The organism is Reinekea thalattae (assembly GCF_008041945.1).
In the GTDB taxonomy this organism is placed as follows: Bacteria; Pseudomonadota; Gammaproteobacteria; order Pseudomonadales; family Natronospirillaceae; genus Reinekea; species Reinekea thalattae.
The window spans coordinates 1,787,813-1,845,483 of the sequence record NZ_VKAD01000001.1; the positions used below are offsets into that span (position 1 = coordinate 1,787,813).

55 protein-coding genes and 1 other RNA gene (3 of these 56 only partly in view) are annotated in these 57,671 nt (G+C 45.7%); 39 read left to right on the forward strand and 17 right to left on the reverse strand.

The annotated features are described in order from the left end of the window. On the forward strand, window positions 1–40 hold the 3' portion of the coding sequence (locus tag FME95_RS08100; protein ID WP_147713881.1) for a sensor histidine kinase. The gene continues 647 nt to the left of window position 1, outside the view; 40 of the gene's 687 nt are visible here — the last part of the coding sequence; its start codon lies beyond the left edge, outside the window; its stop codon occupies window positions 38–40. Between the two features lie 76 nt (window positions 41–116). After that, the gene (locus tag FME95_RS08105; protein ID WP_187265477.1) at window positions 117–1,907 is read left to right on the forward strand and encodes an EAL domain-containing protein; all 1,791 of its coding nucleotides are present in this window, start codon (window positions 117–119) and stop codon (window positions 1,905–1,907) included. A gap of 3 nt (window positions 1,908–1,910) precedes the next feature. Here FME95_RS08105 and FME95_RS08110 read toward each other — a convergent pair whose 3' ends face one another. Next, on the reverse strand, window positions 1,911–2,783 hold the full coding sequence (locus tag FME95_RS08110; protein ID WP_187265478.1) for a DUF3530 family protein: 873 nt from the start codon (window positions 2,781–2,783) through the stop codon (window positions 1,911–1,913). Window positions 2,784–2,820: 37 nt separating this feature from the next. On the opposite strand from FME95_RS08110, the gene rpe reads away from it, so the two are divergent. Genes rpe through FME95_RS08125 form a run of 3 tightly spaced genes read left to right on the forward strand, consistent with a single transcriptional unit; the run spans window position 2,821 to window position 5,323 of the window. After that, complete coding sequence (rpe, locus tag FME95_RS08115; RefSeq protein WP_147713884.1) at window positions 2,821–3,495, forward strand: ribulose-phosphate 3-epimerase; 675 nt, start codon at window positions 2,821–2,823, stop codon at window positions 3,493–3,495. Between the two features lie 57 nt (window positions 3,496–3,552). After that, window positions 3,553–4,383, forward strand: coding sequence for an HAD-IIB family hydrolase (locus FME95_RS08120; RefSeq protein WP_187265479.1), 831 nt, complete (start codon window positions 3,553–3,555; stop codon window positions 4,381–4,383). Window positions 4,384–4,411: 28 nt separating this feature from the next. Then, window positions 4,412–5,323, forward strand: a complete 912-nt coding sequence (locus FME95_RS08125) for a DMT family transporter (RefSeq protein WP_147713886.1) — start codon at window positions 4,412–4,414, stop codon at window positions 5,321–5,323. Window positions 5,324–5,340: 17 nt separating this feature from the next. On the opposite strand, the gene FME95_RS08130 is transcribed toward FME95_RS08125, so the two are convergent. After that, window positions 5,341–6,219 carry a PfkB family carbohydrate kinase gene (locus FME95_RS08130; protein WP_147713887.1) on the reverse strand — a complete coding sequence of 293 codons (879 nt, stop codon included), beginning with the start codon at window positions 6,217–6,219 and terminating at the stop codon, window positions 5,341–5,343. 177 nt (window positions 6,220–6,396) lie between these two features. Between FME95_RS08130 and FME95_RS08135 the strand changes: the two genes are divergently transcribed. The 3 genes from FME95_RS08135 (at window position 6,397) to nusB (ending at window position 8,301) form a co-directional block, all read left to right on the forward strand. Then, complete coding sequence (locus FME95_RS08135) at window positions 6,397–6,714, forward strand: c-type cytochrome (protein WP_147713888.1); 318 nt, start codon at window positions 6,397–6,399, stop codon at window positions 6,712–6,714. 521 nt (window positions 6,715–7,235) lie between these two features. Continuing rightward, window positions 7,236–7,694, forward strand: a complete 459-nt coding sequence (nrdR, locus tag FME95_RS08140) for a transcriptional regulator NrdR (protein WP_147713889.1) — start codon at window positions 7,236–7,238, stop codon at window positions 7,692–7,694. A gap of 163 nt (window positions 7,695–7,857) precedes the next feature. Continuing rightward, window positions 7,858–8,301 (forward strand): transcription antitermination factor NusB, encoded by a 444-nt coding sequence (gene nusB / locus FME95_RS08145; RefSeq protein ID WP_147713890.1) that lies wholly within the window; start codon window positions 7,858–7,860, stop codon window positions 8,299–8,301. Between the two features lie 112 nt (window positions 8,302–8,413). Here nusB and FME95_RS08150 read toward each other — a convergent pair whose 3' ends face one another. The 3 genes from FME95_RS08150 to FME95_RS08160 form a co-directional block, all read right to left on the reverse strand. Then, window positions 8,414–9,322: an ABC transporter permease subunit gene (locus FME95_RS08150; RefSeq protein WP_147713891.1), complete on the reverse strand. Its 909-nt coding sequence runs from the start codon at window positions 9,320–9,322 to the stop codon at window positions 8,414–8,416. Window positions 9,323–9,331: 9 nt separating this feature from the next. Next, window positions 9,332–10,339, reverse strand: a complete 1,008-nt coding sequence (locus FME95_RS08155) for an ABC transporter permease subunit (protein ID WP_147713892.1) — start codon at window positions 10,337–10,339, stop codon at window positions 9,332–9,334. Between the two features lie 167 nt (window positions 10,340–10,506). Beyond that, window positions 10,507–12,108 carry an ABC transporter substrate-binding protein gene (locus FME95_RS08160; RefSeq protein ID WP_147713893.1) on the reverse strand — a complete coding sequence of 534 codons (1,602 nt, stop codon included), beginning with the start codon at window positions 12,106–12,108 and terminating at the stop codon, window positions 10,507–10,509. Window positions 12,109–12,660: 552 nt separating this feature from the next. Here FME95_RS08160 and FME95_RS08165 point away from each other — a divergent pair. From FME95_RS08165 to FME95_RS08235, 15 genes are all read left to right on the forward strand, one after another. Continuing rightward, window positions 12,661–13,431, forward strand: coding sequence for an ABC transporter ATP-binding protein (locus FME95_RS08165; RefSeq protein WP_147713894.1), 771 nt, complete (start codon window positions 12,661–12,663; stop codon window positions 13,429–13,431). A 228-nt stretch (window positions 13,432–13,659) separates the two neighbouring features. After that, a complete protein-coding gene (locus FME95_RS08170; protein ID WP_147713895.1) occupies window positions 13,660–14,412 on the forward strand; it encodes a transporter substrate-binding domain-containing protein in 753 nt (250 codons plus the stop codon). 169 nt (window positions 14,413–14,581) lie between these two features. After that, window positions 14,582–15,289, forward strand: a complete 708-nt coding sequence (locus FME95_RS08175; RefSeq protein ID WP_147713896.1) for an ABC transporter permease — start codon at window positions 14,582–14,584, stop codon at window positions 15,287–15,289. Between the two features lie 2 nt (window positions 15,290–15,291). Further along, entirely contained in the window at window positions 15,292–15,993 is a 702-nt protein-coding gene (locus FME95_RS08180; RefSeq protein WP_147713897.1) for an ABC transporter permease, read from the forward strand. A 105-nt stretch (window positions 15,994–16,098) separates the two neighbouring features. Next, the gene (astE, locus tag FME95_RS08185) at window positions 16,099–17,157 is read left to right on the forward strand and encodes a succinylglutamate desuccinylase (RefSeq protein ID WP_147713898.1); all 1,059 of its coding nucleotides are present in this window, start codon (window positions 16,099–16,101) and stop codon (window positions 17,155–17,157) included. A 106-nt stretch (window positions 17,158–17,263) separates the two neighbouring features. Continuing rightward, window positions 17,264–18,259 carry a YHYH protein gene (locus tag FME95_RS08190; protein WP_147713899.1) on the forward strand — a complete coding sequence of 332 codons (996 nt, stop codon included), beginning with the start codon at window positions 17,264–17,266 and terminating at the stop codon, window positions 18,257–18,259. Window positions 18,260–18,340: 81 nt separating this feature from the next. Further along, window positions 18,341–18,826 carry an SsrA-binding protein SmpB gene (smpB, locus tag FME95_RS08195; protein WP_147713900.1) on the forward strand — a complete coding sequence of 162 codons (486 nt, stop codon included), beginning with the start codon at window positions 18,341–18,343 and terminating at the stop codon, window positions 18,824–18,826. A 262-nt stretch (window positions 18,827–19,088) separates the two neighbouring features. After that, window positions 19,089–19,472: a transfer-messenger RNA gene (gene ssrA / locus FME95_RS08200) on the forward strand. A 237-nt stretch (window positions 19,473–19,709) separates the two neighbouring features. Continuing rightward, window positions 19,710–20,510: an SDR family NAD(P)-dependent oxidoreductase gene (locus FME95_RS08205; protein ID WP_222709924.1), complete on the forward strand. Its 801-nt coding sequence runs from the start codon at window positions 19,710–19,712 to the stop codon at window positions 20,508–20,510. A 214-nt stretch (window positions 20,511–20,724) separates the two neighbouring features. Beyond that, window positions 20,725–24,225, forward strand: coding sequence for a type I restriction-modification system endonuclease (gene hsdR, locus FME95_RS08210; RefSeq protein ID WP_147713902.1), 3,501 nt, complete (start codon window positions 20,725–20,727; stop codon window positions 24,223–24,225). 177 nt (window positions 24,226–24,402) lie between these two features. Further along, window positions 24,403–25,560 (forward strand): Fic family protein, encoded by a 1,158-nt coding sequence (locus tag FME95_RS08215; protein ID WP_147713903.1) that lies wholly within the window; start codon window positions 24,403–24,405, stop codon window positions 25,558–25,560. A gap of 9 nt (window positions 25,561–25,569) precedes the next feature. After that, entirely contained in the window at window positions 25,570–27,186 is a 1,617-nt protein-coding gene (locus tag FME95_RS08220) for a class I SAM-dependent DNA methyltransferase (RefSeq protein WP_147713904.1), read from the forward strand. After that, on the forward strand, window positions 27,183–28,742 hold the full coding sequence (locus tag FME95_RS08225) for a restriction endonuclease subunit S (protein ID WP_147713905.1): 1,560 nt from the start codon (window positions 27,183–27,185) through the stop codon (window positions 28,740–28,742). Before FME95_RS08220 ends, FME95_RS08225 begins: the two co-directional genes overlap by 4 nt. Window positions 28,743–28,917: 175 nt before the next feature. Further along, window positions 28,918–29,202: a type II toxin-antitoxin system HigB family toxin gene (locus FME95_RS08230; protein WP_147713906.1), complete on the forward strand. Its 285-nt coding sequence runs from the start codon at window positions 28,918–28,920 to the stop codon at window positions 29,200–29,202. A gap of 23 nt (window positions 29,203–29,225) precedes the next feature. After that, entirely contained in the window at window positions 29,226–30,407 is a 1,182-nt protein-coding gene (locus tag FME95_RS08235) for an ImmA/IrrE family metallo-endopeptidase (protein WP_147713907.1), read from the forward strand. A gap of 150 nt (window positions 30,408–30,557) precedes the next feature. On the opposite strand, the gene FME95_RS08240 is transcribed toward FME95_RS08235, so the two are convergent. Continuing rightward, window positions 30,558–31,472, reverse strand: a complete 915-nt coding sequence (locus FME95_RS08240; protein WP_147713908.1) for a DMT family transporter — start codon at window positions 31,470–31,472, stop codon at window positions 30,558–30,560. Between the two features lie 237 nt (window positions 31,473–31,709). Between FME95_RS08240 and FME95_RS08245 the strand changes: the two genes are divergently transcribed. Then, window positions 31,710–32,318, forward strand: coding sequence for a response regulator transcription factor (locus FME95_RS08245; RefSeq protein ID WP_147713909.1), 609 nt, complete (start codon window positions 31,710–31,712; stop codon window positions 32,316–32,318). On the opposite strand, the gene FME95_RS08250 is transcribed toward FME95_RS08245, so the two are convergent. The 3 genes from FME95_RS08250 to FME95_RS08260 form a co-directional block, all read right to left on the reverse strand. Then, window positions 32,295–34,010, reverse strand: a complete 1,716-nt coding sequence (locus FME95_RS08250) for an ATP-binding response regulator (protein ID WP_147713910.1) — start codon at window positions 34,008–34,010, stop codon at window positions 32,295–32,297. The genes FME95_RS08245 and FME95_RS08250 overlap by 24 nt on opposite strands. A gap of 178 nt (window positions 34,011–34,188) precedes the next feature. Further along, entirely contained in the window at window positions 34,189–35,349 is a 1,161-nt protein-coding gene (locus FME95_RS08255; protein WP_147713911.1) for a hypothetical protein, read from the reverse strand. A 169-nt stretch (window positions 35,350–35,518) separates the two neighbouring features. Further along, window positions 35,519–36,529 (reverse strand): serine hydrolase domain-containing protein, encoded by a 1,011-nt coding sequence (locus FME95_RS08260; protein WP_222709925.1) that lies wholly within the window; start codon window positions 36,527–36,529, stop codon window positions 35,519–35,521. Between the two features lie 609 nt (window positions 36,530–37,138). Between FME95_RS08260 and FME95_RS08265 the strand changes: the two genes are divergently transcribed. Beyond that, the gene (locus tag FME95_RS08265; protein WP_147713912.1) at window positions 37,139–38,734 is read left to right on the forward strand and encodes a methyl-accepting chemotaxis protein; all 1,596 of its coding nucleotides are present in this window, start codon (window positions 37,139–37,141) and stop codon (window positions 38,732–38,734) included. A gap of 720 nt (window positions 38,735–39,454) precedes the next feature. Continuing rightward, window positions 39,455–41,050 (forward strand): methyl-accepting chemotaxis protein, encoded by a 1,596-nt coding sequence (locus FME95_RS08270; protein ID WP_147713913.1) that lies wholly within the window; start codon window positions 39,455–39,457, stop codon window positions 41,048–41,050. 140 nt (window positions 41,051–41,190) lie between these two features. Here FME95_RS08270 and eutC read toward each other — a convergent pair whose 3' ends face one another. From eutC to FME95_RS08285, 3 genes are all read right to left on the reverse strand, one after another. Continuing rightward, window positions 41,191–42,084 (reverse strand): ethanolamine ammonia-lyase subunit EutC, encoded by an 894-nt coding sequence (eutC, locus tag FME95_RS08275; RefSeq protein ID WP_147713914.1) that lies wholly within the window; start codon window positions 42,082–42,084, stop codon window positions 41,191–41,193. A gap of 4 nt (window positions 42,085–42,088) precedes the next feature. Then, a complete protein-coding gene (locus FME95_RS08280; protein WP_147713915.1) occupies window positions 42,089–43,480 on the reverse strand; it encodes an ethanolamine ammonia-lyase subunit EutB in 1,392 nt (463 codons plus the stop codon). 73 nt (window positions 43,481–43,553) lie between these two features. Next, window positions 43,554–44,225, reverse strand: coding sequence for a glutathione S-transferase (locus tag FME95_RS08285; RefSeq protein ID WP_147713916.1), 672 nt, complete (start codon window positions 44,223–44,225; stop codon window positions 43,554–43,556). A gap of 120 nt (window positions 44,226–44,345) precedes the next feature. Here FME95_RS08285 and FME95_RS08290 point away from each other — a divergent pair, with 120 nt between their 5' ends. Next, window positions 44,346–45,236: a LysR family transcriptional regulator gene (locus FME95_RS08290; RefSeq protein WP_147713917.1), complete on the forward strand. Its 891-nt coding sequence runs from the start codon at window positions 44,346–44,348 to the stop codon at window positions 45,234–45,236. A gap of 76 nt (window positions 45,237–45,312) precedes the next feature. Here FME95_RS08290 and FME95_RS08295 read toward each other — a convergent pair whose 3' ends face one another. Continuing rightward, on the reverse strand, window positions 45,313–45,945 hold the full coding sequence (locus FME95_RS08295; RefSeq protein ID WP_147713918.1) for a DUF2799 domain-containing protein: 633 nt from the start codon (window positions 45,943–45,945) through the stop codon (window positions 45,313–45,315). A gap of 341 nt (window positions 45,946–46,286) precedes the next feature. Here FME95_RS08295 and phnC point away from each other — a divergent pair, with 341 nt between their 5' ends. The 5 genes from phnC to FME95_RS08320 all read left to right on the forward strand — a co-directional run bounded on the left by phnC (window position 46,287) and on the right by FME95_RS08320 (window position 51,070). After that, window positions 46,287–47,099, forward strand: coding sequence for a phosphonate ABC transporter ATP-binding protein (phnC, locus tag FME95_RS08300; protein ID WP_147713919.1), 813 nt, complete (start codon window positions 46,287–46,289; stop codon window positions 47,097–47,099). 58 nt (window positions 47,100–47,157) lie between these two features. Next, window positions 47,158–48,060, forward strand: coding sequence for a phosphonate ABC transporter substrate-binding protein (phnD, locus tag FME95_RS08305; RefSeq protein WP_147713920.1), 903 nt, complete (start codon window positions 47,158–47,160; stop codon window positions 48,058–48,060). 182 nt (window positions 48,061–48,242) lie between these two features. Continuing rightward, entirely contained in the window at window positions 48,243–49,106 is an 864-nt protein-coding gene (gene phnE, locus FME95_RS08310; protein WP_147713921.1) for a phosphonate ABC transporter, permease protein PhnE, read from the forward strand. An 8-nt stretch (window positions 49,107–49,114) separates the two neighbouring features. After that, window positions 49,115–50,413, forward strand: coding sequence for a phosphonate ABC transporter, permease protein PhnE (gene phnE / locus FME95_RS08315; protein WP_147713922.1), 1,299 nt, complete (start codon window positions 49,115–49,117; stop codon window positions 50,411–50,413). A 42-nt stretch (window positions 50,414–50,455) separates the two neighbouring features. After that, the gene (locus FME95_RS08320) at window positions 50,456–51,070 is read left to right on the forward strand and encodes an LbetaH domain-containing protein (protein WP_147713923.1); all 615 of its coding nucleotides are present in this window, start codon (window positions 50,456–50,458) and stop codon (window positions 51,068–51,070) included. A 40-nt stretch (window positions 51,071–51,110) separates the two neighbouring features. On the opposite strand, the gene FME95_RS08325 is transcribed toward FME95_RS08320, so the two are convergent. The 3 genes from FME95_RS08325 to phnF all read right to left on the reverse strand — a co-directional run bounded on the left by FME95_RS08325 (window position 51,111) and on the right by phnF (window position 52,514). Then, window positions 51,111–51,512, reverse strand: coding sequence for a type II toxin-antitoxin system death-on-curing family toxin (locus FME95_RS08325; protein ID WP_147713924.1), 402 nt, complete (start codon window positions 51,510–51,512; stop codon window positions 51,111–51,113). Beyond that, window positions 51,512–51,682, reverse strand: a complete 171-nt coding sequence (locus tag FME95_RS08330; RefSeq protein WP_147713925.1) for an acetyltransferase — start codon at window positions 51,680–51,682, stop codon at window positions 51,512–51,514. The genes FME95_RS08325 and FME95_RS08330 overlap by 1 nt, the downstream gene beginning before the upstream one ends. Before the next feature lie 121 nt (window positions 51,683–51,803). Continuing rightward, window positions 51,804–52,514: a phosphonate metabolism transcriptional regulator PhnF gene (phnF, locus tag FME95_RS08335; protein ID WP_147713926.1), complete on the reverse strand. Its 711-nt coding sequence runs from the start codon at window positions 52,512–52,514 to the stop codon at window positions 51,804–51,806. 119 nt (window positions 52,515–52,633) lie between these two features. Between phnF and phnG the strand changes: the two genes are divergently transcribed. The 7 genes in view from phnG to phnN are tightly spaced (at most 3 nt apart) and all read left to right on the forward strand, a layout consistent with a single transcriptional unit that may run on beyond the window. Next, window positions 52,634–53,083, forward strand: a complete 450-nt coding sequence (phnG, locus tag FME95_RS08340) for a phosphonate C-P lyase system protein PhnG (RefSeq protein WP_147713927.1) — start codon at window positions 52,634–52,636, stop codon at window positions 53,081–53,083. Next, window positions 53,083–53,652 carry a phosphonate C-P lyase system protein PhnH gene (gene phnH, locus FME95_RS08345; protein ID WP_147713928.1) on the forward strand — a complete coding sequence of 190 codons (570 nt, stop codon included), beginning with the start codon at window positions 53,083–53,085 and terminating at the stop codon, window positions 53,650–53,652. The genes phnG and phnH overlap by 1 nt, the downstream gene beginning before the upstream one ends. After that, window positions 53,652–54,731, forward strand: coding sequence for a carbon-phosphorus lyase complex subunit (locus FME95_RS08350; protein WP_147713929.1), 1,080 nt, complete (start codon window positions 53,652–53,654; stop codon window positions 54,729–54,731). The genes phnH and FME95_RS08350 overlap by 1 nt, the downstream gene beginning before the upstream one ends. Further along, the gene (locus tag FME95_RS08355) at window positions 54,728–55,663 is read left to right on the forward strand and encodes an alpha-D-ribose 1-methylphosphonate 5-phosphate C-P-lyase PhnJ (protein WP_147713930.1); all 936 of its coding nucleotides are present in this window, start codon (window positions 54,728–54,730) and stop codon (window positions 55,661–55,663) included. Before FME95_RS08350 ends, FME95_RS08355 begins: the two co-directional genes overlap by 4 nt. After that, window positions 55,660–56,433: a phosphonate C-P lyase system protein PhnK gene (gene phnK / locus FME95_RS08360; RefSeq protein WP_222709926.1), complete on the forward strand. Its 774-nt coding sequence runs from the start codon at window positions 55,660–55,662 to the stop codon at window positions 56,431–56,433. The genes FME95_RS08355 and phnK overlap by 4 nt, the downstream gene beginning before the upstream one ends. A 3-nt stretch (window positions 56,434–56,436) precedes the next feature. After that, entirely contained in the window at window positions 56,437–57,114 is a 678-nt protein-coding gene (gene phnL, locus FME95_RS08365) for a phosphonate C-P lyase system protein PhnL (protein WP_147713931.1), read from the forward strand. Between the two features lie 3 nt (window positions 57,115–57,117). Then, a protein-coding gene (gene phnN / locus FME95_RS08370) for a phosphonate metabolism protein/1,5-bisphosphokinase (PRPP-forming) PhnN (protein ID WP_147713932.1) crosses the window boundary here: on the forward strand, window positions 57,118–57,671 show its 5' portion. 37 nt of this gene lie beyond the right edge of the window; the window shows 554 of its 591 coding nt (coding positions 1–554); it begins with the start codon at window positions 57,118–57,120; the stop codon falls past the right edge of the window. Then, a protein-coding gene (locus tag FME95_RS08375) for a DUF1045 domain-containing protein (protein ID WP_147713933.1) crosses the window boundary here: on the reverse strand, window positions 57,634–57,671 show its 3' end. 664 nt of this gene lie beyond the right edge of the window; 38 of the gene's 702 nt are visible here — the last part of the coding sequence; its start codon lies beyond the right edge, outside the window; the stop codon is at window positions 57,634–57,636. The two genes, phnN and FME95_RS08375, sit on opposite strands and share 75 nt — an antisense overlap.

The following is a 57,671-nucleotide window of genomic DNA, read 5'->3' on the forward strand; positions in this document are numbered from 1 at the left end:
AACGGGCGGTCTTAGAGTCATCTATCAGCAGCGCCTTTAATTGCAATTGCTGAGTTTATTATTTCATTAAACGACTGGATGATTTTTAAGTAGTGATGAATCTTGTAAGGCAACCGATGCTAGAACCCTCAGGTCACATGCTGCAAAACTATGCAGCCAGTGAACACCTTTTCTTGATGGCTGAAGACAACCCCATCGATGCCGCTATGTTTTCAGAAATGTTTTGCCAAGCATTTGGCCGCAGTGTCCAGCTTGTTTGTGTCGATCGATTCGATAAGATCCCAGAACAACTCAACACACGTCAGTTCGATGCGTTAATTCTCGATTTGGATTTACCCGACAGCTCTGGCATTGAAAACATTCAAAAAATTAAGCAACCCTACCCAAACTTGCCGATCATTGTATTAACCGGCAATGACGATTTAAGCTTGGCTCTGGATTCATTACAAAATGGTGCGCAAGATTATTTATCGAAAAATAAGGTGACGCCCGATCTGCTCACGCGCAGTATTTTTTACGCCAAAGAGCGCAAGCAAAGTGAATTAGAACTTAAGGGCGCGCTAGATGATTTATACACCAAAAACATTCAACTCGAATCTCTTGCCAAGCACGACTCATTAACCGGGCTTGCAAACCGATCTTACTTTCATGATGAAGCCAATCATATTTTAACGCGCGCAAAACGGCATGAGCTAAAGTCTGCCTTACTCTATTTTGATCTAAATAATTTTAAAAAGATTAACGACAGCTATGGTCACTTAGCAGGCGATACACTGCTAAAACAGACAGCCGATCGGCTTAGACTTGTTGTGCGTGAATCGGATTTTATTGCCCGCTTAGGTGGCGATGAGTTTGTTATTATTACCGATATTTTAAGCCATAAAGAAGAGGTGTTTCCATTAATTCAACGTATTGAAGAGCAATTCAATTATCCGTTTGAAATTGGTCCGCACCAATTAGAAATGAAGCCTTCGATCGGTATTGCTTTTTATCCTGATGCTGACAACCTCGACGCTCTAATTAAGCAGGCCGACTTTGCCATGTACGAGGCGAAAAAGAACAAAGGCAATAACATCTGCTTTTATTCAGAAAAAATCGCCCAACAACATTACCGCAATAAAGATATTGAAAATCATCTAATCGAGGCAATAGAACAGGGCGAACTGTTCACGGCTTTCCAACCAATTGTTTCTGTACAACCCGGAAAGCCTGTACATTTTGAAGCGCTGGCACGTTGGAAATCGAAAAGTCTGGGTAATATTCGCCCAGATGAATTTATTCCTATTGCCGAGAGCACGCCGCTTATCAATAGCATTACTCAAGTCATGACCCGCAACACCAAACTGCTATTGGAATTAAGCAAACACCGTCGACAGCCTATAGGCAGCATCTCGATTAACGTCAGCGCTCGGCAGTTAACTTGCAAAAACTTTGGCCAAACTTTTTTACAGTGGCTTGATGAACAAAACATCGATAGCCAACATATTTGCTTAGAGCTCACCGAAACCCAAGCCATTGAAAACTACCAACAATGCTTAGACCAGTTTATGTTTTTACGCAGCCAAGGCATTAAGATTTCACTCGATGATTTTGGCAGTGGCTTTGCCTCAACCAATCATCTGCTGGATTTACCCTTCGATATTATTAAGTTAGATAAGCAACTGATTCGCTGCATCGATAAAAACACCCGTGGCCAGGCTTTGGTCGCTGGCACCATTGAGATGGCGCATCGGCTCAATATGACGGTCATCGCCGAAGGCATGGAAAATTTTGAAGAGCGCCAAACCGTTATCGATTTAGGCTGCGATTACTTACAGGGTTTTTTGATCGCCAAACCACTTTCGTTAGGTGCCGCAGCGTCATTTTCACAATGCGGGCCAAGCCAACCATTTAGCCGCCAAAGCTAGCGGCTATTTTAAAACACCTTCATCACCGGCAGCGTGATTACGTAACCAGCCCCATACTCGGCGAGTGGTTCGGTCAATATCCGGCTTACCATAGGTGCCTTGGCGAGCAGCATCTTTAATCTGCAAATAGTCGGAATGTCCCGCTCGGGCAGCAGCGCCTTTACGCAGCTTGGCTTGCAATTCCACCGCTGGATTATCCAGCATATATAAATCCAGCGTCGAAATATCCAACGAACCTATCATCTCGGGTAAATCTGGCCTTGCTAACGGCGCATTAATTAACACCAACGAATAGCCTGGTTTTTCTTCTTCGCTTAGCCGCTCACTTAAATAGCGCGTGCCCCAATAACTGCCTTCACCGACGCCGACTAGGACAATGTTGAACTGACCGCGACGATTTAACTCTGCGATGCTGGCACCAATATGCGCCATCATTCGGGCTTGCCACTGCTCTTCAGATTGCTCTGTGTAAGTGGTTGCATCGGCGGCACGTTGCTCAGCAAACTCACGGTATGGAATAGGCAAACTTACTGAGAGCGTTGACCAGCCAACTTCCGGTAAGTACTGACGTAACTGTTTTAATAAATAGGGCCAGTCGGCACTGGCGCCAGCATCATGCAACAACAGCAGGCCGCCTTGTGGTTGGTCGCTAAGCTGCTCAAGAAACAAGGCTAAAAAGGCTTCGCCGTCGGCATCCAGCTGAATCACCTGTTCAGCTAAATAGTCGGACTGATAATAGATTTCTAAATTACGTTGCAAGGTTGTCGATGACTCCGGCAACGTTGCTGCCTGAACCGGCAGCAACATCGCAGCCCAGACAAACAGGCTACGCCAGACAAATTGAATTAGACCTTGGTTGCGGCGAGCAAACGCCATAGAATAGCGCCTCAAATTTTCAGTGGATCTTGTTAACATGTCGGATTTTGTCATTGCCCCATCCATTTTGTCAGCCAACTTTGCTCGATTAGGTGAAGAAGTCGATAACGTGCTTGCAGCCGGTGCTGACTGGGTGCATTTCGATGTTATGGACAATCATTATGTACCGAACCTCACTATTGGGCCAATGGTCTGTAAAGCGCTGCGTGATCACGGTGTCACCGCGCCAATCGACGTGCATTTGATGGTTTCCCCTGTAGATCGGCTGATCGGCGATTTTGTTGAGGCTGGCGCATCAATTATTACCTTCCACCCTGAGGCCAGCGACCATATCGATCGCTCTTTGCAACTGATTAAAAACGCTGGTCTGCAAGCCGGTTTAGTCTTTAACCCTGCAACGCCACTGCATTATCTCGATTATGTACTTGATAAGATCGATGTCGTTTTGATTATGTCTGTTAACCCAGGTTTTGGCGGCCAAGCGTTTTTACCTTCTGCGTTAGACAAACTGCGTGAAGCCAGAAAAATCATTGATCGCAGCGGCCGAAATATTCGCTTAGAAATCGACGGCGGCGTTAAGGCCAGCAATATTGCTGAAATCGCCGCTGCCGGTGCAGATACCTTTGTTGCTGGTTCGGCAATTTTCAACGCCGACGATTACGCTGCAGAGATTGCCCAATTCCGCACCAATCTCGCCAACAATAACGGCTAAAAGCGACGCTTGTCGTCACATCATTGCCTTGCAGCAAAAGATAAAAGGACCGCTCACTTGAACGAGTTATTAGTATTTGATCTGGACGGAACACTACTCAACGAACACGAGCAGCTTTCTCCAGTCACTCAAAAAGCATTAGATCAGCTTGATCGCCTAGGTATTAATTGGACTGTCGCCACCGGCCGGATGCCTCACGGTGCCCGCGAAGCGCTGCCAAATTTAGTCTTTAAACACCCTCAGGCATACAAAAACGGCGTATTGCTGTGGGATTTAAACGAAGACACTGTGTTTAGCAAAATCCCAATGAGCCAGCAGGATGCGATCGAAGTTTGCCAACGACTTTACGCCAAAGACATAAAGCCTTGGGTTAACACCATTGATCACGAAGACAACATTGGCGCGGTGATCACCGGCATCACGTCAGATAAAGAAAAACAATGGTCCGACTACCTTAGCTCTCAAGGTATTCGCGTACAGCAGCAGTCTGATTACAGCACCTTGCCTGAGCACGTGTTAAATATCTTTGCTGCCACCAACAACCCCGCCGTATTAGATATGAGCGAAGAGCTTGCCCACCTTGACGGAGTCGCTGTTTTTGCTGGCCCTGACATGTACCACGCAGGCGGTTATTGGCTTGATATTCATCACTCATCCGGCACCAAAGGCGACGCTGTTCAGCTAATTAAAAAACAGCTCGGCGCTGACAAGACCATCTGCTTTGGCGATTCAGATAACGATATCTCGATGTTTGAACTGGCCGACGAATGCTATGCCATGGGCCAAGGGTTGGATGAACTCAAAGCCATTGCTACAGCAACCATTGGTAGCAACAGTGAAGATGGTATCGCGCATTTTTTAGCTCAGCGCTACGGTTTCGACCTTTAAACCACAACCTCATAAGCAGCCTTACTCCATGAACAATCTCGTGTTAAAAGCTCACGCGGCGGTCTTTACCGCCGTGGTTATTTGGGCCTGTTCCTTTATTGCACTAAAAGTTGCGGTCAATGAAGTAGCGCCAATGGTGGTTATTTTTTTACGAATGTTGCTCGGTTCGTTAGCATTCTTAGCCGCTTGGCCGTGGATCCGTCACGGCATTAATTATCAGCCTGGCGATTGGAAACTGCTTGCTGGCATGGCGTTATTTGAACCCTGCTTTTATTTTATATTTGAAGCACAGGCCGTACGCTACACCAGTGCAGGGCAAGCAGGCATGGTGACGGCGACATTGCCGCTATTGGTTGCGGTACTGGCCTACTTCACGCTAAAAGAACGCAACAGCCTACGACAATGGCTTGGCTTTTTAATCGCGGTTATCGGGGTTATTTGGATGACGCTAAACAGCGAAGATGGCGAACAAGCACCAAATGCGCTCTTGGGTAATCTGCTGGAATTTTTAGCCATGCTGATGGCCGCTGGCTATACGTTGATGGTGAAGCACCTTACTCGGCGTTATTCCGCCTTTGTGCTCACGGCCATACAAAGCTTTATCGGCACTGTATTCTTTTTACCGCTGGCACTGGCTTCAACCTGGCCGAGTTCTATCTCAATGACCGCTGTGGGCTGCATTGTTTTTTTAGGCCTTATCGTTTCGCTAGGTGGTTACGGCCTATACAACTACTCGCTGTCGCACATTAAGGCTTCTACCTCTGCTGGCTACATTAATTTATTGCCGGTCTTTACGCTGTTGTTCTCAATGTTGTTACTCGGTGAGCGACTCGTCCTTATGCAATGGCTTGCCATCGGTTTAGTCTTTTTAGGGGTGTTTCTCAGCCAAGAAAAAACACCCATCATCCCAAAAGAAGTTCCGCCTGGAGCAACGGGCTAACCGGCTGCAACAACAAGCTAGTCGACCGCTTGAGCTATATCGTCCAGGCTGGGCATGGCATCAAAAGCACCAGGTTTAGTGACGGCATGCGCACCACAGCGGCTGGCAAAGAGCGTCAATTGTTCCAGCTTTTGCTGGTCAGCCATGGTCTTTTTGCTATCACCCTGCTCAACCAAGGCAAACAAGAGTGCGCCCATAAAAGCATCGCCTGCGGCAGTCGCATCAACCACCTCAACCGTTGGTGGTGTCACTTCCGAATAGATACCTTTAGCAATGACCTTAATAGCATTGGTCTCGTCGGTAATCACAACAAACGAAACACCCTGAGCAACCACAGACTTCACAAACGCAATTTCACCTTCCGGTGACAGCAGCTCAAGCTCCTGCTGCGACAACTTAACCATATCGACACTGGCAAAACAGCGCTCAATCACGGCCTGATCGACTTTACCGTTCGGCCACAAATGAGGCTGCAGATTAACATCGAAAGTGACTAAATTGCCCTGCTTGCGGGCTTTGCTAATGGCGGTGAGTGTCGTCTCTGCCATGCTTGGCTCAGTCAGCGTATTAGAACTAAAGTGAAACACCGCGCTATTGATAAACCACTGATCTTTAATATCCTGAACAGTTAGCGCCAGCGTGGTTTGCTTATCGGCTTGTTTTTGCACCAAGCTGGTGTCGACTTCTCGTTGCGCTAAGGCGGTGAGAATTTGCTCGCTAACGGCGTCATCGGCCAACTGACTGATAAACCGAGCCGAGCCGCCGAGCGTTGCCACGGCGACCGCGACATTAGCTATCGCACTGGTCGTCGGTAATGCCTCACTGCTTTGCTCATTTGCTTGCGGTTGAGATAAAAAATCCATCGATGCTTCACCGAAGCAAGTTATAAACGCCATGGGGTTCGCCCTGTAGTGTGAATCTAAAAGAAGCGCTGATTGTAACTGCAAGCTTGATTTTTATCAGCCATGGGCGCGCAAAGCGTCACCTAAACTGGCTAAATGGCGATAAAAGCCGTTAAATAACCAAGATGAAAATACAGCCACCAGCCAATACAGGCGAATAAGGATTCACCCATGCTAAAACGCATGCTATTAGCAAGCTTTATAATGCTACTCACTTCTGGACTCTATGCTGGCGATGCCGCAGCCGGTAAAGCAAAATCAACCACCTGCGCCGCCTGCCATGGCAGATCCGGCATTTCCATGATTCCTATTTATCCGAATTTAGCAGGGCAACATCAATCTTATTTAAGTACATCCCTAAAAGCTTATCGGTCACAACAACGAAAAGGCGGTAACGCTGCGATGATGTGGGGAATCGCTGCGAGTTTATCGGACGACGATATCGACGACCTTGCGGCTTACTACGCCAGCCTGCCAAGCACAAAATAGTCACCCGACTTACTGTGCTATTCGGTTGGAAGTAATGCGATTCGGTTGAAAGTCCACCAGAGGTATCGCGGTTTTATACCCAGAACATCAGCGCTCAATATTAACGACTCATATTGACTTAGCGGTTATTCATTAACTCTTGGATAAACCATAAAAACTATCCACTGATACTGTGGATAACTTTGGGTATAACCTTTGGGCATAATCAGCAAAGGCCGATAGTTACTCGCTTTTCTATAATTGAGCGTTTTATGTTCGCTGCCCGAAAAGCCCCGTAAATCAATGGATTAGCAAGTAATAATGTAAAAAGTCAAAGCCAAATAACGATAAAATCGTGATCAGGTTCATAAAAATTGAGATGTGAATAACTAACGGCAGATTCAGCCCAGAAGCCGCCTAGCCTCGATCATTGTCAAGCCCAATTTAAAGAAAAAATAAAATTATATTTGGTGCTCTCGTTAAGATCTGTAACACTCAACCTTCTGTTCAACGTTAGCACCGAAAGCCAATAAGGAAGCACCATGCACTGCCCATTCTGTAATGCCCAAGATACCAAAGTTATCGACTCCCGATTGGTAGCCGAAGGTGAGCAAGTAAGACGCAGAAGAGAGTGCGTTCAATGTGGTGAGCGTTATACGACTTACGAAACTGCTGAACTTGTGATGCCGAAAATCATCAAACAGAACGGCAATCGCGAACCCTTTAATGAAGACAAACTCAGAGCTGGCTTTTTACGCGCCCTAGAAAAGCGCCCGGTATCTGTTGAAGCCATAGAAGCCTCCATCACTCGTATAAAACAAAAGCTACGCGCCACCGGCGAACGTGAGCTAGATTCGCGCCGAGTAGGTGAGTGCGTCATGATGGAATTGAAAGAGCTCGATCAGGTCGCCTATGTTCGATTTGCCTCGGTATATCGCAGCTTTGAAGATTTAAGTGAGTTTATTCAAGAAATCGACCAGCTAGAACAGACCGGAAAATAGCTTTTCTACTTGATTTCAACGCCTTAACGCTCATAATCCGCGGCCAGATAAAACAGCAAGCTTAGCCAGTTGTGAGCAGCGCCACCGATGACAGGCTAAATATCAGCTTTGACGCTAAAAACCGATAAACTGGCCAAGCAATCGCTACCGGAGTAATTGAAGTATGAACAGCACCCAAAAGCCAAACCCAAGCCAGCGCCGAAAAGCTCGCAAATTAGCGCTACAGGCCCTGTACCAATGGCACATTGCAGAACAACCGATCACTCAAATTGAAGCTGAATTCCTAGTTGATAACGATATGAGCAAGGTCGATCAAGAGTACTTCAGCGATGTACTGCGTGGCGTGCCACGTATAAAGTCCGAACTCGACGAACACATCAGCAAGCACACTGATCGCGCTATCGATGAAATGACGCCTATTGAATTGGCTATTTTACGCATGGGCACTTTCGAATTTATGCATCGTATCGACGTACCATACAAGGTAATCATCAACGAAGGCGTAGAGCTGTCTAAATCGTTTGGCGCCAATGAAGCTCACCGCTTTGTGAACGGTGTACTAGACAAACTAGCGCAAGAACTTCGCATCACCGAAGTCAAAGCCTAGTCGTTTAATAACGCCAAAGCCTAAGCTAGAAAGCATTAATAATGCGTACAACAAAAAGCCCGCAATGAAGCGGGCTTTTTTATTGTCATTTGCAAACTGGATGCAATGAGCACTAGTTTTTCAGTTTTGGATCCAAAGCATCGCGCAAGCCATCGCCCATCAGATTGAACGCCAACACCGTCAATAGAATCACAATGCCCGGGAAGGTCACTACCCACCAAGCGCTTTGAATAAACTCACGCGCAGTTGCCAGCATGGTGCCCCATTCTGGTAATGGCGGCTGTGCGCCCAAGCCTAAAAAGCCAAGTGCGGCCATATCTAAAATCGCATTCGAAAAGCCAAGTGTTGCCTGCACAATTAATGGCGCCAAACAGTTTGGTAAAATGATCACCACCATTAAACGTAAGTTAGGCGTGCCAATAGCTTTCGACGCCGTGACATAATCACGCATCTTTTCAGACAGCACCGAAGCACGAGTAATGCGAATATAGTGCGGCAAATACACCAAAGCCAAGGCAAAACAAGCATTCAATAGACTCGGCCCAAGCACCGCCACCAAGGCAATGGCTAACAGCAATGCTGGTAACGATTGCAAAATATCGCTTACCCGCATAATCGCGACATCGATCTTACCGCCAAAAAAGCCAGCCAATAGCCCTAAGCAAATGCCCATGGCTAATGAAAGCAGAACAATCACCAGACCGATCACTAACGAATAGCGCGCGCCATACATAAGCCGTGAAAGGATGTCGCGACCGACGCCATCGGTACCTAAAATAAATTGCCAACTGCCGCCGTCAACAAAGGCAGGCGGAGCCAAAATAAAATCTCGGTACTGTTCAATCGGTGAGTAGGGTGCAATCAGATCGGCAAAGGCGGCCAAAAAGACCACGGATGCGACCCAAAAAAGGCCAACGACAGCGCCTTTGTTTTTTGAGAACTTTTTCCAAAAATCACGCAGTGGACTGGCAGGCTTGTCCGCCAGTAGTTGCTTTTCAGGAGCTACCTGTTGTTCAGTCATAATACCTCCTTACTGCTTTCTAATGCGTGGATTAATGAAACCGTAGGTTAAATCAACCAGCAGGTTAATAACGATAATAATAAACGCAATTAACAGCAGGCCGCCTTGCACAACTGGGTAATCACGACGGCCAATCGCCTCGATTAACCACTTGCCAATACCCGGCCAAGCAAAAATAGTCTCTGTTAAAATAGCTCCGCTGAGCAATGTGCCAACCTGTAAACCGATCACTGTGACCACGGGGATTAACGTGCCACGAAAGGCATGACGAGTGACCACCTTTATTTGCGGTAAACCTTTCGATCTCGCGGTGCGAATGTAATCTTCGCCCAACACTTCAAGCATGGCTGAACGGGTCATACGGGCAATAACAGCCATCGGGATGGTGCCTAAAACAATCGAAGGCAACACCAAGTGGTGTAACGCCGAAGCAACGGCTCCTTTTTCACCGGATAGCCAAGCGTCGATAATCATAAAGCCAGTGACGTGATCGACCCAGAACATTACATCGATGCGCCCGGAAACAGGGGTTAGGTTGAGCTGCACCGAGACAAATAGGATAAGCAATAAGCCCCACCAAAATATCGGCATTGAATAACCGGTTAACGACACCGTCATCACTGTGTGGTCTAAAAAGCTACCACGCTTTACCGCCGCTAACATACCTAAAGGCAAGCCCACTAAAATGGCAAAAAGAGCGGCAAAAAAAGAAAGTTCTAATGTCGCAGGGAACAGCGTTAAAAATTCTTTCATGACCGGCTCGCGCGTCACGAACGATGTGCCTAAATCACCCGTTAAAACATTGCCTGCATAAATTAAATATTGCACGACCAGTGGCTTATCCAAGCCAAGCATCGCTTCCATTTCTGCGCGTTGCTCTTCGGAAACCCCTCGTTCGCCGCCCATAATGGTGACTGGGTCGCCGGGGATTAGATGAATGAGTGAGAAGGTCAGTATCGAGACGCCTATGAAGGTTGGAATAACCATCCCCAGACGTTTTAGTATGTATTGAATCATCTTTGAGCCTGATAAAAAAAGACGGCGCAACCAAATGGCGCGCCGTTCATTATTTTAAATGAAGTCACCCTTATCGTTCTAAGCAGTCGTTTTAAAAAGCCGCTTTAATAGGTCATTTTAATAACAACACAACTCGATAACGGGTGAAACTCCAGCTAAAAGCAAGCTTAGTCCGCGAGTGTTACAGCATAGAAATCATGCTTACCAAACGGGCTCATCTTATAGCCAGAAACTTCATTACGCATTGGCTCGAATACTACCGAGTGTGCAACAGTAATCCAAGGCGCTTGCTCTTTAAAGATAAGCTGAGACTCTTCATACAATTCTGTACGCTTAGCAACATCAGCTGTCACTTTTGCTTCTTCTAACAGGTCGTTGAATTCGGTGTTACACCAGAATGCAATGTTACCGCCAGTTTCAGCCGCTGGGCAGCCAAGCAATACGTATAGGAAGTTATCTGGGTCACCGTTATCACCCGTCCAACCTAGCATCGCAGTTTCGTGCTCACCATTTTTAGTACGCTCAAGGTATTCACCCCATTCGTAAGAAACGATTTCAGCCTCAACACCTACTTTCGCCCAGTCGGCTTGCATTAACTCAGCCATACGTTGTGCGTTCGGGTTATAAGGACGCTGTACTGGCATCGCCCAAATGTTAGTTTTAAAACCATCTGGGTAACCTGCTTCTGCTAATAGTTTCTTCGCTTCAGCAATGTTCATGTCGTAATCAACAGTATCTTCGTTGTAAGACCACATTGTTGGTGGGATTGGGTTTTTAGCAATTTCACCGGCACCTTGGTAAACCGTATCTAAGATCGATTGCTTGTCAGTTGCCATGTTTAATGCTTTACGCACTAGAACATTATCGAACGGAGGCTTTTGCGTGTTAAACGCTAAGTAACCAACGTTTAGGCCGTTAGACTGCATAACATTGATGTCAGACTCAGCTTTCATCTGCTCGATATCAGCAGGGTTCGGGTAAGGCATGTGGTGACATTCGCCTTTTTTCAATTTCGCATAACGTACAGAAGCATCAGGCGTAATAGAGAAAACTAAACGATCGATGTCTGACTTGCCTTCCCAGTAGCTTTCGTTAGCAACGTAACGGATAGATGAATCTTTCTGGTATGAATTAAATACGAATGGGCCGGTGCCGACTGGTGAGTTATCAACCATTTCTGGCGTGCCTTTAGCCATCATTGCATCAGCGTATTCTGATGACATGATCGATGCGAAATCCATCGCCATGTTTGCTAAGAAAGTCGCGTCTGCTTTGGTTAGGTGGAACACAACCGTCATGTCGTCGACTTTTTCAATGCTGTCGATGATGTTAGCCATGTCCATGTAACCGAAGTATTTGTATTCCTGACCACTCACTTCATGGTACGGATGATCTTCTAACAACTGGCGGTTGATACTGAACAATACGTCGTCAGCATTGAATTCACGCTTAGGAGAGAAGCTCTTAGTTTTGTGGAAGTCGACACCCTTACGTAAATGGAAGGTGTAAGTTTTGCCGTCTTCAGAAACGTCCCAGCTTTCTGCAAGACCAGGAACAAGGCTAGTACCGCCGCGCTCAAACTCAACCAAACGGTTGTATAGCGGTACTGATGATGCGTCAAACGAAGTACCTGAAGTATAGAAAGAAGGGTTGAAACCTTCAGGGCTTGCTTCTGAACAATATACGAACGTCTTTGTTGCCGCTGCAGCGCCAGTCGAAAGGCTTATGGCCATCGTGGCGGCAGCAAGTAAATTCAAACGCTTTTTCATTATTTAATGCTCCTGATTATCACCTTGGTACAGGTGTTTTAAAATGACTTCGAAGGCGCTCTGGTCGTCGCCGACAAATCTCGTGGCTCTTTGCAAAGCAAAAAACCTGCCTGCTTATAAAAAACTTGTCATTATTGTTAAATTTTTCACTCAAAAGAGGTCAACCGCTGTCTTGCCGATTGTTAATCAACCTCCAGTTTAATGCCAGATTTGACAACACCACGATGCAAGCTGCGCACTAATATTGCCTAGTCGTTCACTTACTGATCGATAGTCTGTATTATTTTGGTGCACATTTTATTCAAACTGCACATTAAAACCACCAATACTACACGCTAACTGCACGTTTGCACTGAATATGATCACTCGACGCCAGTTACAGACATTGAATAAGCGTCAATGATGTTGTTCAATTGGTTTTTTTATCGACATAAGCCATATTGGCTTAGTTCTTGTTTACAAGATGTCCAATTAACGAGCTTGCGGCAATAAAATTCAAATCAAAGCGACTCTCTTCATTACGACTCATTACATTTTCAAAAAGGTATTTTCATGACAGATCGCCCTGCGCTGATTGTTAAAGACATTCATAAGACATTCGGCGAGCACGAAGTATTAAAAGGCATTTCTGTTGAAGCGAATCGAGGCGATGTGATTTCACTAATCGGCTCTTCCGGTTCGGGAAAATCCACTTTTTTACGCTGCATCAATCTATTAGAGACTCCGACTTCTGGTGACATTTGCGTACACGGTGAACAGATCGCCTTTAAGACCAACAAGTCAGGTGAACGGGTGCCAGCCAATGCTCGCCAGGTCGAGCAGATGCGTGCTCAATTATCGATGGTTTTCCAAGGCTTTAACCTCTGGTCACACATGACCGTGCTAGAAAACATCATCGAAGCACCCATGCATGTTTTAGGCTTAAGCAAAGCCGAAGCAACTGAGCGAGCTCATGCACACCTCAATCGTGTCGGCCTTTATGAGCGCAAAGATTATTACCCTGCTCATATGTCTGGTGGCCAACAACAACGTGCCGCCATTGCTCGCGCCTTAGCCATGAACCCTGAGGTCATGTTGTTTGACGAACCCACCTCAGCATTAGATCCAGAATTAGTCGGCGAAGTATTAAAAGTCATGCGTGGCCTTGCCGAAGAAGGCCGCACCATGATCGTAGTGACTCATGAAATGGCGTTCGCGCGTGATGTATCGAACCACGTGGTGTATTTGCATCAGGGTGAAATTGAAGAACAGGGCGACCCAAAACAGGTTTTCTCTAACCCTGAATCAGAACGTATGAAGCAGTTTTTATCACCGAAATACTGAATTCAGTATCGAGGTACGAACAATCGGCATCTAACTACGACTAAATTGTTAATTGTTAAATAAAAATTTTTGTCGCAATGGACTGATCAAAAAACCAGCGATCAAACCCAAGCGACCGAGATTTTAACCGATGTAGGCGTTGAATTTTTTAACCTGAACTTTAACGCTTTACGTTAGTTAAAAATGGTAGCGGGCACAGCCCAGTTTAAACACAATGGAGCAGATAAAATGAAAAAAGCATTTTTAGCATTCGCTGGCGCACTAGCAATGACCAGCGCACTTGAGGCAAAAGACTACGACACTATCCGTGTTGGTGTTGACGCGCCTTACCCGCCTTTCGAATACCGCGCGCCAGACGGCACGTTAACCGGTTTCGAAGTTGAACTGGGTAACGAAGTCTGTAAAGAGATCACTGGCAAAGAATGCGAGTGGGTAATTCAAGCTTGGGATGGCATCATTCCTGGCCTATTGGCTCGTAAATACGACATGATCTTCTCATCTATGTCGATTAACGAAGAGCGTAAAGAACGTGTTCTTTTCTCTGACGCTTACTACAACACACCTTCTGCGTTTTTCGCAGGTGAAGGTTTCAACCCAGCATCAAGCAACGGTACTCGCATCGGTGTACAACGTGGCACAACTCAAGATGCTTACCTAACTGAGTTCCACAAAGACGCTGAGATTGTTCGTTACTCAACCGCTGACGATTCTATCGTTGACCTTAAAGGTGGCCGTTTAGACGCTATCTTCATCGACGCTCCAGTAGGCTATGAACTACTTGCAGGCGAAGAAAGCTTCGGTCAGGTTGGTGATTTTGTAAAAGAGCCAATCAGCATTTTCGGTGAAGGTGCCGGCGCTGCGTTCCGTAAGCGTGACACTGACCTAGAAGAAAAAGTATCTGCTGCGCTTAAAAAGCTAAAAGAGAACGGCACATACGACGCGATCATGGAAAAATACTTCGACTTCGATATCAAAGTATAATTCTACGCAAACTTATTATTCATAAAGAGCAGCCGACATCGTCGGCGCTCTTTTTTAAATTCAATGGTCACCCGAACACTTTTTAAAAATTTGTCTCTCAGCGTTTTTAAAAAGTGCTCATACATTAGCATTGCGCTATTCCAACATTTTATTTTTATTGCGAGTCATTATGTTTGATTTCCAAGGTTATGGCCCCGGCATTTTTCAGGGCGCTCTATTAACCATCCAACTGGCGCTGCTGTCGTTGCTACTGGCCTTTGTGCTTGGCCTTTTAGGTGCCTTCGGCAGAATGTCGAAACAACCGATATTGCGTGGAACAGCGACCTTTTACACAACACTGATTCGCGGTGTGCCTGATCTGGTTTGGATGATGCTGCTCTTTTTTGGCGGCCAAATTCTAGTGAATAGCTTTTTCGATTTTTTATACGACATCAGCGATGGCGTTATTGATATCTTCATGCCGTTCAATCAGTTCACGTCTGGCGTTTTAGCCATTGGTTTAATCTTTGGTGCCTACATGGCCGAAACTTTTCGCGGTGCTATCTTGGCAGTAGAGTCTGGCCAAATAGAAGCAGGCAAAGCCTACGGCATGACACCACTGCAAATTTTTCGACGCATTCTATTCCCGCAAATGATGCGTCATGCCATTCCAGGCATTGCTAACAACTGGCAGGTTCTGTTAAAAACCACCGCCTTAGTCAGCGTCATTGGTCTTTCAGATATGGTTCGTCTAGCCGGAGAAGCAGCAAAAAACACTGGCGATCCGTTTAAATTTTTTATCCCAGTGGCCTTGGTGTATCTGCTGATATCGGCCATTTCTGACGTACTATTTAAACGTCTTACCATTGTATACAGTGCCGGCGTGGGAAGACCTTAACGATGATAGAATCTGCAATCGAAATTTTTTCTAACCCAGAAACTTGGATTCACTACTGGGGCGGTCTGACCAAAACCGTACAGCTGGTATTTTTATCGCTGCTTATCGGTGGCATCTTATCAGTACCGTTAGCCATTATGCGTGCCTCCAATAACAAGCTGATTAGCTGGCCTGTTTGGATATTCACCTACGTATTTCGCGGCACGCCACTGCTGATCCAGCTCTACATGATCTATTACGGCGTCACGCTCATTAACGGCATTCAAGAAAGCTTTTGGTGGGAAATATTCAAGCACGCCTTTTACCCAGCACTGATTGCTTTCTCTCTCAATACCGCAGCCTATACCACCGAAATTTTCCGTGGCGCAATTAAAGAAACGCCAATCGGTGAAATTGAAGCGGCCAAGGCTTACGGCATGAATTGGAGCCAGCGCATGCGACGCATCATATTGCCGAGTGCTTTTCGCCGTGCCATTCCTGCGTACAGCAACGAAGTTATTTTTATGCTGCACGCCAGTGCCATTGCCTCAACCGTGACCATTATTGATCTACTCGGTTCTGCCTACGATATCTACTCGCGTTACTATGCGCCGTTCGAAGCCTTTATTTCTGTCGGGCTGATTTATCTTTGCCTGACTTTCGCTATCTTGGCGATCTTTAAACGCCTCGAGAAAAAACTACTTGCCCATCTCGCGCCTCGCTAAGAAGCGCTTTAAAAAAACCAGAACTTAGCCTTTAGTTTGCGTCGCCAGCGAAAGTCTAGCGGCGCTAATTACCGGCACAGCTGATAAGTCTGTTATGCTTATGGCATGACAGACAACCCTTTACAGCCCAGTAACACAGTGAAAATCAACTTTATGTTTTCTCCTCACAAAGACATGCTTGGTCACACTCTGGCAAACGCCGATAGTGAACACAAAGCTGAACACTCAATTTTATCGGCCGGTACCGAAGTCACCTTTTTAGACACCGGCATCATTAAGTTTGAACCCAATACCGCAGCAACCCAATCGCTGGTGATCTCTTGCGCTATTCACGGTAACGAAACTGCGCCAATTGAAATCGTCAACCAAATCATCAACGACCTATTGGCCGAAGAGCAAAAATGCGGCCAGCGAGTGCTGTTTATCTTTGGTAACCCTTGGGCTATGAACGCTGCCGAACGCTTTGTCGACATCAATATGAACAGACTGTTTTGCGGCCATTGGCAAACTCAAGATCTGAGCCTAAAAGAAGTTAAACGTGCCGCCAAGCTAGAAGCCTACGTCGCCAACTTTTTTGCCGAAGAACCGGTCACGGTAACTGAACGATTACATTACGACTGCCACACCGCCATTCGCGACAGTACTCGGACGCGCTTTGCCGTTTACCCATTCGTTGCTGAACGAAAATTACCTAACAGTGAAAAAGACTTTCTGGCTCACGCGCAAATCAACACCCTGTTATTGCAGCAAAAACCCGCCAACACGTTTAGCTCGTTCAGTTCGATTAAACAAAATGCGCAAAGCTTCACGCTCGAACTCGGCAAGGTGCAACCCTTTGGCAGCAATAACCTGGCAGACTTCAACGGCATCGACAAAGCCTTACGCAAACGCATTGCAGGCGAAACCTTACCGAGTTCTGTACAGGGCGCGGTAGAAGGCTTTGAGGTGTGCCATGAGATTGAACGTACCAGTGTTGACTGGCAGTTTTTCATCGACGACAGCGCGACTAATTTTTCAGCCTATCCAGAAGGTTTCATGGTATGGCAAGACGGTGACAAATCTTATCAAGTAGAGAACGCCGAAGAGTATATTGTTTTTCCAAACCCCAATGTACCGATTGGTCAACGAGCAGGACTCATGCTAAAAAAAGATAACAACCTGTAGCCTCTTTGTGACTACAGGCTATAATTTGTCTTCCACTTCTGATTTCATTACATTTATTTAGTCATTACTCAAACAAAAATATTGATATCTACAATAGAGGCTTGTTATGCATAAAACCTTAGCACTACTCACACTCGTAGGGCTTTCTGCCTGCTCGCACGAGCACATTAATGGCCATGATCATCACAGTCACAGCAGTGATCACACTCACCATATGGAAAGCGCAAAAGACATTACAAATATTATTTTTACAAGTTCGGCTCGGAATTGCGCTGACTATGCTAACGAGTATTCATCTCAGGTAAAGGATATTAATAAAGACACTGACTATTCAGGGTATTTAAAAGTCTCCTTAGAAGGAGGAAAATGTACTTTCTCTACCAACGCCATTCCTAATCATGACTTTAATGATGGCTCAGATACGTTTGTTCATAACGTATCAGAGCAAGATATTACCTATACCATTCCCCAAGCGCCGACGATCAATAGCGAAGTTACCAAGTTAAGCCTGGGTACTGACAATGCCGTGTTTTTAAACGGAGTTAAATTAGATTTACTGGCCGCAGGGTGTTTCGGAGTCGGCAACGGCTTTATTGGCTGCGGTAACACCGAACAGCCATTTAGATATGACCCTATGTCGCCGTTAAATGATTTTGGTACCGACTCTCATAATGCGCACACACAACCTGACGGTGCTTATCATTACCATGGCAATCCATTGGCTATGTTTTCTGACGACAACAGCTCACCTTCTCCTGTGATTGGTTTTGCTGCCGATGGCTTCCCTATTTATGGTAGTTATTTTGATGACAACGGTACGATTCGAAAAGCAAAATCGAACTATGTATTAAAGGATAATGGCGGGCCAAGAAAAGACATTTCTTTTGCCGGAAAAACCTATGCCCCTGGCGGCAATTACAACGGTCAATTTATCGATGATTATGTTTATGATGTCTCTTCAGGTGGTGATTTAGACGAGTGCAACGGCATGTTTGTAGATGGCCACTACGGCTATTACGTGACTGACAATTACCCTTGGGTTTTAAAATGCTTCAAAGGAACCCCTGACAGCAGCTTTAATAAAGCACCTCCTGAACTTTAAAATGCAACCAAGCGATTAATAATCGCTTGGTTTTAATGACTTTGAGATGATCAGTGCGAGTAAAAGCGATATAATCGCAACATGAATAAACCAAAGAAAAACAAGCTACCCAACGGTGGCTCCATTGCCCAAAACAAAAAAGCTCGCCACGACTACAGCATTATCGACAAGTACGAGGCGGGCCTTTCGTTGCAGGGTTGGGAAGTAAAAAGTATGCGCGCCGGTAAAATCCAACTGGTCGACAGCTACGTCATCTTCCAAAATGGCGAGGCCTATCTCATTGGCGCGCACATTACACCGTTAAATACCGCCTCGACTCACGTTATTGCCGAGCCTGCACGGGCACGTAAACTGTTACTGCACCGCAAACAGCTAGATGACATCGAACGTGGCACCAACCAATCTGGCTACACCGCCGTCTGCTTGGGTATTTACTGGAAAGGCAGCAAAGTGAAAGCCGATGTAGCACTGGTAAAAGGCAAGCAACTGCACGACAAACGTGCCGCCGAAAAAGAAAAAGAATGGGGCCGCGACAAGCAACGCGTACTCAAAGCCTACAATCGCTAAGCAGCTCTTTACTTTTAACGCTATCTTTTAACTCAAGCAGGGCTATTCAGTAAAAAGCTGCCCTGCTATACTCCACGCCCCTTGAAAATTAGCCAATTAAGCCGATATTCAAGGCAGGTGATTTTGTATTCACTGAACCAGATTCCTTGAGCACCAATGCTTAGAACCTTTAAAGCTTGGCGCAACTGAACGTTAATCCTTCACTTAATAAACCAGAAAGTCGGTTTCATTATTAGACAGGGTTTACGAGACACCAGTTAAAGGGGGCGACCTGGTTTCGACGCGGATTACAAAGCTCCAGGTGCATGTCGTGTTGGTAGCCAAACACGTTAAACCAAAGCTGCAAAACTATAGTTGCAAATGATGACAACTACGAAGGTTACGCACTAGCTGCATAATCCTTCAAAACTGGGTCAATAGCACCCGGCGATCACTGGTTTGTGCCTGAACGAACCTACTGATCGTTAATAACTCAGGATACGTGAAAAGGTTGCTAAGGCCGGATCACCGACAATCTTAATCCTTAGCTCCCCGAGTCGCACCTGTCCTTCGGTAACGGCAAGGGTAAATTAAAGAAGTGACTAAACATGTAGGACCGCGAGTGGCGGATTTGCGGACGCGGGTTCGATTCCCGCCGCCTCCACCAATTCAAAAGCCTGTCTCCCAAAAGGAGGTGGGCTTTTTTATGAGCTCATACTTTGCCTACCAAGCTGGCATTAACGCTAACTTAGATACTGCGGCCTAGTCAGGCACCTTCAAAGTACTCTAAGATAAATCTCGATCATCCGTTTAAAGTAAATCAATAACACCCATCTATCGTTATTGAAGATAAAAATTCGACTCATCTGGCTTTGCATCGCAAAAGCCCAAAGGAATTCAACTGATGAAAAAAATCCTACTCACTGGCGCTACCGATGGCATTGGTTTAGAAACCGCAAAACAGCTGGCTGCTCAAGGTCACTATTTATTGATACATGGCCGCAGTGAATCAAAACTGGCTGATACCGAAAAAACACTGAAACAGCTGTCACCCAATGCAACGATAGAAAGCTATCGCGCAGATTTATCCAGTTTCAGTGAAACCCGAGCGATGCTCAACGCCATTGTTGAATCTCACTCTGCGCTCGACATTATTATCAATAATGCAGGCGTTTATAAAACACCCGAGCCGATAACGACGGATGGTTTCGATATCCGCTTTGTTGTGAACACCTTGGCGCCTTACATTATCGCTCAAGCCTTGCTACCAACACTTGCCGATGATGGCCGAATCATCAACCTTTCTTCCGCCGGCCAAGCGCCGGTTAATCTCGCAGCACTAGCAGGCCAACAAACCATTAATGATCCGTTCCAAGCTTACGCTGAAAGTAAGTTGGCGATTACCATGTGGTCGATAGAGCTGGCTGAATCATTGAAACCTGAGCAGGTGATACTGGCTGTCAATCCCGGTTCGTTATTAGCCAGCAAAATGGTCAAAGAAGGATTTGGCGTTGAAGGTCACGACCTAAAAATCGGTGCGGATATTTTAGTCCGAGCAGCGCTATCGGCAGAATTTAACAACGACTCTGGCAAATATTTTGATAACGACGCAAAGCAGCTGGCTGCACCTCACGCTGATGCACTCGATGTCAACAAACGCAAAGAGCTGATCAAAGTAATAGAGACGATCATAGAGAAATATTAAGGCGATGTGATATCGATCAGAGTACTGGCTAAAATGACACGGTGAGAAAGATTTATATATAGCTAAAGACTATCCATTACCTCAATAAGCGATAGCCCAGCAGCTGTAACAAATTACTCATAACTAACCACTGTACATCCATCAGGTACTCGAAATATCGACTTAAGTGCTATATTCAATGCTCTCCATTTTAACAAGCATTGGTTGAATAAGAATGACGGACACGCCTTCGAGTAACTTTGAATTCTTAAAAGAACACGACCCAATATTCTTTCAACTCACACACAATGCAGAAAAAATATTCGCCATCGACCCAAATGCCTGTTTGATGAAACTGCGCCAATTCGGCGAAGCCATTGCACAAGACCTTGCCTCACAAACCGGTTTAATCAAACAGCAGAGAGAAAGCCAACTTGATCTGCTGAATAGGTTAAGTCACCGGCTCGATATTGATCAGCAAATTCTTTCTCTGTTCCACATTCTGCGCAAAGAAGGCAACACCGCCAACCACGAATTCACCACCACATTTAAACAGGCGATGGATGGTTTAAGGGCAGCGAGAAACGTTGCTATTTGGTATCACGAAACATTCAGAAGAACCTCCAACAAATTCAAACCGGGGCCTTTTTTATTGCCTGAAGACCCCAGTGTTCAGTTAAAAAACCTTGAAGACAGTATTCAGCAACTTAAAGGTGAGCTGCAAGATAAAGCACAATCATTTGAAAGCAGCGAAGAGCTCAGCGCGCTAATAAATCAACAAAAACAAGAAAACTCAATGCTTGCTAAAAAGCTTGAAGAAGACGCTCTCGTTTACGAAGAACTGCTGCAAGAGCAGGACGCTGAGCAAGCAAAAACACAAGCAGAATTCGAAGATAAAATCGCTCGACTTACCGAAGAAACAGAACGATTAAAAAGAGAAAAACAACAGCTAGCGGCGATTAAAAATAGCACTAAACGCGCCAGTCAAAATCTCCATCTCTCTGAAAAAGAAACGCGCCAACTTATTGATGAACAACTTACAGCAGCACATTGGCAAGCCGATAGCGAAAGTCTCACCTTCCATAAAGGTCACCGACCAGAAAAAGGCAAAAACAAAGCCATTGCTGAGTGGCCGGTTTCTGGTGGGCGCGCGGATTATGTTTTATTTGCAGGGCTCACGCCAATCGCGATCGTTGAAGCGAAGAAAGAAAACAGTAATGTTTCCGGTAAAATCTCACAAGCAGAACGCTACAGCAAAAACCTTAAAATTGTAGAACCCATGCTCAGCGCTTGGCAGTTGGCAGGCATGACCATCGCCTGGCCGGATGAAGGTGATAGCCACTACAAAGTACCCTTTGTTTATTCCTGTAATGGTCGCCCTTATGTGCCGCAACTGGCAGAGTACTCTGGTACCTGGTTTCGTGATGTACGTGAATCAGAAAACACTAAGCGAGCACTGGCTAGCTTTCACACGCCAGAAGGCCTGTTAGACTTACTAAAACGCAGTAAAGAAAGCGCACAACAACAACTGCAAACAGAGCCCTTTGGCTATTTAAAACTGCGCGACTACCAACAAAAAGCCATTACTGCGGTCGAAGAAACGCTCGCTAAAGATATTCGCAAAGCACTACTGGCGATGGCAACCGGCACCGGCAAGACTCGAACCATCATTGGCTTAATGTACCGGTTTTTGAAAGCTGAACGCTTTAAGCGTATTTTATTTTTGGTCGACCGTACCGCGCTCGGCCAACAAGCCATTGATGCCTTTAATGAAGCGCCGCTGGAGCAAAATAATACCCTATCGAAAATATACAACATCGCTGAGTTAGGCGACATGGCAGCCGAAGCAGAAACCCGCGTACAAGTTGCCACGGTACAAGCCATGGTGAAGCGCATCTTTATGAGCGATAACCCTCCGCCATTGGACCAGTTCGACTGCATCATCATCGACGAGGCTCACCGAGGTTACACGCTCGACCAAGAAATGACCGAAGGTGAAATCGCCACTCGCGATGCCAGCCAGTATATTTCTAGCTACCGCCGCGTTTTAGACTATTTCGATGCGGTAAAAATTGCACTCACCGCCACACCCGCTAAACATACCAGCGAGATTTTTGGCAAACCGGTCTACACCTACTCGTACCGTGAAGCTGTGGCCGACGATTGGCTAATCGATCACGAACCACCCATCCGTTACCAAACGCTGCTCTCCAAAAATGGGATCACCTTTACCAAGGGCGAAGCCGTAGAGTCTATCAATACTCAAACCGGTGAAATACAAAGCGCCGAACTCGACGACGAACTGACCTTTGAAGTAGAGGCGTTTAATCGTCAAGTCATTAACGAAAATTTCAACCGTGTTATCTGCCAGCAACTCATAAAAGAGCTCGACCCATTCGGTGACGAAAAAACCATGATCTTCTGCGCCACCGATCTGCACGCCGATATGGTTAAACGTCTGCTGGATGAAGCTTTTAAAGAGGAGTACAACGGAGATTACAATCAAGCCGCCGTGGCAAAAATTACCGGCCAGAGCGATAAAGTAGAACAACTTATCCGCCAGTATAAAAATGAACGCTATCCAAACATCGCCATTACTGTTGATTTGCTCACTACCGGCATCGACGTACCGCCTATCTGTAATTTGGTGTTTATGCGCCGAGTGAAATCACGAATTTTATACGAGCAAATGATCGGCCGCGCCACCCGCCGTTGCAACGAAATAGGTAAAACGGTATTCCGCATTTACGACCCAGTGGATATTTACGCCACGCTAGCGGATGTAAACACCATGAAACCATTGGTAAAAGACCCCAACATCACGCTGGAACAATTGATCGATGAAATAACGGACCCTGAAAAACTAGAACGAGCGACCAATGCGCCCGGCGATATGCCCGAGCAAAGCCAGGCCGATGTCGTGCTCAGCCAACTCAGCCAGAAGGTGATGCGGGTTCTGCGCAAAGCCGAGAAAAAATCCGAAAACGATCCTAAGCTCAAACAAAGGCTGAATGAACTACAAAGCCTTTGGAACGTAGAACCGAAAAACCTTCACAAACACCTAAATGAACTTGGCCCAAAACAAGCAGCGGCTTTCATTAACCAACACAACGGCCTGCTAAGCCAACTAGAACAAGTGAATAATCTACTCGGCAATGACCGGCAGCCAATCATCTCCGTACACGATGACGAGATACACGAACGCACCCAAAGTTACGGAAATCATGCTAAACCAGAAGACTACCTAGACAGTTTCAATGACTTTATTAAAGAACAACTCAACCAGAGCGCCGCACTTACTGTCGTGGTCACCAAACCACGTAATCTAACGCGAGAGCAATTAAAAGAGATAAAACTACTCCTAGATAGTGCAGGTTATAACGAACCAACACTACAAACCGCCGTACGCGAGCAAACCAATCAAGATATTGCCGCCAGCATTATCGGCCACATTCGCCAAGCAGCTCTTGGCGAACCTCTGGTACCGTTTGAACAACGCATCGCACAAGCCATGCAGCGTATTTACCAAAGCCAACGTTGGACACCCAATCAACGAAATTGGCTCGGGCGCCTAGCCAAACAACTGGTACACGAAATCATTATCGACCGGGATTTTGTAAACGACCGCTTTAGCGAGAAGGGCGGCGCGAAACAGCTGGATAAAATACTGAATAATCAGCTGGATACGCTGTTAGAGGAGCTTAGCGAGGCAGTTTGGCCGTCGGAGTCGGCGTAAACATTTATGTCGAAATAAGGAGGAAATTTCGACATAAAAAGCAGATATGTCGTCTGCATCGACATATGCCAAGCGCAGCGGAAAAACAAACCAAAGTTAAAACAACCCAAGCTCTTATTTTAATTTTGATCTTAAGTTAAAATAACACAACTTCTTAATTTAACTTCAGGGACCGACATGGATCGCGGAACGACTGGAAAATACATCAAGAGCATCGCCGGTGGAGTGAAATGTCAGGCGTTTGTGCCTGATCCTCTACCTCCAGAACCGGCTTTGGTTCTGGACAGCAAGCTGCAAAACCGTATCAATCAAGCCATGTTGGCCTTAGGTCGTTTGGATGCGATCAGTACGTTGTTGCCCGATGCGAGGCTGTTTCTATACAGCTATGTGCGTAAAGAAGCGGTGATGTCTTCTCAAATAGAAGGGACTCAATCATCTCTGAGTGACCTAATGCTCTATGAGATGGAAGGATTACCTGGCGTGCCAATGGATGATGTCCAAGAAGTCTCGTGCTACGTCAACGCGCTGGAACTGGGGGTGCAGCGAATACGAGAAGGGCACCCAATCACATACAGGTTGATTACTGAACTGCACAACGCACTAATGACGTCAGGACGCGGGATCAACAAAGGTCCTGGCGAGTTTCGAAAAAATCAGGTCTGGATTGGCGGCTATCGAGCGGATGAGGCGACATTCGTTCCAGCACCGTCGAACGAACTGGCTGAATGCTGGGCGGCTTTAGAGCGATTTTTAAACGACGTACCGGAAGCGACTGATCCGCTCACTAAAGCGGCATTGGCACACGTTCAATTTGAAACCATTCACCCCTTTATGGACGGTAATGGCCGACTAGGTCGCTTACTGATTCCATTGGTTCTGGTGGCTGCGGGTATCTTGAACGAGCCGCTGTTGTACTTGTCCGTGTTTTTTAAAAAACACCGCCAAGTCTACTATGACCGATTGCAGCAGGTACGTCTGACTGGCGACTGGGAAAGCTGGCTGCTGTTTTTTGTTGATGCCGTTGCAGAGACCGCGGCGCAGGCCGTTGACACCGCTCAACAGCTCAACGCATTGAAGCAAATGCATCGGCAATCACTCACGCAATTGGGCCGGCTGGCACCTTCGGCTTCGCAGGTTTTGGATGTGCTGTTCGAGTACCCGATTGCCAACATCAATACGCTGGTTAAGCATGCCAATATAACAGCCGCAACCGCAGGCAAAGTAATGGAACGCCTGGCTCAGCCTGAACTGGCACTGGTGCAAGAGCTCACCGGCCAAAAACGTAACCGAGTTTTTGCTTACACCGCTTACATAGACATACTAAATAAAGAATAAAGAGACCTCATGACCAACAACGACATCGTACAAAAACTCTGGAACCTCTGTGACGTACTGCGCGACGACGGCATTAACTATTCCGACTACGTCACCGAACTGGTTATGCTGCTGTTCATAAAAATGGTGCACGAAAACACCGAAGCTGGCGTATTAAAAAAACACCCGCTGCCAGAAGGTTGCCGTTGGGCAGACTTAAGCGGTAAATCAGGCATTAACTTGCTTAACGATTACAAAGCCATTTTGCTGGCGCTTTCTACCGGTAAACGCACGGCGGTCATTAAAGCCAAAAAAGAAGGCGAAGCAGACAGCGTCGAAGAAGTTATTGTTCATAACGACCCGTTGATCAGCGCCATTTACGCCGACGCTCAAACTCGTCTACGTGAGCCAAAACATTTAGAACAAATTATTAAACGCTTCGACGAAATACAAGACTGGTTCAGCGCCAGCAAAGATGGCCTCGGCGATTTATACGAAGGTCTGTTAGAGAAAAACGCCGGCGAAACCAAAAGTGGCGCAGGCCAATACTTTACCCCACGCGCGCTGATTAACTGCATGGTGCGCTGCATAAAACCGCAAATCGGTGAAGTCATTCAAGACCCGGCCGCGGGCACCGCGGGCTTTTTGGTCGCCGCCGACCAATACCTGCGCGAGCAAACCGATGATTATTATGACCTTACCGACAAGCAAGCAAACTTCCAAAAGAACAACGCCTTTGTCGGCATTGAGCTGGTACCTAACACCCGCCGCCTCGCCCTAATGAACTGTTTATTACACGGCATGGAAGGCGACAACGAAGGCGTGGTGCACTTAGGCAACGCCCTAGGCGAAGCCGGTAAAGCCTTGCAAAGTGCCGATGTTATTTTAGCCAACCCACCCTTTGGCACCAGCAAAGGCGGCGAAGCCAGCAATACCCGCGATGATTTAACCTATAAAACCAGCAACAAACAGCTGGCCTTTTTGCAGCACATTTACCGCAACCTAAAACCCGGTGGCCGCGCCGCCGTAGTATTGCCCGATAACGTACTGTTTGAAGCTGGCGTTGGCACCGATGTGCGCCGCGACCTAATGAACAAGTGCAACCTGCACACTATTTTACGTTTACCGACCGGCATTTTTTACGCCCAAGGCGTTAAAACCAACGTACTGTTCTTTAACAAAGGCAGCGCAACCGACAAACACCAACAAGAAAACTGCACGCAAAAGGTTTGGGTGTACGACCTGCGCACCAACATGCCCAGCTTTGGCAAACGCACGCCATTTGGCGATAACCACTTAAAACCGTTTGAAAACGTTTACGGTGAAAACGCCGACGGCACCAGCAAGCGCAACGAAGGCGAATACAGCTTTGGTGCCGAAGAAATCGCCGTAGATAAACAGGCCACCGTAGAAAACCAAGGTGTAGACGACAAACTACTGCATTCAAGATGGCGTAGCTTCAGCCGTGAATGGATTGCACAGACCAAAGGCGACTCGCTCGACATCAGCTGGTTAAAAGACAAAGACAGCGTCGATGCGGCGAACCTGCCCGCGCCGGAGGTTTTAGCGCGGGAGGCGAAAGAGGAATTGGCGGGAGCGATGGAGGAGTTGGAACAGTTGATGATTGCTCTGGGGGAAAAGGCATGAGCGATCAGAACTTTTCTTCGGTTGATGAGCTGGAAACTGCAAGTTTAAAAACCAAAGGCAGTGAATTTGAGTTAGAAAGCAGAAGCTGGGCATCGACTTATTTTACTGACGTTCTAGATGTCCAAGGCGGAACCCAGCCTCCAAAGGCACAGTTTATTTCAGAGCCTTCTGAAGGGTACGTTCGTTTACTTCAAATAAGAGATTTTGGCGCGCGGCCAGTGCCAACTTATGTACCTGAAACGAACAAGCTTAAGAAGTGTACTAAAGATGATGTATTGATTGGTCGATATGGCGCCTCTTTGGGCCGGATTTGTACAGGAATGGAAGGAGCATACAATGTCGCTTTAGCCAAAGTCATAAGCACTTCTTATATAAACAAAAAATTCATAAAACACTATTTGGAAGGGCCGATTTTCCAGAACCCTTTAGCTCTATTGTCTCGTTCTGCACAAAATGGCTTTAATAAAGGTGACTTGGAAAGTTTTGAATTCCCACTCCCCCCTCTAGCCGAACAAAAAGTCATCGCCGATAAACTCGATATCCTACTCGCGCAGGTCGAATCCACCAAAGCCCGCCTGCAACGCCTCCCCGACATCCTCAAACGCTTCCGCCAATCGGTTTTGTCGGCGGCGGTGAGTGGGAAGTTGACGGAGGAGTGGCGTATTGAAAATCCGGCAATGAAAGTCAACGTTTCGCAAATTGCGCAGCAACACAGAGATCACTTAACGAAAGCTAAAAGTAAGTATAGGGAGCCACTTGGATTTAAGACGAATGAATTAACTCCCGAAATACCTAAGAGCTGGCGATGGTATAGGGCTGAAGAGTTATGTGATTTTATCACTAAAGGGACTACACCAAAGAAAGACGACATGGCAACCGTAGGAGATATTCCATATATAAAAGTTTACAACCTCACTTTCGATGGAAGTTTAGACTTTACTATTGAGCCTACTTTTATTCCTAAGGCTGTTCATGATAAGGATCTCAAGCGTTCTAAAGTCTTTCCTGGCGATGTGCTGATAAATATTGTAGGGCCACCTTTAGGAAAAGTATCTATTGTTCCGAGTTCGTACAAGGAGTGGAACATAAATCAAGCAATTAGTATTTTTAGGCCAGTCTGTGGCGTCTCAAATCGATATTTAAGTGTCTGCTTAAGAGATGAATATCTGTTAGACCTAACGAAATCAAAAGCTAAAGCTACTGTGGGTCAGTTCAATCTAACTCTTGAGATTTGTAGAGATTATTCGATTCCAGTTCCTCCTTTCGAAGAGCAAACCGAAATCGTCCGCCGAGTAGAAGAGCTCTTCCAATTCGCCGACCAAATCGAACAGAAAGCCAACGCCGCACTGGAACGGGTAAATAACCTAACGCAATCAATTTTAACCAAGGCCTTCCGCGGTGAACTCACCGCCGACTGGCGCGCGCAAAACCCGGATTTGATCAGCGGCGAGAACAGTGCTGAGGCGTTGCTGGAAAAAATCAAGGCTGAGCGTGAAGCGCTTACGGAAAAAAGTAAACCGAAAAAGAAAACCGTGCGCAAAAAGGCGAAGGCATGAGAGTACTGAAAGGCTCGGCACTTCCCTGTAGTGGTCGGGGGAATCAGGGAGTGGTTCGGTGGTTGAGTTTATAATGCCGGCAGCTGAAATCTCTTATGACAATTTGGTCTAAATGACCGGTTCCCATAATGGGAACATGAGGCTATAGTTCCCGTTGAGGGAACCGAGGGTATCTATGCAAGTCTTAGGACAAGACAAACTCGAAAAATGCATAAAAAAGCATGCGAATTCAAAAGGCAGCTTAGAAAGCTGGCTCGCAGAAGCGAAAGAAGCCAAGTGGCTAACTACCCATGATATTAAAAATCGATATGCATCCGCTGACTTCCGTCCGGGCAATCGAGTCATATTCAATATTAAAGGTAACCATTATAGGTTGGTCGTTAGAGTTCGCTACCAGAATGGCATTGTGATGATCGAATGGGTTGGCACGCATGCCGAGTACGATAAGCAGTCCTTCTGAAAATTGAGTGCGAGAGTAGGATTATGAAGTTGATTAAAAATAGTACAGATCATCAAAAGGCTTTGGAGCGATTGAATGCGCTGTTCGACCTAGACCCTGAACCAGATTCCGCAGAAAGTGACGAAATTGATGTTCTGGCCTTGCTTATCGAAACCTATGAAAAAGAAGCGTTTCCGATTGATATGCCAGACCCCGTTGAAGCTATCCGCTTTCGTATGGATCAGCAGAATCTCACTCAAAAAGATTTGGTTCCTTATTTTGGCTCCAAATCAAAGGTGTCTGAGGTGCTGAATGGTAAAAGAGCGCTAAGTCTAGCGATGATTCGTAAACTGCATTCAGGCTTAGGGATTCCTTACGATGTGCTAATGCAGGAGCAGCCTAAAGAGTCAGACAATGTGGTGGTTGACTGGCAGGCATTTCCTCTCCATGAGATGAAAAAAAGAGGGCTATTTGGCGAGCTTAGCGATCAGTACAAGGGCCTGAAAGACTATGCGGAAGATCTTGTTTGTAAGTTTTTTCAACGCGTACCTGGTGCGTTGGATATACGGCCCGCTCTACTTCGCAGTAGCGCACATTTACCTACCAATACCAAAGAAGACGACCCTTTTGCTCTATGGGCTTGGCAGGTTGAAGCTAAATATAAAGCCATGCAGATTACTGTGGAGAATTACAACCCAGAACGTTTAACCGACGATTTTATGCGGTCTTTGGCTAACCTCTCGGTATATAGCGATGGGCCGACAAAAGCAGTTGAAGCGCTAAACTCAATTGGTATTCGCGTTGTATTTGTTGAAAAACATGCCAAAACCTATTTAGACGGTGCGGCATTCCTAGTGGATGGCTCTCAGCCCGTGATTGCCCTGACACTTCGTTATAATCGCTTGGATAATTTCTGGTTCACGCTGCTGCATGAGGTTGCTCACGTGAAGTTGCATTTAAATGGCGATACTTTCTGGATACTTGATAATTTGGACGATGAAGCAGCGGACGCCATTGAGCAAGAAGCTAATGATCTGGCACAACAGTCGTTAATACCGAGTGAACTTTGGAATGGCACTATTGCTGATGAGTATGATGTCGAGCAGGTGGCTATTAAAGCGAAGGTCAGTAAAGCCATTGTTGCAGGACGGTACCGGCATGAGCAAAAGGACCATTCTCGCTTTAGCAACTTAGTGAAAGAGCCTGTTAAGCCTTATTTTGAGTAGTGGCGGCTCTACTCTGAAAAGAGTCTGATGAAAAGAAAAAGGTCTATGCACAAGTGCTGAGCGATGCGAGAAACCAGACAAACACATACTAACGCTACTAAAAAATACACGACTACGCTGAATACAAGCAATCTGCCATTTGCCTCCAGCTCACTTGCCAGAACTAAAAAACAAACCAGTGAAGATCAGCGCCATGCCCGTTAGCTGGTAGTAGTGAATGCTCTCACCTAATAATAATACTGACAACAAGACGCCAAATACGGGCAGCAAATTGATCGAGGCACCGGCTTTTGCCGCGCCAAGTTTGCCAATGCTGGCGGTGTAAATCAGGTAGGCCAATACTGAAGGCACGATGCCGACGTAAGCCAGTGCCCAGAGGCTCTGCTTGCTCCAAACCAACGGCTGAGCATGAGACAGCTCCACAATAAAAAACGGCGCGAGTAAAACCAAACCAATAAGAATTTGCGCGCTCATGAGACCATAGCGATTAATCTGTGGCGGTATGGTTTTTAACAATAGGGTGTAAGCGGCCCAACACAGAGTGGCAACAAACACCCAAGCGTCGCCAGCGTTAAGATGAAAGTGCAGCAACAGCTCTAAACTGCCTTGGGTGACAATAACAATAACCCCGGCAAACGAAACACTCATGCCAAGCCAGTGTCGCCAAGTGAGCTGCAAACTAAAAAACAACGCACCAAACAGGCTGATCAATAACGGAATAAAGGCATTCAAAATAATGGCATTATTGGCGGTTGTGGTTTGCAAACCTAAGTAGATCAACGAATTAAATGCACAGATCCCCAAGGCTGAAGCGATGAAAATTTTTTTGCGATGTTGCCAGTAAAGTTCTCGTTGCTGTTTGAGCATACCAAGCGTAAACGGCAACAGCACTAACGCGGCAATCAACCAACGGAAAAAATTTAAACTGATCGGCGGAATATCACCACGTACCGAACGGCCAGCAATAAAGTTGCCCGCCCAAAACAGCGGCGGTAAACAAATCAGTGCAAGTGTTAGCAGTGTGTTTTTGTAGCGATTAAACTGAGGTAAAGCGGTGCTATTCATTGATATCCCCAATCTAGGCTAAATCTGCTCATCATTACGTCCATTCATTATTAACTGTACAAGCTAGTCTATACTTAATGTGTGACTCTTATAGCGTTTATTACTTTTATGTATATATTTTTCACGCTATTTATATAGAGTCGTATAAATCGGACTGATGTTATACCCAGATCATTCGATTCACTATAGATTGCACTTACATACTTACAGTCAACAAAGCAGATAGTTAGAGTTTTTATGCTGATATATTTAATTGATGACCATCAGATGTTTACCGATGCGATGCAGATGGTTATTAAAGATGCACTCCCAGATTACCAAGTGCTCGCTTTTACTTCACCACTGAATGCACTAGAAGGCCTCACACAAGACCAACCTAGCCTAATCATTTTAGATTTGGAGATGGCGGAATTTAATGGCTTTTCGTTTCTACAAATTCTCTCGCAACACAGTTATCAAGTACCTGTTTTAGTCTGTTCAGGGAATTTAAACGAATCGAATAAAGTTCTCGCCTTACAATATGGAGCTAAGGGCTTTCTTACCAAATCCAATGGTTCCGAAGAAGTTCTTACTGCTATTGCATCGCTGCTTTCAGGAAAAACCTACCCAGAAAATATTGAGCATTATATTAAAAAGATCAATACAACGACTTTATCCAATAGACAATGCGCTATTTTAAGTCTTATGCAGTCTGGAATGCCAAACGCAAAAATTGCAGAAACGCTATTTTTAAGCACCAATACTGTGAAGACTCATATCCGATTAATGTATAACACTCTTGACGTAAACAGTCGTATCGAATGTCTAAACAAAGCCAAAGAGTTAGGGCTTATCAACAACCTGTAACATTGCTTCAATTTCCTCTAATAGTTCATTGCCTGATACTGGCTTAAATAAAACTCTTAGATTACCTTCCTTTAGTACTTTTAACCGTTCTGGCGACGTATTTCCAGTAATCACAATAACCGGTATGTTAGGGTGCTTTTTAGAAACTTCGTTAATGATATCTTGAGAGTTTTTAGCATTCGGTAACCTATCATCTGTTAGCAAAATATCCGGATGCCAATTAGATTGCATTATTACTTCCGTACCGGATAGATCCTTACATATTCCAACATCATGGCCTTCTGCAACCAATAACAATGAAATTGCATCGGCTACGGCCTCTTCATCTTCCACCAATAAAATTCGGTAACTAGAAGGTTTTGCATATGCTAAATACTGTTGCAAATCAGTAACAGGCTTACTAGCTGCATCTAACCGTAGCGTAAAGCAAGTGCCCTTGTTAGGTTCAGATGTCACATGGATATCAATTTCATGCAGGTTGCAAAGACGTTCTACAATTGGCAAACCAAGCCCCATGCCTTGCTGTAAATCTTTATCACTATCGCCAAGCTGAGAGAACTCTTCAAAAGCCAGCTTTAACTCTGCGCTTGTCATTCCTACGCCAGTATCTCGAACTTGTATTTCGACATAACCATTGCGACTACTAGCTTTTAGCCATACTGATCCAGACGGTGTGTAGCGAATTGCATTGGCAAGTAAGTTATCGAGAATCTCACCAACAAGGTGCTCATCGATTTCAGCCCAAACTCGATCGCTACTGTAGTGAAATTTTAGAAGTTTTTCTTCTGCCTGTATCCGGTGAATAGACGCGACTCGACTGAGCAACTCACCAATAGGCTGGATTCTTTTTTCTACCTTTATGACTCCAGCATCCATTTTTGATAAATCCAATAAACGATCGAGCAACAAGCCTGCACTGTGGAGGCTATCAGCGAGATTATTTACTGTTTGATTAGTACGTAGCTGAGGATTTTTTTGCATCGTTTCAGCATAGAGCCTTGCCGCTTGAATGGGCTGGCGCAAATCGTGGCTAGCAACTGCAACAAAACGGGTCTTGGCTTGGTTTCGTTGCACGGCTAGCTTTTCAGAGTCCCTGTGTTCTAAGCGAAGTATAATCGACTCTATTTGAGTGCGGTGTATGATCAAGCTAAAAACAACCAACGATGCCCACGTGACTGGAGCAATGATGCGAGGTAACCATTCGCTATCAAAATCAGCGCCCCATAAGTGCCAACCAAAACTAAAAAATACAGGTGTTAAAAACAAAACATACACATCAGGATAGCTTCCCATCGTGACCGAAGGTGTAGATGCTATAACAACGATTAACATAAGAACGCACAACATCTGAACTTGCGATGCATCGGGGAAAAATAAAAATGGTGTCGCCGCCCAAAGCAGTCCCCACGTTAAAGCTAAATATAAATTTACCCAATGCCAATATTGAACAGCCATGGATAGATTTAATATCGATTTAGTTGATATTGCTTGCAGGTTATGACGGCTAATAATAAACCAGGAATTAAAAGAAACGAACAGAACGGCTAGAAACCATATCATTAAGGTTTTAAAGGATGCTGACTGATAGAAAATAGCGCCAACAAATAACGCACCGACCGCTGTCGAGAGCATGCGCGAACCGACTTCGCTCATAAATAGCCGATGCCGCTCGAGCTTGATATCGGCAGCCAATGGGTGGTCTCTCCAATAGCCCAAAAAAAACTGCCTCAATTTTTGTGTGATATATAACAATGGCTTAACCTATGAGAAGGGTGACATGCTGTCACCCTAATAGATTTGTAAGTGCTTTTATACTTTAAGAGCCTGTCTATTTAAAATAGCACTTAGGTTAAAAAGCACTGGTCTGAATTTAACGCGCTACGTTGATAATTACGCCAGCATCCGTTGCATCATTACACCAAAATGATTCAACATAACCGTCGCCTTCTACGCCGACCAACACATCGCTACAATTCAGTGAATCTGTATTAGTCAGAAGTTCCATATCAATTGTCGAGCCGATATCTGAACGATACTCAACCTTAGCAATACCGGCGACATCGCTGTCAGAAACCATATAGATTTCATCAAAATCGGTACTTGAGCTAGCAGGCAAAACATACATATCTTTAACATACATACTTTGAACGACATTACTCGCAAAGATATCATTTGCCGTTTCTTGAACAACGGTGTTGGTTCCACCTTTGAGATCATAATAATTAATCAGGTTTGTTCCTTCACTATAATCGTATTGATAATAATAAACCGAGTTAGCATCTGCGCCAAAGCCAACAGCAGATAAAGTATCACTATTGCCAAGAGCATATTCAAAATAGACTCCGTCTAGCTCAATACCGCCATCGTCGAGGTCAAATGAATCATCTAAGTCAAAACTAGCTAATACCAAATATGGTTTATAATCAGAAGAGCCGCCGCTGTATGTTGTATTCACTTCACCCGCAACAGCTATCAAGAGCGTATCGTCCTCGACTACTGCCGCAGAAATATCTTCACAACCACGTACTTCATAGGTGTTTGTGCCAGTGTCTTCCAGATCAACATCATAAACGATTGCTGGATCCGTCATATCAAACACATACAATTTTGCTGACTTCTCATAACCCGTTGTATTCGCACCGTCTTTACAGGCGACAACATAATCAATAGCGCTACTCGATGCGACCGTCATATCAGTAAAATCGGCAATATCATTGACGTTATCAATGCTTTTAATTTCATCAAGCTCTGTATCTGGCAAGGTTACTGAACGGAAAGAAAACACATCGCCACTCTGACCAGAAACCGAAGAGCCTTTTAGCGTTGTAATGGTAGAAGCCGACGCTGTGCCACTGTAGCCGAGCCCTAAAATCCGATCAGTACCGGCACTCCACGTTAAATCAGTAACTTCAATAGCTATATCACCTGAAGAACCCGAGCCACCTGATGAGCCTGAACCTGTATCGCCACACGCCAACAACGCTATGCTCGCTACCACTGCCACCGATTGGCTTAAGATAATATTTTTCATAATACTGAGAATCCCTCTGTCATTATTTATTAGTGGCTAGCAATAAAGAAGCAGCCAACGTCTTAAAAAATCGAAGGGAATACTAATGAAGCAGCAGAACGACAACTTCACCCTAATGGGTGATTTTTAATATCAAATAGGCAGAGCCTTTCACCTAAACTCTCTGCGTTTATTTTTTACTCGCCACAAACTCGGCAACTAAGTCGTGTAACTCATCGCGATAACCAGTGCGGCCAGAAGGTAGGTTTTCTTGCGAGGTAATGGCGATGGTCATTTCCAACTCTGGCAACACGTAAATCATTTGGCCGCCGTAGCCCCAGCCGTAATAACCTTGTACGCCGGAGAAATCTTGCATAAACCAGCCGTAACCATAGCGACCTCGATGAAAGCGTGATTGAGTGCGCGGCTGCCAGCTTTGCTCGATCCATTGCTCTGAAACAATACGCTTGCCCGATTCGGTTACGCCGCCTCTACGATAAAGTTCACCAAAGGCCAACAACGATGCTGGCGTCATGCCCAGTTGGTTGCCACCCATCGGAATGCCTTGCGGATCGGTTTCCCAACTTTCGATGCGAACACCACTACCTTGAAACCATTGGTTAGCAAGACGATAAGGGTTCTCGCCCGCTTCTCGCATCAAGATGGCAGAGAGTAAATGCGTATTACCGGTGGAATAGAGCATGTTGCCGCCAACAGGCTCATCAAAGGGCCGATCCAAAACCGCCTTAACCCAGTTGGAACTGGCCACCCAACGGCCATAATTTCGGCCAGAGGTTCGTTCCAAACCTGCTTGCATAGAAAGTAAGTGACCAATGGTAATTTCATTAAGCCGAGAGTCGGGATTGCTTGGCAGCTGATCTTTTAAGATCGGCGCAATCGGCTGGTCAACGCCTTGCAAGATATCGCGTTCAATCGCCATGCCGACCATCGCCGACATCACCGATTTAGAAACCGATTTTACATTGGTGACCGAATCTAATCGGTATCCGTTATAAGCCTTAGCAAGCAACACTTCGCCGCGTTCAGCGACCTGCAACGTTTTTATATTGCGATAGCTTCCGGCGCTGGCATCCAATTCACTCAAGCTCATCGCCGATAAGTTTTGGCCTACAAACAGACAAACTAATACGGCGCTTTTAAATAACCGAATCATGCCTGCTGCTTTCAATATGTCATGCATAAATAAATGCCTTTATGGGTTCTTGTCATAACAGCCAGTGTAACTTCCGGCCATTAGGAATAGACACTAAAACAGCCAATTAGTGCTGCACAGCGATCAAAAAAATACTTCGTTGCAACAGGCTATGCCAATACTGGCTAGGTGCTTAAAAATACAGCTAAATATAATACCGATTATCTTCCAGCGTTCGAGTTTGCTTGCAACGCTTCGGCACACATCAACAGAGATGTTTTCATTTAAATAATCATACAAATTACTGCGCCTTTAGCTAAGCGCATCACAAATATTAGTTTTTTAACCAAGTCGCTACCTACCAGATTAAGCATCTTGGTCGATACTTTTAAACACTGTTGTAAGTCAAGCAATGAGCAAATCAGTTCAGAGCAAACAAAGCTTTCAATAAAACAACGTTAGAACTTTATCTATAAAAAATTAATTGAAATTAGTTTTTCATTAGCTGTTTTTTTATTGCCGTAAAGTTTAATCCATATAACTGGGTGGCGAAATTTAGCGACCAATAACGATAACAAAAAACTCATGCCAAGGAATATCGCTCAAAAACGGATGATGTCACTTAAAAAAAACAGCTTAACCAAATGAGAAACAAATATGAAACTATCTAAGCAATTAAGCATATTGGTGATTTTATTCGCTATAGGATTGGTCACCCTCAGTATTTTGTCGTTGAACATCATCAAGGAAAATTTAATCGAAGCGAGAAAACACGAAATAAAAAATATTTTAACGCTGACTCGTGAACAGATTAATTATTACGTCGAACTTGAAAAGCAAGGACAGATGAGCCGTGAAGAAGCCGAAGCCGAGGTTGTTAAGATGCTATCGACTATTCGTTTTGGTGAATCCTATATTTGGGCAAACGGCAACGATGCTCGATCTAAAGTCCACCCCAATGCAGATCAGATAGGTAAAGAACAACAGAGTTACCAACCGGCATTAAAAGCACTCGCCGAAAGCGAGTTTGTGTTTAGTGAAGGGAAATTTCCCAAATCCGGCGCTGAAGGTTTATTCGATAAAATAAACGGCATGACTCTCGTGCCCGAATGGCAGTGGGTATTTGGCTACGGAATTTATACAGCAGATCTCAACGAAGACTATAAAGATATTGCGCTCTACTTTTTAATGGTCGGTGCCATTATTTTTATTGCCATTCTTATCTGTTCGTTTTTTGTTTCAGGCCTTATCGTTAGAAATATTTTAAAAACCATTGGCGGAGAACCTCGATACGTAACTGAAATCACCAGCCGTATTGCTGAAGGTTATTTAAACGAAGAGATAAAAGGAAAGTTCAATAATCAAAGTTTGATGGCTTACGTACAAACAATGCAGCAGTCACTTAAAGAAATGGTTAAACGAATTCAACAGGGTGCCGAGCTTTTAAGCTATTCAACAAAAGCACTCGATGGCCAGATGGAATACATTTTAGCCGCGACGCAAAAATCAACCGAAGCAGTGCAATCTACCGCTGCGGCCATTCAGGAACTTTCCGTTAGCATTGAAGATATTACAAGTAGCGTAAAGGACACCGAACAAAATTCAGAAAATTCTTACGAGATGGCTTCTAGCGGCGAAGGCAAGGTGCAATCTTCGGCGCAGGGCATTAGCGATATTTCATCACAAATTAACCGTTCGACAGAAGAGGTCAACAGCTTACAAAAACGTTCGCAAGAAATTGGCAACATTGTCAATGTGATTTTGGAAATCGCCGACCAAACCAATTTACTCGCATTGAATGCAGCCATCGAAGCTGCACGTGCTGGCGAACAGGGTCGTGGCTTTGCTGTGGTTGCCGATGAAGTGCGCACCTTGGCTTCACGCACAGCCTCAGCAACGTCAGAAATCACCGAGACCATCAACCTGGTTCAAGCCGACACCGAAAGTGTTGCCGCCACTATGCAGTCGGTATTACCTAAAGTAGAGCACAGTGTGCAGACCTCAAATGAAGTAACAGAAATTCTAACTAAGATTCGTAACGCCTCAGATGAAACGCTAAGTAAAATTCGAGAAATTTCTAACTCTTCCAGCGAGCAAACAACGGCGATTCAGAATCTTTCAGAGCACGCCGAAGAGATTTCGAATGTTATGCAAGACACTGCAGAAAATATATCTAACTCTAAAAAAAGCACCAACGATCTTCGTAATCTTGCTCAAGAACTGCACAACAGCGTTGGCTACTTTAAGCTTTAGCGACTGGGTTATAGCGTTTTGACGCTGTTATAGCTGCAAGGCTTTAACGCTACTATAAAACAGTTCTACAATCTGCTAATCGGTAATCTATAAGCCATACTCTGCTGCTGAAACGGCATCGGAGTATGGCGACTATTTTAAATATCCATGTTGATTAACAACCATACAGCTGGCTAAAAACCATACGCTGATTAAAAATCACACATCACAAATAGCACTTTTTATTAACCTATTTTATTAACTAATCGTAGTAAAAATAATCTTGCCGCTATGCCAATACAGCAGCGAATGGTCAACAGGTCGACCAAAGTGCTACCCCCCCCAAAAAAACTGTTCAATCTTTATACAAAGCTCACTAAATGTATTTATGTTGCACCCATTTAACGATAAAAATCGCACCTTAAATTGCATTAATAAGGCTAATTTCACACATCAAGACCTACAGTATCATTTATAATGGCCGATAAATCGAACATCGTTAAGTAATCGCTCTTTTAGATAAAGTGTTTGGTTATCTAGCGCGATTTTTACAACTACTACGACGTTTAGGTGAGCCACCGCGTTTAAGACGCTCGATGGCTTCTTAAAATGGAATAAGGGTACATCTCTCAGTCAGGATGCTAATAATTAAATAAACGCTGGTATCGTCAAGGATAAAGACATAGCCATGAGTAGAATCCTTTAATACATAAACCAGTTCACGAAGTACGGGAAACCGATATGAAACTATCAAAGCAGTTAGGCATACTGGTGATTTTATTCGCTATAGGATTAGTCACCTTAAGTATATTGTCGTTAAATATTATTAAAGATAACCTCATTGAGGCACGCAAGCACGAAATCCAAAGCGTCCTTGCACTTACAAAACAGCAGATCAACCACTATGTCGATCTTGAAAAAAGTGGTGCTTTAACACACGAGCAAGCAGTAGAAGAAGTCATTGAAATGCTTTCAACTGTTCGCTTTGGTGATTCCTATATTTGGGCCAATGGCGACGACGCTCGCTCTAAAGTCCATCCAAATCAAAGCCAGCTAGGTAAATACCAAGAAAGCTATGCTCCTGCATTAAAAGCTTTAGCGGCCGAAGAGTTTGTATTCAGCGAAGGGGATTTCCCGAAATCCGGTTCTCAAGGTTTATACCCAAAAATCAACGGCATGACGATGATTCCTGAATGGAAATGGGTATTTGGCTACGGCGTTTATGTCGATGACTTAAACGAAGACTTCAAAAATATTGCCTTCTATTTCCTCATGGTTGGCGCCATTATTTTGGGGCTAATCGTTGTTGCGTCTTACTTTATTTCGCACATGATCGTACGCAATATTTTGAAAAACATTGGCGGCGAACCTCGTTACGTCACCGCTGTGACTAGCCGTATTGCCGAAGGTTACTTGAACGAAGAAATCAAGGGCAACTTCTCAGAACACAGCATGATGGGCTATGTGCAAAAAATGCAAAATGCATTAAAAGACATGGTACATAAAATCCAACAGGGTTCAGAGTTATTAAACAACTCGTCACGTGCGCTCAACGAACAGATGGAAAACATCCTTTCGGCATCTAAAAAATCATCTGAAGCATCGCAATCGACCGCCGCAGCGATCCAAGAACTTTCAGCCAGTATCGAAAGCATTGCTAATAGCGCCAGCGAAACTGAAAAGAACTCTGAAGCGTCATTTGAAATGTCCTCACGCGGTGAAAGCATTGTACAAAATTCAGCGCAGAGCATCAGTGAGATTTCATCGCAGATTAACTTATCGACCGAAGAGATCAGCACACTGCAAAAACGTTCTGCTGAAATTGGCAACGTCGTAAAAGAAATTTTAGAGATCGCCGACCAAACAAATCTACTAGCACTAAACGCAGCCATTGAAGCGGCACGGGCTGGTGAACAGGGCCGAGGCTTTGCTGTCGTTGCAGATGAAGTTCGTAAGTTGGCATCACGTACTGCAACCGCAACATCGGAAATTACCGATACAATCAACCTGGTTCAATCGGATACCGAAAGTGTGGCAAGTACCATGCAAGCGGTACTGCCAAAAGTTGAGCACAGCGTTGAAACTTCAAATGAAGTCACTGAAATGCTGACGCACATTCGTACCGCTTCAGATGAAAACCTAAATAAAATTCGTGAGATGACTCACTCTTCGATTGAGCAAAATAAAGCCACGCAAAGCCTTGCGGAACATGCGGAAGAAATTTCTAGCGTTATGCAAGAAACCGCTGAGGCCATTGCCAACTCGAAGAAAGCAACGAACGATCTTAGCGACCTAGCACAAGAGCTACACAACAGCGTAAGTTACTTTAAGCTATAGCTGTTCGTTAAACTCAGTTATTTGTTAGACCAAGTCAATCGAATCAAAAAAGCCGGAACTTATCAGTTCCGGCTTTTTTATTTTTAATCACAACAGACACTAATTACACAACAGGCTACTAATTACATAGTAGACGCTAATTAATAGTCACCAACTAAAAAATTGCCACCCTGATTATCCAGCCTATCGTCTACAACGTCGGTTCGATCTTTTAAATTAACACCACTGAGCTTGAGCGTACGCGCTTCGGATAGTAGATAAAAAAGTCGATTCCCGGCTTCGCTATAACTTAAGCCTTCTGGCCGAACGTTAGAAATACAGTTTCGCTCGGCATCAGTTTTACCTACCTTTGGTTGCCAAGTTAAATACAAACCTAAACTGTCCGGTGAACTTAAGCCTGGCCGTTCACCGATCATTACAACAACACTATTTGCCTTGAGGCGTTCACCAATATCATCACCAATGGCGACTCGGCCTTGCTCGACAATCGTTAACGGCGCGACATTCCAAGACTGCGGATCTGCTGTCAGTTTTTGTTGCAATGCTTGCAGCATCGGCAGGCTATTTTTTTGCGTTGCAAACGACGATAAACCATCCACCACGACAATGGCTAAGTCATATTTTTCCGTCGGTTTATCATCATTGTTCGGCGCGAGCGATTGAATTTTTTCTGCCGAAGCTGAGTCAAGCAAACGACCTAAATCTGGTCGCTGTAGATAGACTGCACGATTTTCTGCCTGCGAGTGCAGTAACAGGATTGATGACTCAGACAGCATTTCAAGCTCTGCGCTTAACGCTTTAGTATCTAACGGCAAATGCACGGCATCCTGCGCTTGGGCATGCGCTAATTGAAACGCCAGCAGTTTATCGGTAGGTAAGCTCACGCCGGTACGACCCAAACCAATGCGCGCATCGGTAAAGGCGCCAAGCTTGCTCCACGGATTTTCTATAACGCTTTCTGATACTTTAAAACTTTCTGTCGCTGTAAACTTTTCTGACACATTGTTTTGTCTTTCTTTTTTAGGCGATGTCATGGCTTTACCCCTTTGCAAAATGCTCAAGCTTGCTGGAAAAATTCGGCGACATTGCCGAGCGTAGCGCCATAGAATCCTGCTCTACTATTTGCATTTTTTGCAACCAAAGCTCAAATTCTGGTGCTGGTTTAAGGCCAAGCGCCTGACGCACATAGAGTGCATCATGGAAGGAGGTTGTTTGATAATTCAGCATGATGTCATCCGAACCTGGAATGCCCATTATGTAAGTGCAACCCGCCACCGCCAATAGAGTTAACAGGTTGTCCATATCGTTTTGGTCAGCCTGCGCATGGTTGGTGTAACAAACATCAACACCCATCGGCAAACCTAATAATTTGCCACAAAAATGATCTTCCAAACCAGCACGAATAATTTCTTTGCCATCGTATAAATACTCAGGGCCAATAAAGCCTACCACTGTGTTCACCAACAATGGGCTGAATTTTTTTGCCACTGCATAAGCTCGAACCTCACAGGTTTGTTGATCCAAACCATGATGCGCATTAGCGGATAAAGAACTGCCTTGGCCGGTTTCAAAGTACATGACATTATCGCCAACGGTGCCTCGCTTTAAGCTTTTGGCAGCATCGTTGGCTTCGGCCAATATAGAAAGGTTGACGCCAAAGCTGCTGTTTGTCGCCTCAGTGCCACCAATCGATTGGAACACCAAATCAACCGGCGCCTTTTGCTCAATCGCCTCCAGTGTATTGGTAACGTGCGTTAAAATGCACGATTGAGTCGGGATCTGGTAAGTCTGAATAATATCGTCAAGTACTGCCAAAAGGCGCTTGGTTTGCGCTAGGTTATCTGTCGCTGGGTTTATGCCTATAACGGCGTCGCCATTGGCGTACATCAAGCCATCTAAAATACTGGCGGCGATACCTGTTATATCATCGGTTGGGTGGTTTGGTTGCAAACGCGTCGAAAAACGGCCGGGCAAACCAATGGTGTTACGAAACGCGCTGACTACGAGGCATTTTTTAGCCACTAAAATAAGATCTTGATTACGCATCAACTTACTCACAGCGGCGACCATCTCTGGCGTTAAACCTGAGCGCACTCGAGTAATCAGCTCTGCGCTGGTGCTATCGGCCAGTAACCAATTACGAAAATCACCAACGGTTAAATGAGAAATTTCTGCAAAGGCTTCAGCATCGTGCTCGTCCATAATCAAGCGCGTTACTTCGTCCTGTTCATAAGCGATCAAGGCTTCGCTTAAAAATTGTTTTAATGGTACTTCTGCCAATGCCATCTGCGCCACTGCGCGCTGTTCGGACGACTCTGCCATGACGCCCGCTAAACGGTCGCCAGAGCGAGCCGGTGACGCCTTGGCCATCAACTCGGCTAAGTTTTTAAATTGATAGGTCTTAGCACCTAAACGATAATTATAAAGCATGCTCGGCTATCTCAATCGACTTTGAATTCCAATAACCGAGCAACTTCTATACCACTGAAGCGCTAACGATTTTTCACGACAAACCTGCAACAGCGTCGTATTGTTCGACTTTCCAAGCTTCCTGTTTTGCATCGTGCAACCATTGCTGCATAGCAGGTAGCGCAAGCATGGCCTCGCTCCACCGAGAGAATTCGTCGCTTACTGCTAAACCATAACCCTTTACTCGCCACATGACCGGTGCATACATCGCATCAACAATGCTGAAGTGGCCGCACAAAAATGGCCCGCTTTCTTTGACCGCTTGGTATTCAGGCTGATTAAATTTGCGCCACAACACTGAGAGCCTCGCTAAATCTTTTTTTGATGCTTCGCTAGGCTCTACCTCACAGCTAACTCGGCAGTTCATCGGAAACTGGCTACGCAAGGCGCTAAAACCAGAATGCATTTCGGCAGCAACAGAGCGTGCTAAGGCTCTTAATGTTGAGTTTTCTGGCCACAACTTTTTATCTGGGAACTGCTCTGCCAGCGTTTCCATTATCGCCATCGAATCCCAAATCATTTGACCATTCTGCTCAAGCACCGGAACCGCCGCTGGAATCTCATGCTGGGCTGCCAACTCTTTCAATGCTGACGAGTGATAAAACGGCAACAGGGTTTGTTCAAAACCGATACCTGCAACCTTCATTGCAAGCCACGGCCGTAGCGACCAGCTGGAATAGTTTTGATAGCCAATGTATAGATGCATACTTATCTCTCCGTTCATTTATCGATAGCCCTCATCCTAGACTGGACTTACATTAGGAAAAAGCGAATAAATCCGTACAATAGAATGGCAATTCCGAATAGTTATTGAGTGAGGCTCGCAATGAACACAAAACAGGTGCGCAGCTTACTGGCGGTGGCCCAACTGGGTAGCATTGCCAAAGCTGCTGAACAATTACACCTCGCGCCTTCGAGTATTTCTGCCCAGCTCAAAGAATTAAATGTTGAATTAGGTGTGCAGCTGTTTGAACCGCAAGGGCGCAACATTGTACTCAGCGGCGCAGGCCAAACCCTGTTACCACACTTGCAGCAGCTGTGCGCTCAAGAAGTTCACTTAAAGCAACTGGCACAAGAGATAAACCAACCGCTGACCGGCAGTTTGAAAATTTTTGCGCCCAGCTCGATGTGTATTTATCGATTGCCCAAGTTGATTCAACGCCTGCACCAAAATGCACCAAAGTTGGAAGTGCTGCTGGTCCATGAGCCGTTCGATTACGCCACAGCATTGGCTCAAGGCGAGATCGATGCCGCCATTACCGTCACTCATCCAAGTGCCATGAGCGGCACATTAAAATCGACTTGGCAGAGCCAATTGATCCAACAAGAAGAGGTGATCTATGTGTGCACTCCAGAGAAAAAAATCGACCACACGCTCGGCCTAGAACAGCTCAACCAGCAGGCGCTGATCACCACCGAACCAGAATGCAGTTATCGTATGCACGCCGAACAGCAGTTTCGCCAATGCAACCTAACGCTCAATGCGCGACAGAGTTTTTCTAACGTGGAAGTGATTAAACGCTGCGTACTCGACAACATGGGAATTGGCCTGTTGCCTCGATGCGTTGTTGAAGAAGAGCTGGCCAGCAAAAAGCTAGTACAGCAGCCGGTAAAGGGCGCGCCCTATTATTTTAATTCGCTGTTGTTATACCCAAAACGCGAACAACAAGCCGAAAAAATTCTCGCCCTGTTAGCCACGCTTAACGTCGCTATATAGATGTTATGCTTTAGTGAAGCCCCGCGCGATTATCATAAATCGGCGAGGCACTAGAGCCAAAAAAAGCAGCCAAAAACTACAGTTCTTCACCATAGCGGTAATCTAATTCGAGCTCGCTGATCAAGGCGTTTAGATCATCTATCTGATAATGAAGTCGCTCGTTACTGCGCTCTAACTCAATAATTTCATCGCGCATATTTTCCATTTCTGTATTCAGTTCATAGCGCTGAGCAACATCGACCTGATCAGAAAGCATCAGTGTGGTTTTAGCTGCAATATTATCTTCTAATTCATTAATTTTATTATCTTGATTGCTCAACTGACTCGATAAACTACGCACCTCGCGAGAAGCGTCGTAAATTTCACTGCCTAGAATATAACCATCCATAAAATTATTTTCTAAATGGCTTGGGCAGATACCCGTGTAATCGTAACCGTCTAAACCTTTGCTATAGCCGACACTGCGGGTACAAAAACGATACAGCCCTTCGTCATAGCCGCTTAAATAGTCGTCGATATCCAGCGATACGCCATGTTTAGAACAGGCCTTGCGGTGACTCGCCACTTGAGAAGATGCCTTACCAGCTGCAGCATCGGCATAACCAATACCGTACCAATCTGCCGTTAGACACTCATCTTCACTTAGCGTTGCACAACCACTTAATACCGCACCTGCGGTTAACAAAACTACCCAATGAGAAATTCGCATTCTTGGCCTCTGCTCATGCTTACAAAATCAATACAGTTACCTTATACCAATCGCCAGATGAATTATAGATGAACGAATCGTTAACACGCCTTCGGCTGGTCACGCGGCAATCGCGTTTTGTTTATGTCAGCAAATCATACATAAGTCTAAAGCTTAACCTTCGGCAAGCGAGCGCTAGTCATGAAAACAGCCGCTACCCCGCCAAACGACGCGGCCTTGATCCAGATACGTTAATCAGTAACTGAATCTAACTGTCACCAAACGATCATTTTTTAGACATCGCGTTGTCATCAAAAACCGCAAGGATCTGCCTTCGAATTTAACCGTGCAGTTTTATTTTTATGTTGACCATTAATAGCCTAACAAAAAACTTTGGCGGCAATCTGGCCGTTAACAACGTTTCACTCAGCGTAGAAAGCCCTCAAATGATTGGCATTATTGGCCGCTCAGGTGCCGGGAAGTCGACGCTATTACGCATGATTAATCGCCTCAATGATCCAACCTCTGGGGAAATTAATTATCTCGACACCGCCGTACATTCTTTAAAAGGCCCAGAAAAAAGAGCCTGGCAAGCACGTTGCGGCATGGTGTTCCAACAATTTAATTTGGTGCCTCGCCTCGACGTAGTAACCAACGTCATGCTGGGTAACCTTAACAAGCAATCAACATTTCGTGCGCTATTTAACCTCTTCCCAAAGGAAGAAGTTTTTCGCGCAATCGATCTGTTAGAGCGCTTTGGTATTGAAGAACACATGGCCAAACGTGCCGATCAACTTTCGGGCGGACAACAGCAGCGCGTCGCTATTTGTCGCGCACTGATGCAAAACCCAGACATGGTGTTGGCCGACGAGCCTATCGCGTCATTGGATCCAATGAATGCACAAACCACCATGGAAGCGCTGCGTCGAATTCACGATGAAGATAACAAAATCGTACTCTGCAACCTACATACGCTCGATACCGCTCGCACCTTTTGCGACCGAGTCATTGGCATGCGCGATGGCCGCGTCGTATTTGATGGCCCTGCAAACGCATTGAGCACAGACGTAGCGCGCGAAATTTACGGAGCCGATGAGAACTTCTCTGAAACCTCCACTTCAACAAACATTAACGCTTTGCCGAGTGACCTTTCGTCAACCGTTAAAGCAGTCTAATGGTGCTTTATCAAAAACATTAACGTCACGCTAAACACATAAAACCTTGGAGAACAAAATGAAAAAGCTAGCCATGGCCACTGTTGCTGTATTGGGCCTTTCTATTGCAGCATCTGCTTCTGCAGCTGTTGATGAATTTCGTATCGGTATCTTAGGTGGTGAGAACGCTCAAGACCGTCTAAATAACCACGAATGTCTTCGTGAAAAAACAGAAGATCTATTGGGTGTGCCAACAAAATTATTCGCACCAGCGGACTATAACGGTGTTATCCAAGGTCTGCTTGGCGGCACTATTGACCTAGCTTGGTTAGGCGCTTCAAGTTACGCGAAAATTTGGCTAACCGATGCCGATGCCGTTGAACCTATTCTTGTTAAAGTAAATGTTGATGGCGGCTACGGCTACCACTCAATCGGTTTTGCTCGCAAAGATTCTGGCATCAAATCACTAGATGACATGAAAGGTAAAACCTTTGCTTTTGGTGATCCAAACTCAACTTCTGGTTACCTAATTCCTTCAATTGAAATCCCTGCACAGGGTTACTCAATGGAGAAGGGCGACTACTTTGGCGACATCGTATTCTCTGGTGGTCACGAACAAACTATCGTTGCGGTTGCCAATGGCGACGTTGATGCTGGTGTAACTTGGGCCGACGGCTTAGGTGACTGGGAAGAAGGTTACAACTCTGGTGCACTGCGCAAAGCTTCTGACTCTGGCATCGTTGATATGGGCGAGCTAGTGCAAATCTGGCAATCAAACCCAATCCCTGAAGGTCCAATCGTTGTACGTAAAGACCTACCTGCGTACACCAAAATGCAAATGACTGGCCTGATCGCTTCTATGCAATCTATGGACTCAGACTGTGCTTACAACATGTTCGCCGGTGAAGCGAAAGGTGTTATGCCAATCACGCACGAAGCCTATACCTCTATTATCGAAGCTCGTAAGTTAAAGTCTAACTAAGTTATAACGAGCCGATAGCTATGGTTTTAGATATCGATAGCTATAGCAAACAGTAGCCATAGCCCGCCTATTTTAGGCGGGCTATTTTAAGGGCTGTGCAAAGCAACGCTTAGCGCGTAAAAAGCCATTCTTTGCAGAACCTTTTACTGCAAGTCACATGTTTTTTGGATGTAAACAGACACATGAACCCAAGCACCCATTTAGCCCATTCGTTACCGACTGAGCGAAAAGATTATATTGCCTTAGTGCAACGCAAAAGAATGTACTCTGGTATTTTTTTACTCATTTTCTGCTTGCTATTTTTTAGCGGTTTTAATCTTGCTGAACAACGTAATGCTGGCGGTTTTTTACAAGGTCTGCACCAGCTTTTCGACTTTCCTAAAGAAGTTATCACAGAAGCTATCGAAGACTCGGCCGGTCTGCCGCGTTATTTATTACAGTATTTTCCATCGCTGATTGAAACCATCAACATTGCCGCTGTTTCAACCTTACTCGGAACACTCGGTGCTGTTGTGCTGTCGTTGTTAAGCACGCACGGTTTGGCTCGTTGGCCAAAACTTATTCCGGTGATTCGACGTTTACTCGATATCATGCGCGCCTTACCAGAAATAGTCATCGCTCTAATTCTTATTTTTATTTTAGGTGGCGGCCCTGTTCCTGCAATGATAGCCATTGCCATACACACCACCGGATCGCTCGGTAAGCTGTTCTCAGAAGTTAATGAAAATGTCGACCTTAAACCAGTGGAAGGGCTGGCTTCGGTTGGTTCAACCTGGTTACAACGCATGTTGTTCGCAGTGATACCTCAAGTGTTACCTAACTACATCAGTTACACGCTGATGCGTTTTGAAATCAACATTCGTGCTTCGGCTATTTTAGGCTTTGTCGGTGCCGGCGGCATTGGTTACGACCTAAAAAACACCATGAGTTGGGGCCAAGGTAAATACGATGAAGCGGCGGCCATTTTTATTTTATTGATTACCGCTATTTTCCTGGTCGACCAGATATCCAGTTATCTGCGTAACCGAAAAATCAAAGAAATTTAAGAGCATTGATGATGAGCGAAACCTATCACCTAAAAGCCCAAGCATTTATCCGCGGCAAACAAAAAGTTGCCTTAGCGATACCTGCTATTATTTTTGCGTACTTTGTTTATGTGTTTTTTGCGTTCGATATTTTAGGCCTAGTTGAACGTGCGCGACCAGAAAATGGTGCCTTGATCATGAAAGACATGGTCAGCTACAAAACCCATTTTCAGCGCGACAATCGAAGAGATGAATACAGCACTTCGATTGAAGGCGAAGCTAAAGGCGAATACCAACAGGCGGATGAGCCTAACTGGATCAGCATTGATGGTGATAACGCCTTTGTCGATATGCCCAATGGTCACACTGTTCAGTTTGAAAGCGATAAAGTTATCATCACCATTCCAGACTATGGTGTTGTTACCGCGCTGCCTTCCAACCGAGGCATCGAAACCACATTGCCTGCGGGTGATCTGCCGGAATGGATTAAAGTAAGTAATACTCGCGTTGCCATTAACAAGCCAGACTTACGGGTTCAGGTTGCCAAAGGCAAGACTACGGTTTACCGCTATTTTAATGGCTGGGAATTGTTCTTCTTCGATATGGAGAGTGCTTACCGCGGTTTAAACTTTGGCGAGCTAACAAAGCGTGTCTTTAGTGGTGAATTAGGTGCCATTGCGCACGACTTTTGGTTTAACCGCATGTGGCGTCATGGCGATGTTTTTTGGGCGATTTGTGAAACCGTTTTAATGGCCTTTTTAGGTACCATCGGCGCAGCAGTCATTACCTTACCGCTGGCATTTTTTGCGGCAAAAAACTTTGTTCGATATGGCATTATTCGACAACTAACGCGCCGGACATTCGATTTGATTCGCGGCATCGACAGCCTCATTTGGACGGTAATTCTAGCGCGCGCATTTGGCCTAGGGCCAATGACAGGTGCACTGTCTATTTTAATTACCGACGTCGGCACCTTTGGTAAGCTGTTTTCGGAAGCATTAGAAAACGCCGATGAAAAACAAATTGAAGGCATTCGCTCTACTGGCGCTAACCCATTATTGCGCAGCCGCTTTGGCGTGATACCGCAAATCTTGCCGGTACTTTTAAGTCAGGTACTTTACTTTTTAGAATCGAACACCCGCTCTGCGACTATTATCGGCGCGATTGTTGGCGGCGGTATCGGCCTGCTATTAACGCAAGCAATGATTACGCAAAAGGACTGGGAAGAAGTCACCTACTACATCATTTTAGTTTTGCTCATGGTCTTCGCAATGGATTCGTTTTCTAGCTGGTTGCGCGGAAAGTTAATTGGTAAGCGAACTAAATAATCGAAAATTTAAAATAATAAAACAGCATTTAGAGAAATCACCATGACACGTTTAACAGTAAATGAGCCTTTTATTCATCCTGAATGTGAAATTACCAACAGTCAGTTTGGTCGTTTTGTTGAAATAGGAAAAGGCTCACGCGTGTTAAACAGTTCACTCGATGATTACTCCTATTGCGACCGATACGCCGACATTGCCAATGCAAAGGTCGGCAAGTTTTCAAACATTGCCAGCTTTACTCGCATTGGCCCAACCGATCACCCAATGCAGTTAGCCAGCCTGCATCATTTTCATTATCGCAGTGCGGATTATTTTGAAAACCAAGAAAACGATGCTGATTTTTTTGCCCATCGTGTTTCGCGTATTGCCCATATCGGCCACGATACATGGATTGGTCACGGCGCAATCATTATGCCTGAAGTAACCATTGGCCACGGCGCAGTTGTCGCCTCTGGCGCGGTGGTAACCAAAGATGTTGCGCCATACTGCATTGTTGCAGGAGTCGCCGCTAGCGAAATAAAACGTCGGCTACCAGAGCAGGTAGCAGAACAGATGATGGAACTGGCGTGGTGGGATTGGCCGCACGAATTACTTGAACAGCGCATGGATGATTTCCGAAAATTACCGGCAGAAGAATTTTTAGAAAAGTATCGTTGAGCATTAGTAGTACCCATGAGTACAGCTGTCACGTTTTAAACTAACGACTAAGGCTCTGCTCATGAATATATTGGGCATAAAGTAAATCAGCAAAATCAAGTTCGGTGATTTTTTCAAGAACGAGATCACGCACTGCATCTGCAAGCAGGCTATTGTCTGCCGTTAACTCAAAGTCGTTTAACGATAGATACTCTAAGGCAACAGCGAGTCCGGTACGTTTATTCGCATCGGGCAAGGAATGAGACACTGCGATGCTTGCTGTGTATTTAGCCGCTATTTCAAATACATCACACAAGCCTGAGTAGGCAATAGCATTATCGATCCTACCCAAAGCACCCTGTAATTTATTGAGATCAACTGAGCCTTTCATTCCTGGCTCAGTTTTAAGAATAAATGCATTAATTTCAATTACCCGTTCAAACGGGAAAAAGATTAAATCCATTACATATCAGCCAATTTTTTAAAGGTTTCTTTGTGCGTCTTTAAAACTAACTTGGTTTCAGACCGGACAATTTGCTGACCTTCTATACCGGATAGATCGAGCTTTTTAGTTGCCTCGATTTTTGGCCGCTCGACTGCTTTTACACCATAAGCTTCAACTGTTGTATTCACTGAAATGCCTCCTTTTCTAGCTTTTATTGTACGCCAACTCTAGGCTATACGCATTATTCACTCTTATTTAACAGCTAAGGTTTTCTGCAATCAACCAATATAAAAAAATACAGCAGCTCAACTACAACCCAGACACTTCTAACTCTAACCGGTTGCCAACAAACCAAGCTTGGCCATAGGCTATCGGCTTACCGTTATTATCGACATCGACAGAGCGAGTGCGCAACAAGGCACCGCCGACCTGACAAGCTAGCAAACTGGCCTTTGTTGCATCGGCAATATCGGCCCCGATAATGGTTTCGGCACGTTCATAATCGACAATACCAACAGCGGTTAGGGCTTCGGTAACCGAAGCAGACTGCTTCATCACTTCGGGTAAATTGGGCATTCGCTCGGCAGGGTAACAATGTTGAAACATGCCAATGGGCTGGCCTTCTAAATCACGTACGCCTTCAATGAGATGCACCAAAGCATCTTCTTCCAAAGCTAATTTTTGTGCTTCTTTCGGCTTCGCTGGCCGTGTTTCAGAATACAAAATAGTTAGCCCAACCTGTTCGCTCAAACGGCCAATGCCTTGGCGTAAACGTGTTCGTTTGCCCAACCGATAGACAGTAGAACGCTCAGCGACAAAGGTGCCTGCACCACGACGACTAAAGACAACGCCTTCTTCTTGCAAAGCCGTTAAGGCTCGCCGCACGGTGTGGCGATTGGCACCAAAACGCTGTGCCAAGGCCGCCTCTGTCGGTAAGCGTTCACCGACTGCAAAGGCACCTTCGGCTATAGATTGATTGAGTTGCTGGTAAATAGATTGCCACATGGCGGGCTTAGGCATGGGTTTTCCTAACGTTAAAAATAAATACTGAGATAATCATCCTACTGTCATTTCATTTTAACAATAACAGGCTTTAATTTGTATAGTTGTCTAATTTAACTAAACAGGTTAACAGCCTCATGAAATCGACCTTCACTCAAGCAGAGCGCCAACACTGGCTTTCTACCCTCGCCAAAGCACCGGCAGAACAGCTGATTAACCAGTGGTCGGCAATCAATCTGTCGCCCGAATTTTCTTGGATACGCGCCCCTGAAACCGGAACGGTGATGGTACAAGGGCGCTCAGGTTCCAGCGGCAACCCTTTCAATTTGGGCGAAACCACGGTGACTCGTTGCAGCCTAGTGCTGGTCGATGAAACCATCGGTCACGGCTATATACAGGGCCGAAATCACGCAGCAGCCGAAATTGTCGCGCTATGCGATGCCTTGCTGCAACAAAATAATCCACTGGTTTTAGAGCAAATAATCCAACCGTTAGAAACCGCGGCACAGCAACAGGCAGAACAAATTAAACGCAAAGCCGCAGCAACCAAAGTGGACTTCTTTACGCTTGCCAGAGGAGAAGACTGATGAGCCAAGTAACACTCAGCGGCGGTTTCAAAAATGCCGCCATCGATTCTGCCAAAGCCTTCCGTGCTGCATTGGATGCATTGTCACGCCCGGGCAGCATCCAACAAATAGAAGGTACTGAACCACCGGCACCACTTTCGGTCGCCGCTGGCAGTTTACTGTTAACACTAATCGACACAGACACCGCTCTTTGCTTGCAGGGCCGCTACAATTGCCCAGCCATTCAGCAATGGTTGCGGTTTCATACTGGCGCGCCGTTAGTGTCTGCCGAACAGGCCGATTTTATTCTCACAGATTGGCAACACGCCTTACCGTTAAGCCAATTTAAGCAAGGCAGTTACGACTACCCAGATCGCTCAGCGACATTGATTATCGAAATGGATTCATTCGAAGGCAAAGACCTTAAACTCACTGGGCCAGGTATCGAAATTGCCAGCTACCTGAGTTTGCCAGAAGCCGAAGCGCTGCAAAAAAACCATGCATGTTACCCGCTGGGCGTTGATTTTTATTTCACCCACCAGACTCAAATTGCTGGCTTGCCGCGCAGCATAAACGTGGAGATTGCCTAATGTACGTTGCCGTAAAGGGTGGCGAAAAAGCCATCGACAATGCACACCAGTGGCTCGACGAAAATCGCCGAGGCGACATTAATGTTGCCGAGTTGGAAACCAAGCAGATCAGCCAACAGTTAGGTCTTGCTGTGGCGCGTGTCATGGCCGAAGGCTCGTTGTACGATCCTGAACTAGCCGCGTTAGCAATCAAGCAGGCGCAAGGTGATTTAATCGAAGCGATTTTTTTAATGCGCGCCTACCGTACAACCTTACCGAGGTTGGGCTCCAGCGAACCGATCAACACCGAAAAGATGCTTTGCAAGCGACGTATCTCTGCCATTTTTAAAGACTTGCCCGGCGGCCAGGTTTTAGGCCCAACCTATGATTACACTCACCGGCTGTTGGACTTTAAATTACTTGCCGAAGGCAAAGCACCTGCAGCAAAAGAACAAGCATACGAACAAAGCGATATGCCGCATGTACATGAATTTTTAAATCAGGAAGACATCATTCAGCGCGATGTTGACCTTGGTATTCGGCCACACGATTTAACGCGCGAGCCGCTTGAATTTCCAGCCGACCGGCCTGCTCGTTTGCAAGCACTGGCGCGCGGCGACGAAGGTTTTTTACTCTGCATTGGCTATTCCACCCAGCGCGGTTATTCACGCAACCATCCCTTTGTTGGTGAATTGCGCGTCGGCACGGTTGACGTCAGCATGGATATTCCTGAGCTCGGTTTTGCCATCGACATCGGCTGCATAGAAGTGACCGAATGCAACAACGTTAACCAGTTTTCTGGTAACAAAAAAACGCCCGCACAATTTACCCGCGGCTACGGTTTGGTATTTGGTCATCAAGAACGTAAAGCCATTTCGATGGCACTGGTCGACCGCGCTATGCAGTGGCAAGAACTCGGCGAAGACTATCAAGGCTCTCCGGCGCAAGACATTGAATTTATGATGTCGCATTGCGACAACATTCAAGCCACCGGTTTTGTTGAACACATTAAGTTACCGCATTACGTCGACTTCCAATCCGAATTGGAGTTAGTGCGTACGCTGCGCAAAGATGCCGCCAAAGATGAGGGCCAAGCATGAATACCGAACCAAGCAACGACATCGCTGAACCGATAAACAGCCTTGGCGAGCAATACAACTTTGCCTATTTAGATGAACACACCAAACGTATGATCCGCCGGGCGCTATTAAAAGGCGTTGCCATTCCGGGTTATCAGGTGCCGTTTTCATCGCGCGAAATGCCCATGCCTTATGGTTGGGGAACCGGCGGTGTGCAAGTGACCGCAGCCTGCTTAGTACCAGAAGATACTTTAAAAGTGATTGATCAGGGTGCTGATGACACCACCAACGCGGTATCGATTCGGCGGTTTTTTCAGCGCACCGCCAATGTTGAAGTAACCGAAAACACCAGCGAAGCCAGCGTGATTCAAACCCGTCACCGCATTCCAGAACAGCCTTTAGCAGATGGGCAAATACTGGTCTACCAAGTGCCGATTCCTGAGCCGTTACGATTTTTAGAACCGAGAGAATCGGAAACTCGCAAGATGCATGCATTGCAAGAATACGGCCTGATGCAAGTAAAGCTGTATGAAGACATTGCCCAACACGGTCACATTGCGACCTCGTACGCCTACCCAGTTAAGGTGAACGATCGCTACATGATGGACCCTAGCCCGATTCCAAAATTCGATAACCCAAAGCTGAATCAGAACCGCGCTTTGCAACTGTTTGGCGCTGGCCGTGATCAACGAATTTATGCGCTGCCACCTTACACCAAAGTGGTCAGCCTCGACTTTGACGACTACCCGTTCGAAGCTTCAAAGCCCGATGCCAGTTGCGCCTATTGCGGTGCCGGCCATACCTATTTGGATGAAATGATTATCAACGATGCAGGCGAACGACTATTCGTTTGCTCTGATACCAACTATTGCCAACGCCGAGTTGAAGAGCAGAAAAATTCAACTGACGACAGTACGGCAAATCAAACTCATTCAAAGAAGGACGAGCAATGATGAATTCTTTGTTATCCGTAACCAACCTGAACAAGGATTACGGCAATAAGCGCGGCTGCTTTAATGTTAACTTCGACCTTTTCCCGGGCGAGGTGCTTGGCATTGTCGGCGAGTCTGGCTCAGGGAAATCAACTCTGATGAATTGCCTCGCAGGTCATCAATCGGTCGATACCGGCTCGGTGATGTTCAATTCAGAAACGCTCGGCAACATCGACACCGTACAGATGGCCGAAGTCGATCGCCGACAATTAGCGCGTACCGACTGGGCATTCGTACACCAAAATCCACGTGATGGTTTGCGTTTAGGCATTAGCGCTGGCGCAAATATTGGTGAACGACTCATGGCTATTGGCGGTCGGCATTACGGCGACATTCGCCAAACCGCAGAGCAGTGGTTAGAAAAAGTTGAGATCCGTGCCGAGCGAATCGACGATCGGCCATCGACCTTTTCTGGCGGCATGCAACAGCGCTTGCAGATTGCCCGCAACCTAGTGACCTCACCAAAATTAATCTTTATGGACGAGCCAACCGGCGGTTTGGATGTTTCAGTGCAAGCAACGCTATTGGATTTACTGCGCAGCCTAGTACGTGAATTGGGCTTATCAGCCATTGTGGTAACACACGATCTCGCCGTTGTGCGTTTGCTCGCCGACCGAGTCATGGTGATGCAACAAGGCGAAGTGATCGAAACCGGTTTAGTCGACCAAGTACTGGACGACCCGCAACATCCTTATACCCAACTTCTTGTTAGCTCAATTTTGCAGGTGTAACTCATGATCGAAGTGTTAAACGTCAGTAAAACGTTCACCCTGTACAACCAGCAACAGGCTCGTATCGAGGTGTTAAAAGACGCCAACCTCAATGTTATGCCCGGCGAATGCGTTGCTTTAGCGGGTGTTTCCGGTTCCGGTAAATCAACGCTGATGCGCATGATTTACGGTAATTATCTTACCAACGAAGGTCGCATCATTATCGATGGCACCGACATCACCGAAGCTAACGCGCACCAGATGATGTCTATCCGACGCCATACGCTCGGTTACGTCAGCCAGTTTTTGCGCGTACTGCCACGCGTACCCACTTTAAAAGTTGTCGCCGAACCGATGATCGCCGCTGGCGCAAGTGAGCAAGCAGCGCACCAACGCGCCAAAGAGTTGCTAACTCGGCTACGTATTCCTGAACATCTTTGGTCGTTATCGCCATTAACTTTTTCTGGCGGTGAGCAACAGCGAGTCAACATAGCGCGCAGCTTTTGTCAGCCTTATCCAGCGCTGTTATTAGATGAACCAACCGCCAGTTTAGATGGCGCCAACCGCGATACCGTGATCAGCATGATTAACGAAGCCAAAGCCAATGGCGCTGCCATGATCGGTATTTTTCACGACATCGAAGCGCGCGACCGAGTCGCTGATCGCGTCGTAGACTTATCGAACTTTACTGCGGAGCATTAAGCGATGAGCGGAACAATGCATGTTGTCGTCGGCCCTTCCGGTTCTGGAAAAGACACGCTAATCGACGGAGCTAAAGCGTTATTGCCGCATACATTATTTGCCAAACGCACTGTTACGCGGCCAGCCGATGCTGGCGGTGAAGACTTTATTGGCGTTGATCAAACCACCTTTGATCAACAGGTCGCCGAGGGAAAATTCTGCGTACATTGGCGCGCTAACAATCTCAGCTATGGTATTCCTGTTGAAATTTGCCAACAGGCAGCGGCCGGAACAGACGTCGTCTTTAATGGTTCGCGCGCAGCCTTAAAAAATATTTGCGCCTGCTTGCCAGCCGTTCAGGTCGTGTGGATCGAAGTCGCCCCAGAAGTACTCGCACAACGCTTGCGCCAACGCGGCCGTGAAAGTGAAGCTGAGATTAAAAAACGTCTACAGCGACAACAATGGCAGCCCCCTAAAAATGCCACAATTATTAGCAATAATGGCACAATCGAAGAGGGCGTTCAGGCGCTCGTTGCAGCCTTATCTGGCCAACGGGTAACGCTCGATCAAGTGAAAAC

Coding starts and splice junctions, on each gene's coding strand:
- phnE (WP_147713922.1), top strand. CDS start 49,115: ATGATGAGCGAAACCTATCACCTAAAAGCCCAAGCATTTATCCGCGGC.
- FME95_RS08220 (WP_147713904.1), top strand. CDS start 25,570: ATGACCAACAACGACATCGTACAAAAACTCTGGAACCTCTGTGACGTA.
- phnE (WP_147713921.1), top strand. CDS start 48,243: ATGAACCCAAGCACCCATTTAGCCCATTCGTTACCGACTGAGCGAAAA.
- FME95_RS08325 (WP_147713924.1), bottom strand. CDS start 51,512: ATGGATTTAATCTTTTTCCCGTTTGAACGGGTAATTGAAATTAATGCA.
- rpe (WP_147713884.1), top strand. CDS start 2,821: ATGTCGGATTTTGTCATTGCCCCATCCATTTTGTCAGCCAACTTTGCT.
- FME95_RS08205 (WP_222709924.1), top strand. CDS start 19,710: ATGAAAAAAATCCTACTCACTGGCGCTACCGATGGCATTGGTTTAGAA.
- FME95_RS08165 (WP_147713894.1), top strand. CDS start 12,661: ATGACAGATCGCCCTGCGCTGATTGTTAAAGACATTCATAAGACATTC.
- FME95_RS08125 (WP_147713886.1), top strand. CDS start 4,412: ATGAACAATCTCGTGTTAAAAGCTCACGCGGCGGTCTTTACCGCCGTG.
- phnC (WP_147713919.1), top strand. CDS start 46,287: ATGTTGACCATTAATAGCCTAACAAAAAACTTTGGCGGCAATCTGGCC.
- phnL (WP_147713931.1), top strand. CDS start 56,437: ATGATCGAAGTGTTAAACGTCAGTAAAACGTTCACCCTGTACAACCAG.
- hsdR (WP_147713902.1), top strand. CDS start 20,725: ATGACGGACACGCCTTCGAGTAACTTTGAATTCTTAAAAGAACACGAC.
- FME95_RS08260 (WP_222709925.1), bottom strand. CDS start 36,529: ATGCATGACATATTGAAAGCAGCAGGCATGATTCGGTTATTTAAAAGC.
- FME95_RS08290 (WP_147713917.1), top strand. CDS start 44,346: ATGAACACAAAACAGGTGCGCAGCTTACTGGCGGTGGCCCAACTGGGT.
- FME95_RS08245 (WP_147713909.1), top strand. CDS start 31,710: ATGCTGATATATTTAATTGATGACCATCAGATGTTTACCGATGCGATG.
- FME95_RS08105 (WP_187265477.1), top strand. CDS start 117: ATGCTAGAACCCTCAGGTCACATGCTGCAAAACTATGCAGCCAGTGAA.
- FME95_RS08270 (WP_147713913.1), top strand. CDS start 39,455: ATGAAACTATCAAAGCAGTTAGGCATACTGGTGATTTTATTCGCTATA.
- FME95_RS08320 (WP_147713923.1), top strand. CDS start 50,456: ATGACACGTTTAACAGTAAATGAGCCTTTTATTCATCCTGAATGTGAA.
- phnH (WP_147713928.1), top strand. CDS start 53,083: ATGAGCCAAGTAACACTCAGCGGCGGTTTCAAAAATGCCGCCATCGAT.
- FME95_RS08215 (WP_147713903.1), top strand. CDS start 24,403: ATGGATCGCGGAACGACTGGAAAATACATCAAGAGCATCGCCGGTGGA.
- phnG (WP_147713927.1), top strand. CDS start 52,634: ATGAAATCGACCTTCACTCAAGCAGAGCGCCAACACTGGCTTTCTACC.
- phnD (WP_147713920.1), top strand. CDS start 47,158: ATGAAAAAGCTAGCCATGGCCACTGTTGCTGTATTGGGCCTTTCTATT.
- FME95_RS08180 (WP_147713897.1), top strand. CDS start 15,292: ATGATAGAATCTGCAATCGAAATTTTTTCTAACCCAGAAACTTGGATT.
- FME95_RS08295 (WP_147713918.1), bottom strand. CDS start 45,945: ATGCGAATTTCTCATTGGGTAGTTTTGTTAACCGCAGGTGCGGTATTA.
- FME95_RS08350 (WP_147713929.1), top strand. CDS start 53,652: ATGTACGTTGCCGTAAAGGGTGGCGAAAAAGCCATCGACAATGCACAC.
- FME95_RS08265 (WP_147713912.1), top strand. CDS start 37,139: ATGAAACTATCTAAGCAATTAAGCATATTGGTGATTTTATTCGCTATA.
- FME95_RS08110 (WP_187265478.1), bottom strand. CDS start 2,783: ATGGCGTTTGCTCGCCGCAACCAAGGTCTAATTCAATTTGTCTGGCGT.
- FME95_RS08230 (WP_147713906.1), top strand. CDS start 28,918: ATGCAAGTCTTAGGACAAGACAAACTCGAAAAATGCATAAAAAAGCAT.
- FME95_RS08160 (WP_147713893.1), bottom strand. CDS start 12,108: ATGAAAAAGCGTTTGAATTTACTTGCTGCCGCCACGATGGCCATAAGC.
- FME95_RS08170 (WP_147713895.1), top strand. CDS start 13,660: ATGAAAAAAGCATTTTTAGCATTCGCTGGCGCACTAGCAATGACCAGC.
- nrdR (WP_147713889.1), top strand. CDS start 7,236: ATGCACTGCCCATTCTGTAATGCCCAAGATACCAAAGTTATCGACTCC.
- FME95_RS08285 (WP_147713916.1), bottom strand. CDS start 44,225: ATGCATCTATACATTGGCTATCAAAACTATTCCAGCTGGTCGCTACGG.
- FME95_RS08240 (WP_147713908.1), bottom strand. CDS start 31,472: ATGAATAGCACCGCTTTACCTCAGTTTAATCGCTACAAAAACACACTG.
- eutC (WP_147713914.1), bottom strand. CDS start 42,084: ATGACATCGCCTAAAAAAGAAAGACAAAACAATGTGTCAGAAAAGTTT.
- FME95_RS08155 (WP_147713892.1), bottom strand. CDS start 10,339: ATGATTCAATACATACTAAAACGTCTGGGGATGGTTATTCCAACCTTC.
- FME95_RS08190 (WP_147713899.1), top strand. CDS start 17,264: ATGCATAAAACCTTAGCACTACTCACACTCGTAGGGCTTTCTGCCTGC.
- phnF (WP_147713926.1), bottom strand. CDS start 52,514: ATGCCTAAGCCCGCCATGTGGCAATCTATTTACCAGCAACTCAATCAA.
- FME95_RS08235 (WP_147713907.1), top strand. CDS start 29,226: ATGAAGTTGATTAAAAATAGTACAGATCATCAAAAGGCTTTGGAGCGA.
- astE (WP_147713898.1), top strand. CDS start 16,099: ATGACAGACAACCCTTTACAGCCCAGTAACACAGTGAAAATCAACTTT.
- FME95_RS08150 (WP_147713891.1), bottom strand. CDS start 9,322: ATGACTGAACAACAGGTAGCTCCTGAAAAGCAACTACTGGCGGACAAG.
- FME95_RS08130 (WP_147713887.1), bottom strand. CDS start 6,219: ATGGCGTTTATAACTTGCTTCGGTGAAGCATCGATGGATTTTTTATCT.
- nusB (WP_147713890.1), top strand. CDS start 7,858: ATGAACAGCACCCAAAAGCCAAACCCAAGCCAGCGCCGAAAAGCTCGC.
- FME95_RS08225 (WP_147713905.1), top strand. CDS start 27,183: ATGAGCGATCAGAACTTTTCTTCGGTTGATGAGCTGGAAACTGCAAGT.
- FME95_RS08255 (WP_147713911.1), bottom strand. CDS start 35,349: ATGAAAAATATTATCTTAAGCCAATCGGTGGCAGTGGTAGCGAGCATA.
- FME95_RS08175 (WP_147713896.1), top strand. CDS start 14,582: ATGTTTGATTTCCAAGGTTATGGCCCCGGCATTTTTCAGGGCGCTCTA.
- phnK (WP_222709926.1), top strand. CDS start 55,660: ATGATGAATTCTTTGTTATCCGTAACCAACCTGAACAAGGATTACGGC.
- FME95_RS08280 (WP_147713915.1), bottom strand. CDS start 43,480: ATGCTTTATAATTATCGTTTAGGTGCTAAGACCTATCAATTTAAAAAC.
- FME95_RS08135 (WP_147713888.1), top strand. CDS start 6,397: ATGCTAAAACGCATGCTATTAGCAAGCTTTATAATGCTACTCACTTCT.
- smpB (WP_147713900.1), top strand. CDS start 18,341: ATGAATAAACCAAAGAAAAACAAGCTACCCAACGGTGGCTCCATTGCC.
- FME95_RS08355 (WP_147713930.1), top strand. CDS start 54,728: ATGAATACCGAACCAAGCAACGACATCGCTGAACCGATAAACAGCCTT.